Raw genomic sequence first — 57,671 nt, 5'->3', positions numbered from 1 at the left:
GGGAACGCATATAATTACCATGAAATATCAAACTCCGGGATTGAAAACAGGAGCAGTTCTTTCTATATTAATGGTGGGAATACTGGGAGCGATCTGCTTTGCCCGAAAATTCAGAAACAGGTAAATAACAGACAACGATATAAAAGGAGAAATGGGGAGTGTAAAATATGAAAATTGCCATGATAAACGGACAGAATCACAAAGGTTCTACCTATCATATAGGAAAAATGCTGGCAGATAAGCTGGCAGAAAAGATCCGCAGGAATTATGGCCATGTGAAACCAGGGCTGAAAACAAAAGCTTACTTCGAGGTTATGCGTAAGCTTGTAAAGAGCGGCTGGAATGAAGTGGATGTGGCTTACTGGAAGGAACATGGCTGGACAGAAAAGGCCAGACCGTGGAAGTAAAACTTCCATTTTCGCAGGGTTGTGACATCTATGAAGAAAACTGCGTTAAACCCCTGTAAAATCAGCAAAAATTCTTTATAAAACACCTTGACAAGCTCTGTATTTACGGTCTATAATGAGCAAGCGTGCGAATGAAACGTTATATTTTCGCATGCCGTAATTTGTAAATAGCAACCGCAAGGCCCCATGGGAAAGCCCATGGAGAAATAAATCGGGAGGTGAAATGGAATGCCAACATTCAACCAGTTAGTAAGAAAGGGCCGTCAGACAGCTGTTAAGAAATCTACAGCACCGGCTCTGCAGAAAACATACAACTCTTTAAGAAAGAAAGCAGTTGATCAGGCTGCTCCACAGAAACGTGGTGTTTGTACTGCTGTTAAAACAGCTACTCCTAAAAAGCCTAACTCAGCTCTTAGAAAGATCGCCAGAGTTCGTCTTTCCAACGGTATCGAGGTAACAAGTTATATTCCAGGAGAGGGTCACAACCTTCAGGAGCATAGCGTTGTTCTTATCCGTGGAGGAAGAGTTAAGGACTTACCTGGTACAAGATACCACATCATCAGAGGTACTCTTGATACCGCAGGTGTCGCTAACAGAAAACAGGCTCGTTCCAAATACGGAGCTAAGAGACCTAAAGCTAAAAAATAATTTAAGTAGATCAGAAATCTACGCCGCTTCCTGATTGCAGATAATCAGGAGGATTACAAAGATATTATTCATCTAATGTATTACAGCGGAAGACTATAAGGATTTGTACGGTATTCCATATACCCTGTCGGTTGCGGGTTAAATATAGGACCTTACCAGTGCGAACATGCAATAGTTTTACTGCGTGAGTACCGATGATATAATCAATATGATTAAGGAGGGAAGTAACGTGCCACGTAAAGGACATACTCAGAAAAGAGACGTTCTGGCTGACCCGATGTACAATAACAAAGTGGTTACCAAACTTATCAATAACATCATGTTAGACGGTAAGAAAGGTGTTGCTCAGAAAATTGTATACGGCGCATTTGCCAGAGTAGAGGAAAAAGCTGGTAAACCAGCAATTGAAGTATTTGAAGAGGCTATGAACAACATCATGCCAGTTCTCGAGGTAAAAGCAAGACGTATCGGTGGTGCTACTTATCAGGTTCCGATCGAGGTAAGAGCAGACAGACGTCAGGCACTTGCTCTTCGTTGGCTTACAATGTTCTCACGTAAGAGAGGCGAGAAGACAATGGAAGAAAGACTGGCTAATGAGCTTCTGGACGCAATGAACAACACAGGTGCATCCGTTAAGAGAAAAGAAGACATGCACAAGATGGCTGAGGCAAATAAAGCATTTGCTCACTATCGCTTCTAATTCGAGGAGGAAAATTCATTGGCTGGAAAAGAAGGAAGAGAATATCCATTAGAGAGAACCAGAAATATCGGTATCATGGCGCATATCGATGCTGGTAAAACAACTCTTACAGAGCGTATTCTTTATTATACAGGTGTTAACTACAAGATCGGTGATACTCATGAAGGTACAGCGACAATGGACTGGATGGAGCAGGAGCAGGAGCGTGGTATCACAATCACATCCGCAGCTACAACATGTCACTGGACTCTTGAGGAGAACTGCAAGCCAAAGCCAGGTGCTCTTGAGCATCGTATCAACATCATTGATACACCAGGACACGTAGACTTCACTGTTGAGGTTGAGCGTTCCCTTCGTGTACTTGATGGTGCTGTCGGCGTTTTCTGTGCTAAGGGTGGTGTTGAGCCACAGTCTGAGAACGTATGGCGTCAGGCTGATACCTACAATGTACCTCGTATGGCATTCATCAACAAGATGGATATCCTTGGTGCAAACTTCTACGGTGCAGTAGAGCAGATCAAGACTCGTCTTGGTAAAAACGCTATCTGCCTGCAGCTTCCAATCGGAAAAGAGGATGAGTTCAAAGGAATCATCGATCTTTTCGAGATGAAAGCTTACATCTACAATGATGAGAAGGGTGATGACATTTCCATCACAGATATTCCTGAGGATATGAAGGAAGATGCTGAGCTTTATCATACAGAGCTGATCGAGAAGATCTGCGAGCTGGATGATGACCTCATGATGGAGTACCTTGAGGGAGAAGAGCCTTCTGTAGACAGAATGAAAGCTGTCCTCAGAAAAGCTACCTGTGAGTGTACAGCAGTACCGGTTTGCTGCGGTTCCGCTTACAGAAACAAAGGTGTTCAGAAACTTCTGGATGCAATCCTTGAGTACATGCCGGCTCCTACAGATATCCCGGCTATCAAGGGTGTTGACCTTGACGGCAACGAAGTTGAGAGACATTCATCTGATGATGAGCCATTCTCCGCTCTTGCATTCAAGATCATGACTGACCCATTTGTAGGAAAACTTGCTTATTTCCGTGTTTATTCAGGAACAATGAACTCCGGTTCTTATGTACTGAATGCCACAAAAGATAAAAAAGAGCGTGTTGGACGTATCCTTCAGATGCACGCCAACAAACGTATGGAGCTGGATAAGGTTTACTCCGGTGATATCGCTGCAGCGATCGGATTCAAATTCACTACAACAGGTGATACAATCTGTGACGAGCAGCATCCGGTAATCCTTGAGTCCATGGAGTTCCCGGAGCCAGTTATCGAGCTCGCTATCGAGCCTAAGACAAAAGCTGGACAGGGCAAACTTGGTGAGGCACTTGCTAAGCTTGCTGAGGAGGACCCGACATTCCGTGCTCATACAGATCAGGAAACAGGACAGACCATTATCGCTGGTATGGGTGAGCTTCACCTGGATATCATCGTTGACCGTCTTCTTCGTGAGTTCAAGGTTGAGGCTAACGTTGGTGCACCTCAGGTTGCTTACAAAGAGACAATCACCAAATCTGTTGATGTAGACAGCAAGTATGCTAAACAGTCTGGTGGTCGTGGACAGTATGGTCACTGTAAAGTTAAATTCGAGCCTATGGATGCCAACGGAGAAGAGCTGTACAAGTTCGAGTCCACAGTTGTTGGTGGTGCTATTCCGAAGGAATACATCCCGGCAGTTGGCGAAGGTATCGAGGAAGCTATGAAAGCTGGTATCCTCGGAGGATTCCCGGTAGTTGGTGTACATGCAAATGTATACGATGGTTCTTACCATGAAGTCGATTCTTCTGAGATGGCATTCCACATTGCAGGTTCTCTTGCATTCAAGGATGCTATGCAGAAAGCAGCTCCGGTTCTTCTTGAGCCAATCATGAAGGTCGAAGTTACTACACCAGAGGATTACATGGGTGACGTTATCGGTGATATCAACTCCCGTCGTGGACGTATCGAGGGTATGGAAGATATCGGCGGCGGTAAGATGATCCGTGGATATGTTCCGCTTTCCGAGATGTTCGGATATGCTACAGACCTTCGTTCCAGAACACAGGGACGTGGTAACTACTCTATGTTCTTCGAGAAATATGAGCAGGTTCCGAAGTCTGTACAGGAGAAGATCCTTTCCAAAAAGGACTGATCTGATATAAAATAATAAAATGCTTGCAAATAACCTTGGTTTGCAATATAATCAAGGTTAGCAAGTTTAAATCTGAAAAAATGCTCTAATTTTGATAGAGCCAAGTTTTAAGGAGGACATTTTAAAATGGCAAAGGCTAAGTTTGAGAGAACAAAACCGCATTGTAACATTGGTACCATCGGACACGTTGACCATGGTAAAACAACATTAACAGCAGCTATCACTAAAGTTCTTGCAGAGAGAGTTCCAGGAAACGTAGTAGAGAACTTTGAGGATATCGATAAAGCTCCAGAGGAAAGAGAGCGTGGTATCACAATTTCTACAGCTCACGTTGAGTATCAGACAGAGCGTAGACATTACGCACACGTTGACTGCCCAGGACATGCTGACTACGTTAAGAACATGATCACAGGTGCAGCTCAGATGGATGGTGCTATCCTTGTTGTTGCTGCTACAGACGGTGTTATGGCTCAGACTAAAGAGCATATCCTTCTTTCCCGTCAGGTAGGTGTTCCTTACATCGTTGTATTCATGAACAAATGTGATATGGTAGACGATGAGGAGCTTCTTGAGCTCGTTGAGATGGAGATCCGTGATCTTCTTTCCGAGTATGACTTCCCAGGAGATGACATTCCGGTTATCCAGGGTTCTGCTCTTAAAGCTCTTGAGGATCCGGCTGGCCCATGGGGAGACAAGATCATGGAGCTTATGGATGCTGTTGATGAGTACATTCCGGACCCACAGCGTGACACAGATAAACCGTTCGTAATGCCTGTAGAGGACGTATTCTCCATCACAGGACGTGGTACAGTTGCAACTGGTAGAGTTGAGGCTGGTGTTCTTCACGTATCTGAGGAAGTTGAGATCGTTGGTATCAAAGAGGAGACTCGTAAAGTTGTTGTAACTGGTATCGAGATGTTCCGTAAACTTCTTGATGAGGCTCAGGCTGGTGATAACATCGGAGCACTTCTTCGTGGTGTTCAGAGAAACGAGATCGAGCGTGGACAGGTTCTTGCTAAACCAGGAACACTTACATGCCATACAAAATTCACAGCTCAGGTTTACGTTCTGACTAAAGACGAGGGTGGCCGTCATACACCATTCTTCAACAACTATCGTCCGCAGTTCTATTTCAGAACAACAGACGTAACAGGTGTTTGCAACCTTCCAGAGGGAACAGAGATGTGCATGCCTGGAGATAACATCGAGATGACAATCGAGCTGATTCATCCGATCGCTATGAGCCAGGGTCTTACATTCGCTATCCGTGAGGGTGGACGTACTGTTGGATCAGGACGTGTTGCTACAATCATCGAGTAATCACTGACTAATATATATTGAGTACCGCAAGGTACATGTGTCCAAATGTAAGATACCCCGGAACCGTAAGGTTTCCGGGGTTTTTCTGTTGAACAGAAGATTAAAAAAAGGCTGTAAAGAATAGCGAATAAATTAAAAACAGGCAGGTATGGGAAGAAAATGAAAACCTTCGCATATCTGCCTGTGATACTGTTATGATACTATTTCTGTTCGTTATTGGAAAATTTCTGTGTTAAAAGTTCATCTCGTTTACGGATTCGTGTCTCAAAATCCAGTTCTTCAATTTCTTTATGGGTGACAGGTTTGGAAGTGTAGTATTCCAACGTCTGCTTTTTCCACATATCAAACATATCTTTGCCTGTGAAATAAGATTCCAGGCTTTCTCTGTTCTCCTGCAGATCAGCAAGAAAATTACACATATCTGCGTTTAAAGAATGTTCCGGATCATTTCCATAAAAGCGAAGTCCGGCATACCATTTCTGTGTTTCTGTTTCTATATCACCGGGAAGTTTATTATTTATATCCAGTTCATACCGGAGTTCATTGGATTCATTCATCTGCAGTAAAACCCAAAGAATATCGCTGAGAGTAGAAATCTGTACTTTATTTTCAGATAATCCAAATAACCAGTCCAGTGAGACATGAAATTTCTGAGCAATAGTCAATAACACATCATTGGAGGGAGTAACCACACCATTTTCATAACTGGATAAAGTTGACTGACGTATACCAATAGCTGCGGAAAAGTTTTTTTGATTCATCTTCAGATCAGTTCGTAGCTCTTTTATTTTTTCTGAAATAGATGATTCCTGCATATTATCCACCTCCTTAAAAGCTATGATTAGTATATCACAAATGATAAAAATCAACAATATAGAAAAATATCATTCACACAGATAAAAACCATTGACAATGATTACTTTAAATGATATAGTATCAGTGAAAATGATAATTATAGACAAGGAGGAAATGATATGCAGAGACAAAACTATATGATTACAGCGGAAGAAGTTGCAGAGAGCATGGGGATTTCACTTGGATATGCTTACAAGCTACTTCGCAAACTGAACAAAGAGCTTGCAGATCAGGGATATGTGACCGTTGCGGGCAAGATACCGAGAGCATTCTGGGAAAAGAAATTTTATGGATATTCCCAGATTGCAATGTAAAGGGGGGGGAGAAAGTATGGCAGCATACAAAGATGAAGAAAGAGGAACCTGGTATGTTTCATTTTATTATGAGGACTGGACAGGAGCCAAAAAGCGAAAAGTAAAAAGAGGATTCCGCACTAAGAAAGAAGCATTAAATTTTGAAGCGGAGTATAAAAGAACAGCGAAAGCAGACATGGATATGACAATGGGAGAGTTTGTAGAAGTCTACTTCCGAGACAAGTCTCAGTCATTGAAGGACAGGAGTATCAAGAATAAAAGAGATACGATGAAGGCTCAACTGTTACCGTATTTTAAGGACAGACCAATGAACAGTATTACACCAGCAGAGATTATCCAGTGGCAGAATACGATTATTGAAAAAGGATATTCAGATGATTATCTGAAAACAATACAGAATCAGATGACGGCATTATTCAATCATGCGAAGAATATCTACAATCTGGCAGATAATCCCTGTGACAAAGTAAAACGTATGGGAAAGACTTCAAAAAAGAAAATGAAGTTTTGGACAATTGAAGAATATCGGCAGTTTATGACCGGAATAGAACCGGGAAGCAAATATTATGTGCTGTTTGAATTATTATTCTGGACAGGAGCGAGAGAAGGCGAAGCACTCAGCATTACACCTGCTGACATTGATTTTGAAAGGAATCTACTTCATATCAATAAAACTTACTACCGTATGCATGGAGAGGACGTGATTACATCTCCCAAAACAGAAGAATCGAACCGTACGATTTCCATACCGGAATTTCTGAAAAAAGAGATTCAGGACTATATTAGCAGACTGTATGAGTTGCCCGAAGATGAACGGATTTTTCCAATGGTTCATGAAGCGGTACAGCATAAGTTAAAACAGGTGGTTCAAAAGACCGGAGTAAAAAAGATAAGAGTACACGACATTCGTCACAGTCATGCGGCATTTCTGATCAATAAGGGAGTGCAACCATTGATGATTAAAGAAAGGTTTGGACATACGGACATTCGCATTACATTGAATACTTATGGGCACTTATATCCAGATCAGCAGAAAGTAGTGGCAGATATGTTGGATGATGAAAATATAAAAAGCTCCGGAAGTACGAACAACCGGAGCAATGTGACAAATGAGGACGAATCCACAAATGTCAACCCTAGACAAGTTGATTATAGCAGAGATTCTTCCAGAGAACAACAGATAACTGGCGAGAACAGTTGAGAAAATGGAGGAATTTATGGAACAGAGAAATGAGAATAAAACAGAATTGAAAATGATAAAGATGTCAGATGTCCAGTCTCAGACAGTGGACTGGCTCTGGTATCCGTTTATCCCTTATGGAAAATTAACGATTATTCAGGGAGATCCCGGTGATGGAAAAACTACGCTGGTATTAAATATTGCTGCAAGATTGTCTAAAGGAGAAGGTCTGGATAACGATATGAAAGTAACAGAACCCGTGAATATTATCTATCAGACAGCGGAAGATGGACTGGCAGATACAGTAAAACCCAGACTGGAGCTGGCAGAAGCGGTCTGTGAAAGAATTATGGTTATAGATGAAACAGAAAAATCACTTTCCATGATTGATGAAAGACTGGAAACTGCTATCAAACAGACTGGTGCGAGAGTGCTTATTTTAGATCCGATTCAGGCATACCTTGGAGGAACAATGGATATGAACCGTGCAAATGAAGCAAGGGATATGACGAAAAGATTGAGTTTGTTGGCAGAAAAATACAAATGTGCAATTTTATTAATCGGACACATGAATAAAGCTGGTGGAAACAAAGCTGCATATAGAGGAATGGGTTCGATTGACTTTTTTGCAGTAGCCAGAAGCGTATTACTGGTAGGAAGAATAGAGGGAGAACCGGATTTAAGAGCAGTGGTTCAGATTAAAAATAATCTGGCTGCATTTGGGCATTCCAAAGCATTTCGCCTGACAGAAACAGGATTTGAGTGGATAGGTGACTATGAAATCACAGCAGATGAGGTGCTTGGTGGAATTGCGCCAAAGGTAAATAAACTGGAACAGGCAAAGAAGATGCTGAGGGAACTGGCAGAAACATCAACTTCTGTGCAAAGCAGTGAAATCTTTGATATGGCAGAAGATTTGAATATTTCTAAAAGAACACTGGAAAATGCAAAAAAGGAACTTGAAATTAAGGCAAGACGAATCGGCAATTCATGGTATTGGGATTTAGATAAAGTTAAGCCGGAATAAATTAAGGGTGCAACATTGCAGAGTATATAGAAAATGCGGAATTAAAATGCAAGGTTGCAATCTGTAAAGACATTGCAGTGTTGCGTCCTTACATAAATTGTAAGAAGGTGAGAGCTTGAAAAACGTTATGATTCCAGAGGAGTTATTTGGAAAGATTATAAAATATCATTTACTGGATCAGGAACAGGAAGCAGATGATATAAGAAAAGGTCTGGAGAAAAAGCTGGATGCAATGGTAAATCGTGAGGTATACAGTAAATTCAAAACTGCACCAACAGAAGAAGAACGGGAAAAGTTCCGGCAGGAGTATCTGGACAGAAAAGGAATGCAAGAGAGCTTTCGATGGTAACAGTTCTTATTGATTATCTTTTTACAGGAGCGTGTCACGCACCTGTGAGAAGTAAACAAGGAGAAAGTTGGTAAGGTGCAGACGGAAAACTGTGGCTGGAATGTGAGACGGCTGTAAATTTGATAGTTGTGAAGAAGGGAGAAAGATACAATGAAACAGGGAAGATTAGGATATAACAGTAGCAATAACAGATATGGGTTGTTGGCATCAGACTTATGGATTGATACGGGATTTCACTGTGGAGAAGGTCTTGAGGTGCTGGTCGATGATAAGTGGGTAAGGACAAGAATGGAGATGAATCCAGCAAGAGAATGGTATCTGGTTGGAACGCCATACTGTGGAGATCTGGAATATGTGCAGGCAAGAATAACGGAATAATTTAATCGAGAGAGTAACGAAAGAGATAAAATAGCCCCCGGCAGGGCGCAAGGGTACTTTTGATGGACGGAACGGCTGTCGAAAGTGCTTTTGCGTTACTTTTGACAAAAGTAACAAAACCGCCGTATCCGGCGAAGATTTCTTTTTATACTATAGCTGGTAAAGATACAAATTTATGTGCCATGTCTGGCACTGGTTTTAGAAAGTGGGGTGACGAACATGACGCTGAAACGAACAATTAGTGGTATGATCGGGACAGGTTCTCTGGCTCATAACAGAAGGGAATTTATAGCAGAAAATGTTGATTCAGACAGAGTGCAATTAAATATTTGCTATCAGAATGAGAATTTAAAAGAAGTTTATAAAGAACTGTTTGATGAAGCTGTAGAACGATATAATATCGGGAAAAGAAAAGATCGACAGATTACAAATTACTATGAAAAAATCCGGCAGGGCAAACAGGAAAAATTGTTCCATGAAGTGATTTTCCAGATTGGAAATCGAGAAGATATGGCTGTCGGAACAGCAGAAGGAGGTCAGGCTGTAAAAGTACTGGATGAGTATGTAAAGGACTTCCAGAAACGGAATCCAACGCTACGGGTATTTGGTTGTTATCTACATCAGGATGAAGCTACGCCACATCTACATATTGATTTTATTCCTTATGTAACTGATTGGAAAGGAAAAGGAATGGACACCAGAGTTTCGCTGAAACAGGCATTAAAAAGTCTTGGATTTCAAGGTGGGAATAAGCATGATACTGAGTTAAACCAGTGGATGAACCATGAAAAAGAAGTTCTGGCAGGGATTGCAAAAGAGCATGGTATTGAATGGGAACAGAAAGGCAGTCATGAGGAACATCTGGATGTCTATAACTTCAAGAAAAAAGAACGGAAAAAGGAAGTACAGAAATTAGAGCAGGAGAAAGAGTATCTAACTGCAGAAAACGAAGAACTGACAGCACAAATTGCGGAATCCAGAGCAGATATCCAGATTTTAAAAGACGATAAGGAACAGGCAATTAGGGAGAAGCAAGAAGCAGAACAAAGGGCAGAGGACGCAGAAAAAGAACTAAAAAGTCTGGAAGATCGTCGGAATGTGCTACAACCAATCATGGATAATGCCAGTAAGGAAATAAAAGAATATGGAATGATTAAGACGTTTTTACCGGAGGCAGGAACATTTGAACGTGCAGTACCTTACAGGGAGAATAAAATCAAGCCATTGTTTATCAAGATGAAGAATCAGATTGCTGCATTAGCTGGAAAGGTTGTAGAGCTTAACAAAATGGTAGAAAGCTGGAAAAATAAATATCAAAAATCTGTTGAGGAATGTGATAATATCCAGAAACAGTTAGACGATGTACGTAAGGAAAATGGAAAATTATCAAATGATAATCAACGTTTACAGGAGACTTCGGACAGATATGACAGAGTGGTGCGTATTCTGGGAATGGAAACTGTAGAGGATGTGGTGCAGCAGGACATTAAAGAACAAAGGGCACTGGAAGAAAAACGGCGAATGGAGCAAATGCCAAAGGGAAGCGTTCTGAAACAGTTGGAATGGGCAACTCAAAAGAGCCAGATTGAAAACCAACAACGTAAGAAAAATAAAACAAAATACAAAGGATTGGAGATTTAGACTATGAAAAAACAGATTTATGATGAGAAAAATGGAATGAGCTATACGTTGCATGGAGATTACTATTTGCCGGATCTGGTTTTAAGAGAAGAAGAACCGACATATGGAAAATATGGAATGTTACGAAAGCAGTTCTTAAAAGAACACAGATCAGCAAGGTATCAGCATTTGTTATTGACTGGAAAGCTGAATGAACATCTGAATCAGACTGATCAGGAAGCTAGAGAACAGGTGGAAACGCTTATGGAACAGATGACAGAAAAACAGGGTGTAACTGAAGAATTAAAGGCACAGGATCAGATGGAGAGGGTCAGGCTGATGAATAATATAAAAGCTAGTGCAGAAGAAATTGTATTGAAAAACATGATATATGTGTGATTGCGAGGGGGATAAGATCGCTTTTTTACATTTTTGTATATTAGAATAGAACTTTAGAAAGCACTATGGTAAAATAAAGTGAAGGTAAATTGAAAGTTATCAAAACAAAGATAAAAACGCAACGTGCATCTTTGATGTGCCAGAGCCGGTAGGTAGCCCGGCCGTCCTATATAAATAGGGTAAGTAACCTGCCCCTCCGGGTTGTCCATTCTTTGTTCAATAAATTTTAGGAGGGATTTTTATGGACAAAGTAAATGGAAGATTGACGGTATATTTTGAAGAACCATTTTGGGTAGGCATATTTGAGCATATTGAAGATGGTAAATTATCTGTGGCAAAGGTAACATTTGGCGTAGAACCAAAAGAATATGAAGTGCAGGAATATATTCAAAAATACTATTTCGGTTTGAAATTCAGTCCGGCTGTTGAAGCTATTGTAAAGGATATAAAAAGAAATCCGAAACGGATGCAGCGTTCAGCAAAAAAGCAGATGCTGGAAACTGGCATTGGCACAAAATCGCAACAGGCGTTGAAATTACAACAGGAACAGAACAAACAGGAGCGTAAAGAAAAAAAACGAAAGAAAAAAGAGGCGGAAGAACAGCGAATGTTTGAACTAAAACAGCGAAAGAAAAGAGAAAAGCATAAGGGACATTAAAAGTCCTTTGAGCTTTTTCTCAAATTCGGGATTTGGAGGTATAAACAATGAGGAAATGTGAAAAGTGTGGAGCAAGTATGAAATTAGATTTAAGACTTAAAGTTAATGGCGGTGGCTATGGGATGGTTGTTCGTGTAGATGAAAAACAAAAGGCGACAACTATAGATGATGTTAGAGTTGCAGTCTGCCCAGAATGTGGTTATACAGAAATGTATTTAGAGGATTTAACGAAATTGAAATCTTAAAAGACAACTTTCAGATTTTTAGAATTAAGAAAAACGAAATTTAGGGAGGGTCTATAATTGAAATTAGCAGATTTAGCAACAGGTTCTGATTGGATAGTGTGGATTGTCTTTGTAATATTTGCTGTACTTTCTATAGTTTTACTTTCTGGACACGGAAGCTGGTTTATTTCTGGATATAATACAGCTTCAAAAGAAGAAAAGAAAAAATATGATGAAAAGAAGTTATGCAGGACAATGGGAGTTGGAATGTCTATTATAGCAATTCTTGCATTAATTATGGGCTTGCTTGAAAATATTTTGCCTGCATTTTTTGTATATATTGCATTGGGAATCATTGTAGTTGATGTCGTGGTTATTATCATTTTAGAAAACACACTATGCAAAAAGTAATAACTTCTGGTTTGAGGAATTGACTGAAAGGAAGGCATTATATGTTCTATATTTATATTATTTTTGACTTTGCAATGGCAGTGATTATGCTTTTATTTGGAATATGGTTTTATAGGTCAAAAGGACAAGCATCCAAATTCTTGTCTGGTTATAATATGAAAGCAGCAGAAGAACGAAAAAAATATGATGAAAATGCTATGTGTAAGGCATATGGGAAGAGAATGATGTTTATGTCAATTCCTTTTATTGCTGGAATGATTATAGATATTTGGCATATAGGAATCGGTTGTTTAATTGCATGGGTGATATGGTTTGTTATGTTTATTCTGCTACTTATGGATAGACATAAAAGAGAAGGTTAATTTATAGAGGAATAGAATGCTTTTGGGGTGAAAATACCGTTTATTTGTTTTAGACATACGATGTCCGGTTGAAAATTAGCGGATTCTCGTTTTATGTCGTGGTAATTTTGATACATATTGGTAAGCTGTAAGTGGAAGAGAGGTAGAGACATGGACACAAAAAAGATTGGAGCTTTTTTAAAGCAATGTCGTAAAGAAAAGAATCTTACGCAAGAGCAGCTTGCCGAGAAGTTTGAGGTATCTGCAAGAACAGTTTCCAGATGGGAAACAGGAATAAATATGCCAGATCTCAGTATACTTGTTCAACTTGCTGAATATTACGATGTTGAGATGAGAGAGCTCCTGGATGGAGAAAGGAGCCAGACTATGAATAAAGAGATGAAAGAAACACTGGACAAAGTTGTGGTGTATGAAGGATGGGTGAAACAAAAAGCATTAAAGGCTGGAAATCTTGCATTTGCATCAATGTTTGTGATTAGCGTGTTAGCGATTATTATTCAGATGTTATTAACTGTGGATATTCGCTTGGTTTTAGGAGAGACAGCAACTGCTTTGGTAGGAGGAATCCTGTACGCCTCTATTATGGTGTACAATGGAATATGGGATAAATGTTTGCCAAAAAGTGCTACTATATGGCGAGATTTTTTCACCAGTGTGATATTTGCAGGAATTTTTACCGTCATCTATGGTGTATGCTTATTTAGAATGGGAGCTACAGAAACACAGATAACACGATTAGCATTGGGATTTCTGATTGGTATTATTATTGTGGCATTTATTATTCTTAGGCTCTTGGCATTTATTAATCGAAAAAGAAACCAGAATTCGTTAAATGTTCAGGAGAAAAAGGAAACTTCCCTATCTAAGGTAGAATGGATAAAAATTTATAATGCACAGAATATAGTAGAGACAGAACAACTTGTAGAAATGTTAAAGCAAAATGGAATAGCAGCTTTTTCACAGGAAGCAGGTGCGAATGTTGCAATGCATGGGGCACCTGGATTTGGAATATATGGTGTGGATATATTCGTGAAAACCGATGATGCAGAGAAGGCAGTACAGCTGATTAAGGAGATTAATAACCAAGAGAATGAAGAAAATTTTTGACATTTTCACACATGCGTGCTAATATGATTATAGAAAAAGAGTGCTACCGATAGACGGTTAGTCCGATATATGTTTTGACAAAAATTGCCGCTTAGTTTACCAGACCAGGGCGGCTATTTTTGTGGTTTATTATTATCCTTGCCAAAGGTATATCCAAGACCAAAGCAGGTTAAGCCGAAGCTCACTACTGCTATAAAATCAACAATACTCATGGCTTAGCCCTCCTTTCCAGTGGATTCTCTTTCGAGTTTCTATGTAATCAGAGGGTCACAGTCCCTCTGCTGAAGGACTAACCGCCTACCGTTATGATAGCACCCATGTTTCGATTATAACAGTCAAGGTGGGAATCTGCAACCGGAAAGTTGACAGCTCATGAAAATCTGGCTGTGATACCGTTTTGATACTAAAAAATGAAGAGAACAGAAATATAGCGTAGAAATCCTATAACACAGGACAATAAAGACACGAAAATCACAGAAAATAATGAGATTTTAAGAACCTCACAAACGTGAGGGTGGACGTACTGTAGGATCAGGACGTGTTGCTACAATCATCGAGTAATACAATCTGAATATAGATTTGTTATCGCAAGATAACGTTGTGTCCAAACGTAAGATACCCGTAGAACTTCGGTTCTACGGGTTTTTCTGTTGCCTAGAAATATATAAAAGAGTGGCAAGTAATAACGAACGGTATAGAAAAACGGCTGCCGGGAGAGTATTCTGACAACCGTTTGTGATAACAGAATGATAACAAAATCCTGAAAGCGGATTGACAAATTTGAAATCAATGCTATACTACCACTATAACAAAGTTAGCAATAGGCTCTGGTTCGATTCCAGATATCGCCACCATATTAGGAATTCTTTTGAGTTCTATGATTTCGGGAATAGTATATGACATCGAAAAGTGCATTTACAAGAAAGGAATTGATATTATGAAAAAAGAAATCTTATTAGTAGGTCTGGGTATTTGCGGCGATATGGTGTAATGGTAGCATGGAATGATAAGCAATTCCCCCAGACCACCAAAAAGAAAGAGCTCTTCGTGAGCTCTTTTTCTTATGCACAAAATTAAGTCAGATCATATGTCTTGATGTCATTGCCTTCAGTGCCCTTCTTAACGATAGTATGGCAACCTATCGTAGTTCCCATAGCGCGCAGTTTCCATTCTTCCTGGGTAGCATTTAGCTTATCCAGTTCTTCTTGTCTTTTATATTTATCTTCAATAGCTAATATTTCAGCTTTTTCCTTTTCATAGACATTTTTAAATTGACACCATTTCCTGAAAAAGTCCTGCATTGTAGGATTATCGAATGTCAGCGCAACCTTCTGATCAGGTGTTTCAGCAAGTGAGAGGTTCACCGAATCATCAATAGAAAACAACAGAGAGAGTACATCTCCGACTGTTTCGATATTAAAATCCAGAAAAACACTTACGTTTAATCCCAGTGCAGTTGCTATCTTTTCTAACTGATCTGGTTTTGGATTTCGGATTCCAAGTTCATATTTTCTGATCGTACCTACGTTAATGCCGGACAGCTCGGCTAATTGTATCTGACTGTATCCTCTAAATTCCCGGAATGCCCGGATTTTTTTGCCAACCATAATGCTGCCTCCTTGATAATATTTATGCTTCTATTCTAGCACAAAAGTGAATGATACAAAAGAGTGAGATTTAACAAATTCCTGATACGCAAGCAATAGGTATGGAATGAAAAAAATAAATTCGCAAATGTTTATTGACAAATTCACAAAAGTGAATTATTATAAGAGAACAATAAAGGAGTCACAAAAGTGACTTGAAAGGAGGACGCTATGAGAACTAATTATATGATGAATGTTGATGATGTCATGGAAGAATTAGGTGTGAAACGCAGTAAAGCATATTCTATTCTTAAGCAGCTCAATGATGAACTGGCAAAGGAAGGATATGTAGCAGTTCGTGGAAAGATTCCACGTCCCTACTGGGAAACAAAATTTTATGGATGCTCTCAGAGAGCAGTATGAAGGAGGATTTAAGATGTCAGCTTACAAGGACAAAACACAGGGAACCTGGTATGTGAGCTTCCGTTATATTGACTGGACAGGAAAGAAAACGCAGAAGCTGAAAAGAGGGTTCAAGACAAAGAAAGAAGCATTAAATTATGAAAAGGAATTCATAAGAAAAACTGCAGCGGATATGAAGATGGAGATGAACAGTTTTATTCAAGTCTATTTTGAAGATAAAAAGAATGAACTGAAAGAAAATTCAATCCGTAATAAGCAACACATGATGAACAAGCACATTGTTCCGTATTTTGGAACAAGAAAAATGAATGAGATTACACCAGCAGAGATTATCCAGTGGCAGAATACCATTCAGGAAAAAGGATACAGCAAGACTTATGAGCGTATGATCCAAAATCAGTTAAATGCACTGTTTAATCATGCACAGAAAATTTACAATCTGAAGGAAAATCCATGTAAGAAAGTAAAAAAGATGGGGAAATCGGATGCAAATAAGCTGGAATTCTGGACGAAAGCAGAATATGACAGATTTATTGCCGGGATTGAGCCGGGGAGTGAAGATTATCTGATATTTGAAATTCTGTTCTGGACAGGAATCAGGGAAGGAGAACTTCTGGCATTGAGTCTTTCAGACTTTGATATGAGTGGTAATCTTTTGCATATCAATAAGACTTATAACCGGATCAGGAAAAGAGATGTGATTGATACTCCAAAAACAGAAAATTCAGTCCGTACCATTGATATTCCTAATTTTCTTAAAGAAGAGGTGCAGGAGTATGCGAAGAAGCATTATGGATTTCCGGAAAATCAGCGGTTATTTCCGATTGTGGCGAGAACACTGCAGAAACGGCTCAAGAAATATGAAGCATTGACCGGTGTAAAACCAATCAGAGTGCATGATATCCGTCACAGCCATGTAGCATATCTGATTTATCAGGGTGTAGAGCCACTGATCATCAAGGAAAGACTGGGGCACAAAGATATTCAGATGACATTAAACACTTATGGTCACCTGTATCCGTCACAGCAAAAAAAGGTAGCTGAGATGTTGGACAACAAACGTTAAATAAGGAGGAAAAGACACATGAAAACAAAGAAAGTAGTCAGAAAAATATTTGATACGCTCAATTATAGTAAGAAGCTGAAGATAAGTTCCATTTTACCGGATCGAGATTCGGATTATGCGATTCTTCTTGAATTAGAGGATGGAAGCAAATTTGAAATTATCATTATCCCAACAAGGAGATTTGTGTAAGGAGTGGAGCTATGACTACTGACAGACAAAAAGAAAAAGCCCAGACAAAATATCTGAGCAAGTTCTCTGATAATCAGATTCACTGATATACCATCTTGGCAGATTTAGTATATCACGAATTGAAAGATACAACAATTCCCGAATATCTGTTCATCAGAGACTTGCCCGGAGGGGCAGGAGGTAGAAGTGACATTATTTGAACAGGTAAAAGAATGTGTGACAGCCAGACAGGCTGCGGAGCATTACGGGATTAAAGTAAAAAGAAATGGAATGGCGTGTTGTCCGTTTCATAAAGACCGACACCCAAGTATGAAGGCAGATAAAATATATCACTGCTTTGCATGTGGAGTGGGCGGTGATGCGATAGATTTTACAGCAAGGTTATTTGGAATATCACAGTATGAAGCTACGAAAAAGCTGATAGAAGATTTTGGACTGGATATAAAAGTCGAAGACAAAAACAAATACAAAAGGACGCACCAAAGCAGGAATACTTTGATATCAAAGAAACCTAAAGTTCTGATGATCAGAGAAAAACTGGAGCAGTGGTTGAAACATGCAACTGACGTGCTGATCAGATATCTGAAATGGATTCAGTTCTGGAAAGAGTTTTACAGACCAGAACCGGAAGAAGAATGGCACGAATTATTTACGGAGGCATTGGCAAATGAAAGAAAGATAAATGACTATCTGGACGTGCTGATGTTTGGAACAGGAGAAGAGATTGTAGAGTTTTTCAAGACGAAGAGAAGGGAGGTTGAAAAAATTGAAGAAAGAATTAACGAATATCAGCGAGGAGTCCTTGATGGAATTAGAAGATATTGTGAACGAGGAGATGCTTACAACAGAAGATGTCAATGATATGTTGGAGCATACGGATAAAGGAAGAACAAAGCAGACAATCAGAAATTGTGTAACCGTATTACAAAAAGATCCAGTGCTGAAAAAAGCGATTAAACGAAATGAGCTTTCTGGAAGAATGGACATTGTGAAAGAGGTGCCTTGGGAACGGAGAAATAACAGTTCTACGGTTACAGATACTGATGAAAATAATCTGAAAATGTATCTGGAAGAAAATTATGAACTGACAAGTGAGCGTGTGATCAAAGCAGGAGTAGATATTGTTTCCAATGAAAATAAATATCATCCAATTAGAGATTATCTGGAAAGTCTGGTCTGGGACGGGATTCCAAGAATAGAAAATATGCTTCCGCATTTCCTGGGAGCAGAAAAGAGTAAATACACAATCGGAGTAATGAAAATGCATATGCTGGCAGCGATTTCAAGAATTTATGAACCGGGAATAAAGTATGATATTATGCTGTGTCTGGTTGGAAGTCAGGGAGCCGGAAAGTCCACATTTTTCAAATATCTAGCGATAAAAGAAGAATGGTTCAGCGACAATCTGGATCATTTGGATGATGAAAATATTTACAGAAAACTGCAAAATCACTGGATTATCGAAATGGGAGAAATGAAGGCAACTATCACAGCAAAGAATATTGAACAGATAAAATCGTTTCTGAGCAGACAGAAAGAAACTTATAAAGTACCTTATGAAGTTCACCCAGAAGACAGACCGAGACAGTGTGTATTTTGCGGTACTTCAAATGATCTGAATTTCCTTCCGCTGGACAGAACCGGAAACAGAAGATTTGCTCCGGTGATGACAGATATGTCGAAAGCAGAAGTTCATATTCTGGACAATGAGGCAGAGAGCAAAGCCTATATCGAACAGGCCTGGGCGGAGGCAATGGTACTGTATCGACAGGGAAATGTGTTCTTAGGATTTACAAAGGAAATTGAGGAAGAGGCAAAGCGTCTGCAGAAAAAATTTATGCCGGAAGATACCAATGCCGGAATCATACAGGCATTTCTTGATGACTACGATGACGATTATGTATGTACAAGAATTCTGTTCGATGAAGCGCTACATCGAACCGGAGAAATGAAACAGTGGGAAGGTAAAGAAATTGCCAATATTATGAACAATGCGATTGTAGGCTGGAAACCACATGGTACACATCGATTCGGAAAGGAATATGGAATACAGCGGTCATGGAAACGGATGGAAGATTCGGTGAAGAAAGATAAAGACGGCTTTATGGAAGTACCGGAACAGTTGGAAATACCGTTTGAGTAAAGATTATTGTAAACGATGTAAACGGAACTTGAAGAAAAAACTTAAAACGTTAACTTTTAAAATCTTTTGAACTCCGTTTACAAATTCCGTTTACAGACTGGAAAGGAGCAGAAAATGATGAAACAGGGAAGATTAGGATATAACAGTAGCAATGGTAGATATGGATTATTAGCATCGGATTTATGGATTGATACAGGATTTCACTGTGGAGAAGGACTGGAAGTGCTGGTAGATGATGAATGGGTACAGACCAGAATGGAGATGAATCTGGCAAGAGAATGGTATCTGGTGGGAACGCCTTATTGTGGAGATTTGGAATATGTGCAGGCGAGGATACCAGAATAAACAGATCTATGATCCACTTCGGTCGGTGCAGAACAGACGTCCATAAGGAAGTTATGCCCCCGGCAGGGCGCAAGGGGACTTTTGATGGACGGTACGGCTGTCGAAAGTGCTTTTGCGTTACTTTTGACAAAAGTAACAAAACCGCCGTATCCGGCGAAAGTTTCTTAAATATCGCCATGTCTGGCGTAAATAAAAATTATGTGCCATATCTGGCACTCAAACAGAAAAGAGGTGAGAAAATTTATGATGAAACGAACAATCAGTGGCATGATCGGAGCCGGTTCACTGGCTCATAACAGACGGGATTTTGTAGCAGAAAATGTAGATCCGGACAGAGTACAACTGAACATTTGTTATAAGAATGAGAATCTGAAGGAAGTTTATAAAGAGCTGTTTGACGATGCGGTTGAGAGATATAATGTCGGGAAAAGAAAGGACCGGGAAATTGCAAATTATTATGAAAAAATCCGACAGGGCAAACAGGAGAAGTTATTTCATGAAGTGATATTCCAGATTGGTAATTGTGAGGATATGGCAGTGGGAACGTCAGAAGGAAATCTGGCTGTAAGGGTACTGGGCGAATATGTGAAAGACTTCCAGAAACGGAATCCGACACTTCGGGTATTTAGCTGCTATCTGCATCAGGACGAAGCTACTCCGCATCTGCATATTGACTTTGTTCCTTATGTGACCAACTGGAAGGGAAAAGGAATGGATACCAGAGTTTCACTGAAGCAGGCATTGAAAAGTCTTGGATTTCAAGGTGGAAATAAGCATGATACAGAACTGAATCAGTGGATAAATCATGAAAAGGAAGTGCTGGCTGAAATCGCAAAACAGCATGGAATTGAATGGGAACAGAAAGGCACACATGAAGAACATCTGGATGTTTACAATTTCAAGAAAAAAGAACGCAAAAAGGAAGTGCGGGAACTGGAGCAGAAAAAAGAAAATCTGACAGTGGAGAATGAAGGATTGACTTCTCAGATTGCAGAAGCAAGGGTAGATATTAAGCTACTGGAAGAAGAAAAAATTCAGTTTCAGAAAGATAAAGAGATAGCGGAAAAACGTGCGGAGAAAGCAGAAACGGAATTGAAAAAACTTGAAGACAGAAGAGAATTCCTGCAACCAGTGATGGATAATGTCAGTAAGGAAATAAAAGAATATGGAATGATCAAAACATTTCTGCCGGAAGCTACAGCATTGGAACGTGCGGTAACTTACCGGGATAAGAAAATAAAACCATTATTCATTGAAATGAAAAACAAAATCGGTGCGATGGCTGCACAGGTGAAAGAACTCACAAGAGAAAGAGATAGTTGGAAAAGTAAGTTTCAGAAGAAAAAGCAAGAGCATGAAAAAACAAAAAAGGAACTGGCAGAAGTTCAGAAAGATTATCAGAAATTGTCTGGTGAGAAAGAAATACTGCAGGGAATTGCAGACAGATATAACCGACTTTTACGCATGTTGGGGAAAGATATGGTAGAAAGACTGGTACAGGACGATATACGAATCCAGGAGGAACTTGAAGCGAGAAAACAGAAAGAGCAGATGCCGAAAAAAATAGGTGACCGCATACAATGGGCAAGAGAACGAAGTGAAGAATACAATGCACAGATAAAGAAGAACAAAACAAAATACAGAGGAATGGAGTTGTAAGGATATGAAGAAACAGATTTATGATGAAAAGAATGGACTGAGCTACACATTGTATGGAGATTATTATTTTCCAGACCTGGAAATCAATGAGGAAGAACCTACATATGGGAAATATGGAATAATGCGAAAACAGTTTTTGAAGGAACACCGGAGTGCCAGGTATCAGTATCTGGTACTGACCGGGAAATTGACGGAGTATCTGAATCAAGTCGATAAAGAAACAAGAGAAAAAGTTGAGATGCTGGTGGAACAGATGGCTGAACGGTGGGGCGTGACGGAAGAACTGAAGTTGCAGGATCAGATGGAATGGGTGAGGAGGATGAATAATATTAAGAATGTGGCAGAAGAAATAAGTAAGCAAATAATATTCAAGTAAATATAATAAAATATTGAGTTATTTTTTCTCTTTTGGTATGATAAAGATGAATATCTATGCAGAAAAGAAGGGAAAGAAAATGTCATATGATTTTGAAAATAAAAAGATAAATGCAAATGTACGCACTGGTGAGTTATTTCAAATTCATGGAATGCAAGATTATTATTTAGGAGTAACATTTAGATACCATGCAAAAACTTGGAATGGATGCGTGCCTATAAAATCAAAATATCAGGGGACAGATATACCACGTACATATGAAGATGTAAAAGAGTGGGTATTACAATGTTACACGGAATTGGATCCAGGAAGAAATGATGTATGGCAAAATGAACAACGGCATTATTGGGAAAATAGACAGGCTTTTGATACGCAAGCTGTTTTTGATGCACTAAATGGGAATGATGTTATGACTAAATGGCAGTGTAGAAAATGTGGTCCGGTACCACAAGCAAATCCACAACCTGCAGCAAGAATAAAAAAACTGCGCGAAAGTGGGTACTATATTGCGACTATGAAAAAAGATTGTCCGACGTGTGGGAAAAAGGAATTTTATGATTTATTAATTAGACTTCCTCGAAAAGCAGCGGATAATGAAAAAAGATTTTCTATTTCTACAAGCCTTCAGAATAAAATAAAAAACGTTTTACCATTAAAAGATGCTTGTTTTGATTCACCACAGACTGCTTCAGAATTGGTTATAGATCATAAATTCCCTTCTTCACGTTGGGTAAATGGAGAAACCGTGAATGAAACAAATATGTCAGAAGAAGAAATAAAGAAAAAGTTTCAATTATTGACAAACCAGACAAATCTTCAAAAAGAAAGATATTGTAAAAAATGTGTATCGGAAGGAATAAGAGGAGACTTTTTTGGGATAAAATGGTTTTATGAAGGCGATGAACAGTGGAGAGGATCATCAAAAGCTGATGAGAATGGTTGTATCGGTTGCTGTTGGTATGATTTAATAGAATGGAAAAATCAATTTAACAAATATTTGAAAGAAAAAGAATAAAATATATTGAAAAACGAACGTATGTTTGATATGATGAAAGCGTGCTAGCATATGTAGGTTTTTGTATATTCAAATTTAGGAAAGGAGAGGGCGCAATGATAAAAACAGTTGGAAGTATATGTTCAGGAATAGAAGCAGCTTCCGTTGCTTGGAAGCCACTAGGGTTAGATTTTAAATGGTTTTCAGAAATTGCACCATTCCCATCAAGAGTATTAAATGAAAAATTTCCACAGATAATAAATCTGGGGGATATGAATAACATTCCGGAAGAATTGATAAACGAAAATATATGTGCACCAGACCTTATATGTGGAGGAACACCTTGCCAAGCATTTTCATTGGCAGGTGGAAAAAGAGGGTTGAATGATGAAAGAGGAAATCTGACATTAAAGTTTGTTGATATAATAGAAGCAAATGATAAAGTTAGAAAAGAGAGAAAGCAAAATCCAAGTATCGTATTTTGGGAAAATGTTGAAGGAGTTCTTACGGATAAAACAAATGCATTTGGATGTTTGATTTCATCATTAGCCGGTTTAGATAAAGCAGTTGAAATGAAGAAATGGCCTAATGCAGGAATATTAGAAGGGGAAAAAAGAAATGTTGCTTGGAGAGTTTTAGATGCTAAGTATTTTGGCTTGCCACAGCAAAGACGAAGACTATATGTTTTGGCTGGAGGAAAAGACTTTCACCCAGAGGAGATTTTATTTGAACTGCATAAGGGTGAGTTTGTAGAGTATCCAACAGGAGATTTAACATTTGAAAAAGAAGGACATTCTTTTGAAGTGTTTCGAGAATATTCAGATTGCCTATATTCAGCTTATGGAACAAAGTGGAATGGTAATGCAGCAGCATATAATGGATCATTGTTTGTTGTTCAGGACGAAAAAATAAGAAGACTTTCGCCACTTGAATGTGAGAGGTTAATGGGCTTCCCGGATGAGTATACTAATATTAAAGGCGCAAAACGAACGAATAGATATCAAGCTATAGGTAATTCGTGGGCCGTTCCAGTGGTGCAATGGATCGGAAAAAGATTAGTTTCATATGAATTAACAGAGAGCATCTATAAAGAAAAGAAAAAATATATTGATGAATCGATGATTAATGAGTATCAAAATGCTATTTTATATGATTTCAGTAAAGGAATTATTGATGTTGGAGCGATGAAGCTTAATTGTACTGAACAGCCAGAAAAATGTGAATTTAGATCATTAAAAGACATTATTTCTGGGGATGCACCTAAAGAAATTTTTATTTCACCAGTTGGGTGTTATGGAATTATCCGTAGAAAACAGGAAAGAAATTTGAGCATTAATAGTAGGTTGGAAAAAGCATTACTTAAAGGTGCTAGTGGAATGACAAAAGAAGAGATAGAAAAACGATCTCGGATACAAAAAAGAGGAAAGCATAGTCAAGATAATAAAAAATTAGCCTATGCTTAAAATTAAAATAAGGCATATATTGAATTGACAAAAGATGTTGTAAATTTGATGTATGTCTTATTTATTTATAAAGAGATTTTGAAGAATAAGTAGGAGGAAAAACATGAGTATAGAAGCCGGTGGAGCATTTTCCGGAAAACTTGAAAGCATAGATGGATTAAAATTAAATAATAGAGCGGAAATACATATTAATAAATATTATCAAGGGATAATTACGCTTTATAGAGTTTCAAGAAAAATTGTGAATATGGCGCAAGAAAAGATTGAGTATTTGGTAATTAAACTAGAAAATGAAGAGAAGATAACTGCAATTGGGTTAAATTTTAAATCGGCTTCTGGAGGAGTTAACAATTGTTTTAAACTTGAATTGCAGGCGGATATATTGTTAAAAGGAAAAATGGCTTATGCTAATACTTCTAAATTTCAAGAGATATATTTTGAAATAACGGAAGGAAATGAATTGATAGGTTTATGTCCGTACGATGTAAATAAAAATTATGAAGATATTATATTTTGCCGTAAAATTGATATACCAATCAATGTGGAAAATAGAAGTGTCCAATTGGAAAATGGAGAATTGATATTTGGCGTTTATCCGAAATATCAATATAGTAAAGAAGCGTTGTCCATTGGATTTGCACATCGTATTACATGGAAATTTAATTCAGCCATAGACATAGAAAATATAAGGGAAAATTTGTATATAATAACAGACTTTTTTTCGGTATTGGCAGGAGAAAGTGTTACAATTAATGCTTTGAATTGTGTGGATTGTGATAAGTTGGTAGAAGTTATGGGAATCTGTAATTTTCCAAAAGAAAAATTAAATATATTGAAAAATGATACAATAGATTATACATCTTTTAAAAGAAGCTCCTTATATAAAATAACTGATTTTCAAAATTTAGAACAAGCATTAAGATATTGGTTTTCTAATTACGAAAAGATATATAATGCACAACAAGCATACGGAAGAATTTTGTTGGATGAGGAGGTGAAAATTGTTACAACAAATAAATATTTAGCTGCAATGCAATTGATTGAAGGATACACTCAAGCATACGCAGATGAAGAAAAAGAAATCAAAGAATTTGAGGAAAAAAAGAATGAATTGATTAGTAAACTTGAAAGTAAAGAAGAAAAAGAGTTAGTTGAAAAAGGCTTGGGATATTCAGGTATATCTTTTAGAAAAGCAGTGAAGGATTATTTGCACAAAGGTTATAATCTTTTTGAAGAAATATCTAAAAAGAAATTTGTAGAGAAAAAAGAAAAACTTATAGATGATATAGTGCATGATCGAAATTATTACACGCATTCTTCGAATAGAATATCTGCAATAATGAAATTTGATGATCTGTTAAATGTTTCTAATTTTTGCAAGGAATTATATAGAATTATAACTCTGCGAGATATGGGTCTTGCCATAGAGACTATTAAGCTTAGGTCGAGAAATAATCGAACCTTTTTTGCATTGATGAAAAAAATAATGGACATTGAGATTGAAACTGATGATCTCAAACTTACAGAGTTTGATAAGGCGATGCATTCTTTTTCGGATAGTAAATAGCGTGATAACATCATGATAACAAAATCGCCCAAAACTATACGGACACATCGGAAAATCCGGATTTTCCCACACAAATCACACGAAAAATCACCATTTGCACACCGCAATACATTGGTCTGATATCGTGAAGGTGGACGTACTGTAGGATCAGGACGTGTTGCTACAGTTATCGAGTAATCGTTAATTAGTATAACATCCTAATTTAATATATATTAAGTACCGCAAGGTACATTGTGTCCAAACGTAAGATACCCCGGAACCGCAAGGTTTCCGGGGTTTTTCTGTACTCTAAGAAAAGAATTGTTCGTAAATTTATCAGCAAGATGAAATACGGATAAATTTAAAATTGAAAAATAAGGCTTGCGGTGCCAAAACGGTGCCAAAAAGAAACTCCTGCGAATGTTTGCTATTCACAGGAGTAATTTTTTTACCAGCCTTTGATCTGTTTGATCTGTTCAGCACGTTCTGGATCACGATGATATTGTAGTTTCAGACGGATTGTTTCTACAATATCCAGCTTTTAAAAGATGACAAGGAGCAGGCAGTTAAAGATAAAGAGGAAGCTGAGAAGCGTGCGGAAAAAGCCGAGAAAGATCTGCATAGCCTGGAAGAACGCAGAGAACGGTTACAGCCGGTAATGGATAATGTCAGCAAAGAAATAAAGGAATATGGAACAGTGAAAACTCTACTTCCAGAAGCTGGTGCATTGGAACGTGCAACAACTTACCGGGATAAGAAAATAAAACCACTGTTTACTCAGGTGAAAAATAAAATTGCTGCGATGGCTGCACAGGTTAAAGAACTTGCCGAAGAAGTAGAAAAATGGAAACACAAATATCAGAAAACAAAGCAAGCATATAACCAAATACAAAGAGAGCTAGATACAGTGCGTGAAGAAAAAGAGCAGTTATTTGATGAAAAACAACAATTGCAGGATGTTTCTGATAGATATGACCGGGTAGTGCGTGTTCTTGGAGAAAATGCTGTAGATGATGCGGTACAACAGGATATACAGGAGCAGAAGGCATTAGAAGAAAAGCGACAAATGGAGCAAATGCCAACAGGAAGTATTCACGAAAGACTTGCCTGGGGAGCCAGAAAGAGCGAGATGGAGAATCAGCAGCGTAAGAAAAATAAAATAAAAAACAGAGGAATGGAGAGATAAGATGATGAAAAAGCACATTTATGATGAAAGCAATGGATTAAGTTACATACTGCATGGAGACTATTACCTGCCAGATCTGGCAGTGAATGAGGGAGAACCGACATATGGTAAATACGGAATGTTGCGGAAACAGTTCCTGAAAGAGTATAGACCGGCACGATACCAGTATTTATTGATGACTGGGGAGCTGACGGCACATCTGAACCGAGTCGATCAGGAGACCAGAGAGCATGTGGAAACCCTGGTAAAGCAGATTGAGGAAAAACAAGGTGTGACGGAACAACTGAAAATGCAGGATCTGATGAAATGGGTTGGATTGATAAATAATATAAAGGCATGTGCGGAGGAAATTGTGTTGAAAGAGAGCGTGTATATGTGAGCAGAAAGGGCAGTCGGAAGGCTGCTCTTTGGCAATCTAAGAATAGAGTTTTGGGATAGAATATGATAAAATGTAAGAGATAAATCGGAAGTTGTAGTAAAGGAGGTTTACAATGGGGTTTTGGATTTTTATGTTGATTATGGATTTGCTTCTTCCATTTACGATGATTGGTTTTGGAAGATATTTTACGAAAAAGGCTCCAAAGGAAATAAATTCAGTATTTGGATATCGGACTTCGATGTCTATGAAGAACAAAGACACATGGGAATTTGCTCATAAATATTGTGGTAAAGTCTGGTATGTCTGTGGAATGGTTATGTTGCCGATAACAGTAATATTCATGCTTTTAGTGATTGGAAAAAATGAAGATTGTGTTGGGAGTATAGGAGGAATTATCTGTGGTGTTCAACTTATTCCTTTAATTGGGTCTATTCTCCCAACAGAAATAGCATTAAAAAAGAATTTTGATAAGAATGGAACAAGACGATAAATTCTAGTTTGTATAATTGAAAAAATGAAAAACGCATAGACAACTGTGTCTATTAGTGAAAATACGACATTTCTCGCTTTGTGTCGTGTTATTTGCAGATAACAGATTCTATATTTGATGATGAAAGGAGGAGTTGAGGTGGACCAAGTAAAAATCGGGAATTTTTTAAAAAAACTTCGCAAAGAAAAAGGCATTACACAGGAGCAGTTGGCAGAAATATTAAATGTCTCTGGAAGGACCGTATCCAGATGGGAAACCGGAAACAATATGCCGGATATCAGTATTCTTGTGGATATTGCAGATTATTATGATATCAGCATTCCTGAGATTATCAGTGGAGAAAGGAAAAGCGAGATGATGAACGAAGAAGAAAGAAAAATTGCTAAAACAATGTCAGATTATGCAACTACAGAGAAAGAGAAGATTTTTAAGGAAATGAAGCTCCAAAGTGTCATGGGAGTTTGTGCATTGGTTCTATACTGGATTCTGCATGAAACAGGTGCATATATGTATAATGATGTGTTAGGAAAGCTTGCCGGCTATTGTGAGACCTTGGTATCTGTGTCAGTCATAATGATGGCAGCATTTACGACAGGATCTTTAAGCAAGGTGCGGAGCAAGAGTAGGAAAGTTTTTGTGTTCGAAAATTTCCCAAAACCTATGCAATTAGTTGTAACTGCAGTTGTTGCTTTTGGTGGAGCTGCTGTGATCAAGCTGGTACTGGTGTATTTTTTCGGCTTATAAGTATTTTCAAATTCGTATTACATACTATGGAAAAAGAACTTTTTGACATTCTTACAGATGCGTGATAATATGCTTATAGAAAAAAGAGTGCTACCGATAGACGGTTAGTCCGTTTTACTATTTAGAATATCTATCAAAGATAACCGCTTAGTTTGCAGACAGGGCGGTTATTTTTGTGGTTTATGATTATCTTTGCCTAATGTATATCTGATACTAAAGCAGGTTAAGCCGAAGCTCACTACTGCTATGAAGTCAACAATACTCATTGGCTTAGTTCTTCTTTCCATTGGATTCCTTTACAGGTTTCTATGTAATCAGAAGGTCACAGGTCTCCGTTTCACTTCGGTCGTTGCAAAACGAGTGCCACTGGCACTCTGCAACCCTCTGGAGAAGGACTAACCGTTTACCGTTATGGTAGCACCCATGTTCTGATTATAACCGTCTGAAACTGTCGGCGCAATATGAAGTTGACAGATGAGAGTAGGGCAACTGTAGAAAAGAATCTTTTCGACCAGGGATTCCGGTGCCAAAACGGTGCCAAGAAATCAGGCAAATAAAAATAGATGGTGCAAATCAGCCGTTTTTCACTGTATTTTGGATAGAAAACCATAAAAAATATGAGATAAAACGGGATTAAAGTATCGCGAGGGTGGACGTACTGTAGGATCAGGACGTGTTGCTACAGTTATCGAGTAATCCTTAATTAGTATAACATCCTAATTTAATATATATTGAGTACCGCAAGGTACATTGTGTCCAAACGTAAGATACCCCGGAACCGTAAGGTTTCCGGGGTATTTTTACGAAAAATATTCATAAAATTTCTGTTTTATGGATTCAAGAAATACCAGAATTCATGCCCCTGGCATACGATATATCTTTCCAGCCATTCATTAAAAGGGATATTAAAACGATCAGTATCTGGAGCTGGATAGCATAGGTAATCGTCTCTGCCTTCTGATACAGCCTGAAGATCCATGGTTATATCGCCGATGTCCTGTAAGCAAAGAACAGGAAGATGATATGTAAACTCCGGATCAGATAAAATAGGCGTACTATTCCAAGATTCCTTTTCTTTGAGCGCTCTTTTTAAAGAATAAATGGTACAGCTGACTAAAGAACTGCCTTCCTCTCCGCAAAAAAGTTCCATGCCATTTGAGCAGGATAAAAAAGCTTTGTATGAGGCAGGAAGTTTCATATTGGGAAAATATTTTTCAAACAGCTGAAATTCTTCAGGTGTTACAGGAGGGTTAAATTTATGAGTTACTTTTATAGGTTCATCGCCTAAATGCCACTGATAGACCCATCCATTATTTTCCATTTCATATTTTAGATTGTTGAAAATTCTGTAGATTGCACGGATGTCTTCCATTACATATATGCTCCTTGATCGATGTGATATTGTAAAGATTCATATGTCTGCTTTATTTGATAACGGAGAGTAATTATAGCATGCTTAAAAGTTTTTTCAATGCTTTTTTGTGCAGAATTTACCAAAATCCTCTCGACTTTATACCACGTTAATGCTATACTTATACAGTTGTTTAACGTTTTAAAGCAAAAAATAAAAGTGAAAATACAGGAAAGAAGATAGAAAATGAAGATCGTTGTATGTATGAAGCAGGTACCGGCAACTTCCAAGGTTGATATCGATCCGGAAACCGGTGCCATGAAACGAATGTCCGGTGAGACAAGGACTAATCCATATGATCTGTTTGCATTGGAAACAGCCCTTGCGATCCGGGAAAAAACAGGCGGAACTGTAACCGTTCTTACTATGGGACCGCCTCAGGCGGAAGAGATGATCCGGGATGCTTATACCATGGGTGCTGATGAGGGCGTGATTCTTTCAGACCGAAAATTTGCGGGAGCGGATGTTCTGGCAACCTCTTATGCGTTAGCACAGGGAATCCAGGTGATCGGCGGTGCAGATCTGATCATCTGCGGAAGACAGACCACAGATGGTGACACAGCCCAGGTTGGTCCGGCCATTGCAGAGCATCTGACCATCCCACATGCTGCATGGGTAGCTGAGATCATGGACGTTAATGAAAAAAGCATTCAGGTCCGTCAGGATCTTGTCAGTGTTTCTCAGGTTTCCGAGATTCCGTATCCATGTCTGCTGACTATTGATAAGGATACCTGCGTGCCACGTCTGCCATCCTATTTGTTAAAGAAGGCAACTGCAGACCGTCCGGTACGGATCTTAAGCTTTGAAGATATGCCGGATCAGGATCTGAGCCGTTACGGACTGATCGGTTCCCCCACCTCTGTGGAAAAAATGTTTGCGCCGGAGGAAAGTGAAAAACAGGTTTATCTGGAAGGAACTGCAAAGGAAAAGGCAGACAAGCTTGTTGCTCTCCTGACCGGAAAGAAGATCATATAGGGGGAAGCGGAACATGGAATTTTTAAAATTTGATATAAACAAATGCGTACTCTGCGGAGTATGCGTGGAGAAATGTCCTTTTGGGGCCCTCACCATAGAGGGAAATGGAATTGTTGTAGGCGATGCCTGTCGTATGTGTGGGCTTTGTGTTCGTAACTGCCCGGAGAAAGCTATCCGGTTTGAGCAGAAGGCGAAATCCTTTGACAAGGATAAATGGAAAAACTTTCTTATCTATGTGGAGCAGGAGAGAGGAGAGATTCATCCGGTTACCTTTGAGCTGATCGGAGAAGCGAGAAAGATGGCTGTCAAAGTCGGTTATCAGGTTAACTGTGTGATCGTCGGAGGAAAAGGAACAAAGGAAAATGCGGAAAAGCTTCTGCCGTATGGCGTAGACAATGTGTACGTATATGAGCATGAAGGCTTCGAAGGCTTCCGCGCAGACTGTTATACAGACGCAGTTGCAGACTGTATCGCAGCAAACAAACCAAGCTCTGTGCTGATCGGAGCTACTGCGCTGGGGCGTTCCCTTGCACCGAGGCTTTCCACCAGATTCCATACGGGACTGACTGCAGACTGCACAACTCTGGATATCCGTTCCAACACCGATATGATCCAGATCAGACCGGCTTTCGGCGGAAATATCATGGCTCAGATCGGCATCACCAAATCACGGCCACAGTTTGCCACGGTCCGTTATAAGGTTATGGACAAGGCAGAAAAAATAAAAAACCCGCATGGTCAGGTGGTCGTATGTCCGGTAAATGAAAAAATGGCAGATTCCAGGATCAAGATTCTGTCATCCAGGGTCATTGATAAGGTAAAGAGCCTTGAGGAAGAGGATGTTCTGGTAGTAGCAGGCCGTGGTGTCCGGAATGAAAAGGATGTGGAAATGTGCCGGGAACTGGCAGATGCCCTTGGCGGACAGCTTGCCTTCACCCGCCCTATGGTAGAAAACGGATTCGGAGATGTTGCACATCAGATCGGACTTTCCGGAAGAACTGTCCGTCCGAAGCTGATCATCACTTGCGGCGTATCCGGTGCTATCCAGTTTACCTCCTGCATGACAGGATCTGACTGTATCGTAGCGATCAACAATGATTCGGAGGCACAGATCTTTAATGTTGCAGATTACTGCATCGTGGATGATCTGTATCAGGTTGTACCGGAGCTGACAGAGCTGATAAAGAATCGGAAGGAGGATTAAGTCATGGCATATCCCTATAAAAAAATGACTTCAGAAGATTTTGACTACATCCGTTCTGTGACTGCTTCAGATCGTGTATGGGTCGGCGATGAGATCGCAAAAGAATATTATCGTGATGAGATGCCGGAGTACGGAGTTTTTCCTCCGGAGCTTTATGTGGAGGTTTTAAATAAAGAAGAGATCTCAGCCATCATGGCTTACGCATATAAAGAAAATATCCCGGTGGTATGCCGTGGCGCAGGAACCGGACTTGCAGGCGGAGCAACCTGTAAATATGGTGGAATTATGCTTTCTGTGATGCGCATGAACAAGATCTTTCCGATCGACAGAAAGAACCAGACCATCACAGCGGAGCCGGGAGCACTTCTCATCGATATCCAGGCAGCCGCTGCAGCAGGAGGACTTTTTTATCCGCCGGATCCGGGCGAAAAAACAGCTTCCATCGGCGGCAATGTTATCACAAATGCCGGTGGTATGAAGGCGGTACGATATGGACTGACCAGGGATTTCGTCCGCTGTATCGAGGCAGTTATGCCGGATGGTTCCATCATGAATTTTTCATCCAACGTTGTGAAGAACACAACGGGATATGATGTAAAAGATCTGGTGATCGGCTCAGAGGGAACCTTATGTATCCTGACTCAGGTAACGCTGAAGCTTCTTCCCGCACCGACCTGCACCTGTACTCTTGTAATGCCGTTCAGGAGTCTTGAGGAATGTGCAGACATGGTCCCGAAGGTTCTGGAGCTGCCGTTTGTGCCAACAGCCATCGAGTTTCTGGAAAGAGAACTGATCGATATCGTAGAACGTAATCTGAACAAAATGTTCCCAGTAAAACAAGGAGAAGCAGTGCTGATCGTTATGTATGATGCTTCCAGTAAGCAGGAACTTGACAGCGCAGTAGAGGCAGCAGCGGAAGCAGCCCTGGCAAACGGAGCCCTGGACTGCTGTATCGCAGGCACACCGGAGCGTGCCGGAGCCGTATGGAGTGTCCGGGGCGGGATCCTGGAAGGAATGAAAGCAGATTCTATCGCACAGGAGGAGTGTGACGTAGTTGTTCCGCGTGCAAGGATCGCAGAGTATGTAAAAGCAGCCAAAAAGATCGCAAGTGCACATGGCATCCGTGTAGAGCCCTGCGGACATTGCGGAGACGGAAATATCCATACAGAGATGCTCCGTGGACCGGAAATGAGTGACCAGGAGTGGAAGGAAGCCACTCACGCAAGTCTGGTAGAGCTTTATGCACTGTCCAAGGAACTGGGCGGACAGCTTTCCGGTGAGCATGGCATCGGAAACGGACGTCTGGAATTTCTGGAAGAATTTGCGGGACCGAGAATGATCGCTCTTTATAAAGCCATCAAGCTGGCTTTCGATGATAAACTGATCCTGAATCCGGGAAAAGTCATCGAATATAATAAATAAAAAATGGGGGAAAGAGAGATGAGTCAGAATAAATCATTACAAAGTAAAATGCCTCTGGCTATGGGACTTGCGTTCGTCGCATTTACCACACAGTTCGGAGGCGGATTCGCATCAGGAGCGCAGATCTATCAGTACTTTATCAACTACGGTATCTGGTGTCTGATCCTGCCGGCAGTGACACAGGGATTGTATGCACTGTTTTTCTGGTATGGAATGCGCTACGCATACAAACACAAAACCTACGATTACAGAAGCTTTTCCGACAGTCTTTACGGAAAAACAAAACCGGTTATGTCCAATCTCTATGAGATCTGTTACCTGATCATGATCGGAACTGCATCTGCAGCAGCCTTTGCAACCGGCGGTTCCACACTGCAGACACTGTTCGGGATCCCATACTGGCTCTGTACACTGATCATTGCAGCATTTATCTTTGTGATCGCACTTTTCGGAACCAATGTTGTAAGAAAATGTGCTTCTACATTAAGTGTGCTGATCATCATCGGTCTTGTACTGGTACTTGTTCCGAATATCATTGCACAGTGGGGAGATATCACAGCTTCCATCCATACTATGTCCTCCGGAGAAATGACTGTACTTTCCTCCGAGAGCGGAGCCTTTGGACCGGCCCTCTATTCAGCAGTCCTTTATTTCTTCTTCCAGCTGGCATCTGTTTCTGTTATGTACCAGCACATGGAGGATGTAACGGACGAAAAACAGATCAACAAAGCAGCGATCTGGATGTTTGTATGCAATTTCTGTGCAATGGAGCTTTCCATCCTCGGACTTCTTGCCATTGCATATGTAAGTAAACTGGCATCTGCATCGGTACCGATGCTGGTACTTGTCCAGAACGGTGTAGGCGCCGGTATCCTGACACCGATCATTTCTCTGCTGATCATCCTTGGAGCTATCTCCACAGCAGTAAATATGATCTCTGGTATTGTGACCCGCTGTGTAAATGCAGTGGAGCGCCGTATGGACAGCCCGGAGAAAAAAGCGCAGGGACACCTTGGAAGAAATGCAGTTTTTACAGCAATCTTTACATTCCTGGCATTTGCCATCGCACAGTTCGGTCTGATGACAGTTGTTAAGAAGGGATATGCATACCTTGGATATGCGGCGTTTATTACATTGTTTGTACCGTTTGTTGTACATGCCGTTGCGACAAAGGGAAAAGAGATCTGAAGAATAAAAAGCTGAACAGAAAATCCCCCGTTGATCCGTATGGCAGGATCATCAGGGGATTTTGTCAAAGTTCACAAAAATATTATAAATATTTTATTAAATATTCCAGATAGACAACATATATTTTTTCTGATACTATTACATACAGTTGTTAAATAGTTACGAATCAGAAGGATTGTTACTGAAATATTTATTTATCGTCAGGCAAGACCTTATAGTAGTATAGGAATGGGGTTTCTATATACTGTAATGGTCTTTTTTTTGTTTGTCTGGCAGCGGGGGAACAGGAATATGGTTATCCATAAGATTTTGAATAATAATCTGATACTGTCCAGGGATGGACAGGGACATGAAGTTATTGTAAAGGGCTGCGGAATTGCCTTTCAGAAAAAGAAAGGACAGCAAGTGGAGGAGTCCAGGATCGAGAAGATCTTTACTGCGGAAAATGCCCAGATCAGCAAGGAGATACAGGGTTATCTGACTGCTATTCCGGAAAAATATTTGGATTTTGTGGAAGCTTTTGTAAATGAAGTGAAGGAAAAAGAGGGGATGAAATTAAATGACAGTATTTATTTTTCCCTTAGCGACCATATCATGGGTGCGATCTCTAGACTTGAAAACGGGATCCGCCTTCAGAATATGCTGCTTCTGGATATCAAGCAGCTTTATCATAAGGAATATGAGATCGGCTTGGAATTACTGAAAAAGGTAAATGAGATGTTCGAGGTAGATCTTTCTGCAGATGAAGCAGGATTTTTTGCATTGCATTTTGTGAATGCGGAAGATGGCGGCAAGACGGACAGCTATCAGATTTCCATTATCGTACATCAGATCCTGGACATCGTGGAGAAGTATTATGACAATATGGAATTTCAGGAGGATAATCTGTATTATCAGCGGTTTCTCACGCATCTGAAATATTTTGCCCAGAGATTCCTTCATAAAGAGCTTCACTATGATGAGAATCAGGAGCTTTTCAAGATCATCAAGGAGCAGTACAGAGAAGCTTACGGCTGTGTAAAAATGATCTATCTTATGATGGAAGAGGAATATAAATACGCTATGACTGAGGACGAAATGCTGTATCTGACGATTCATATCCAGAAGATCACAGAAGACCATAAACGTCTGAAAAATCTGTGAAAAGAGATTGTTTTATAAAGTTAGGTGTTAATGGATTGTTACTGAAATACGTGCCATGTGCGTATCTTTTCAGGCAAGACCTTTAATATAAATTTCAATATTTATTATTAAAGGAGGTCCCCAAATGAAAAAGGACTATGCAAAAACTGCAGACACACTGATTGCAGCACTGGGCGGAAAAGAGAATATCACCCGTCTGTTCCACTGCATGACAAGGCTTCGTTTCTATGTGAAAGACAGATCGAAGATCAACGAGAAAGAGATCTTAAAGCTTTCTGAGATCTCCGGCGTTAACTGGCATGAAGATCAGTTCCAGGTTATCGCAGGAAATGAAGTGAACGCTGTTTACAAGGCATTGGAGGACAAAGGTGTTCCTACCGATGATGCACCGGCAGCGAACTCTGACAGCTCAAAGAGTGTTGTTTCAAAAGTTATCGATGCCATCACCGGATGTATGACCCCGATGATCCCTGCCCTGACTGCAGCCGGTATGATCAAAGTTGTACTTACTCTGCTGACAACTTTTCATCTGGTATCAGAAACAAGCAGTACCTACCAGGTGATCAGTTTTATCGGAGATGTTACTTTCTACTTCATGCCGTTCCTGATCGCAGCAAATGCTGCCAAGGTTTTCCGCGTGAACCAGTCACTGGCGCTGTTTATTGCCGGTGTTTACTTAAGCCCTACCTTTGTAACTATGGTAGCTGGTGATGCGGCCATCACACTGTTTGGTCTGCCGATCACAAAAGCAACTTATTCTTATTCCGTTATTCCGGTTATCCTGATGGTATGGATCACACATTATATTGAGATTCTGGTTGATAAGATCACACCGAAAATGGTAAAACTGATCCTGAACCCGACACTGGTAATTCTGATCAGTGCACCGATCGCCCTGATCGTAGTTGGACCGCTCGGAACAATTATTGGTAACGGACTTGCGGTAGCCATCAACTTCCTGTCCGTAAAACTTGGTTTCATTATTGTAGGTATCCTTGCAGCAACCTTCCCGTTCATCGTTATGACCGGTATGCACCATGCGCTGACACCGATCGGACTGAATGCCATTGCAACCGGTGGTACCGATACACTGATCTTTGTATCTCAGGTATGCTCTAACCTTGCACAGTCCGGAGCTTCTCTTGCAGTAGCTGTAAGATCCAAGGACAGCAACATGAAACAGCTGGCAAGTGCAGCCGGTGTCTCCGCTCTTATGGGTATCACAGAGCCTGCTCTGTATGGTGTTACACTGAAACTGAAAAGACCGGTTGTAGCAGCTTCCATAGCAGCCGGAATCGGTGGTATCGTAGGAGGACTTCTTCAGGTTTCTCTTTACATTGCACAGAATTGTATCATGGCGATCCCGGCGTTTATCGGTGAGAAGGGATTAAGCAATCTGCTTTATGGAATCATTATGATCGTGGTATCTTTTGTAGCTGCTTTTGTTCTTACGCTTATCTTCGGATTTGAGGATGTAAAGGCTGAGACAGAGGATGAAGTACAGAACACAGATACAGAAAAACAGCCGGCACAGCAGAACGCTCCGCTTGTAGAGAAGATCGAGCTTTGTGCACCGGTAGCAGGAACTGTAAAAGCACTTTCCGATGTTCCGGATAAAACTTTTGCTGATAAGGTTTTAGGTGACGGAGCAGCAATCGTTCCATCAGAAGGAAAGGTTTATGCACCGGCAGATGGCACGGTGGCAAATATCATGGACAGCAAACATGGAATCATGTTTGTGACAGAAAGTGGAGCAGAAATTCTGATCCACATCGGACTTGATACTGTAAATTTAAATGGTAAATATTTTAAATCCCATGTTTCTGATGGAGATAAGGTAAAAAAAGGAAAGCTTCTTGTGGAATTCGATATGGATGCCATTAAGAAAGAAGGATATGATCTGATCACACCGGTTGTTGTGACCAATATTTCTGATTATATCAAAGCAGTATGCATGGAAAAAGAAGATGCAGCTGTAAATGCAGGAGATAAATTCCTGACTATTGTATAAGAATAACAACGAAACATCAGGCGGAGATAACAGATCCGCCTGATGTTTGTAAAAAGGAGAAAACTAAAATATGAAAAATTATAACCGTATGCCGGAAAACTTTCTCTGGGGCGGAGCAACCGCTGCAAACCAGTATGAAGGCGGTTGGGATGAGGATGGCAGAGGCCCGTCCATTGCAGATATCCTGACAGGAGGAAGTGTGGATAAGGAACGTCGTCTTACACCGCCGGCACCGTTACCGGAAGAATTTTATCCCAATCACCAGGCGACTGATTTTTATCATCACTGGAAAGAGGATATTGCTCTTTTTGCAGAGATGGGATTTAAGGTATATCGTTTTTCTATTTCTTGGTCCAGAGTGTTCCCAAATGGGGATGAGGAAACTCCAAATGAGGAAGGCCTTAAGTTCTACGACAATGTGATCGACGAACTGAGAAAATATAACATTGAGCCGCTGATAACGATCTCTCATTATGAGAATCCCCTTCATCTTTCTCTGGAGTATGGCGGATGGAAAAATCGTAAGATGATCGATTTCTATCTTCGATTTGCAAAGGTTTTATTTGAGAGATATAAAGGTAAGGTAAAATACTGGCTGACTTTTAATGAGATCAATATGCTGACGCAGGACTTTGGTGCGGTATTCTGTGCAGGAATGCTGGACCCGAAGGATGTATGTGAGCAGAGCCGTTATCAGGCAATGCATCACCAGCTGGTAGCAAGTGCACTTGCAGTTTCCATGGCTCATGAGATCGATCCGGAGTTTATGCTTGGCTGTATGCTTGCTTATCACAATGGTTATCCATATACCTGCCATCCGGATGATATCTTATATGCACAGCAGTTTGGGCAGATCCACAATTCCATTGCCGGTGATGTTCATGTAAGAGGATATTATCCGGGATTTGCAGCGAGATACTTTGAGGAGCACGGAATCCAGCTGGAGGTTCTTCAGGAGGATAAAGAGATCCTCAATAAGGGTACGGTGGACTTTTTCACTATCAGCTATTATTCCAGTAGCTGTGTCAGCGTGACAAAGGACGGAGAGAAAACGGCCGGAAATGGAAGTGACAATCTGAAAAATCCATATCTGAAAGCTTCCGACTGGGGCTGGCAGATCGATGCAACTGGTCTTCGCTATGTTCTGAACCAGATCTATGACCGCTATCAGATTCCGATCATGATCGTGGAAAATGGTCTTGGGGCGGTGGATCAGCTGACAGAGGATGGAAAGATTCACGATGATTACCGTATTGAATATATGCGCCGCCATATAGAGCAGATGAAGGAAGCAATCCATGACGGAGTAGATCTGATCGGCTACACCTGCTGGGGCTGTACAGATCTTGTCAGTGCCTCCACTGGAGAATTCAAGAAGCGTTATGGGCTTATCTATGTAAATAAAAATGATGACGGGACCGGAGACTTTTCCAGAATCCGCAAAGATTCTTTTTACTGGTACAAAAAAGTGATTGAATCCTGCGGGGAAGAGCTTTAACTGAATCAACTGCGAAGCAGTTATCTGGTGTAGAATTATGTAGCGAATGCGGTTGCTTTTATCCGGTTGACGACAAAATCCTGGAGTATGACAATGTACTCCGGGATTTTTTTGGGAAGGTTGACTTTTACACGGTAAAGTGTAATACTTATTGTAAGTGACGAATGTGAGGAGTGTTTTTTATGCCGGATGAAAAAGTACTGCAGGTGGCAATACTTATATGGGGATGTGCATTTTGCGCCATAGCAGCATTATGTATATTTCTGAGCAGTAATTATAACAGGGAAAAGCGGCGGTATCTTGTCCTGATGGAGAGTTTTGCTTCCCTGTTATTGCTGATGGATGCCCTGGGGCATATTTTCAGCGGATATCCCGGAGTTCCGGGCAGTGTGATGGTCCGTATTTCGAGTTTTCTCGTATTTCTTTTAAGTGACGTAGTCCTGGTGTGTTTTCATATTTATGTGTGTGTTTATCTGTTTTCGAAAAAAGAGCGGAGAACATTAAAAAGAGTAAAAGCCGGATATGTTATTGCTGCCGTGGAGGCTGCTTTTGTGGTGCTCTCACAGTTTACTCACTGGTATTATTACATAGATGGGGATAATTATTACCATCGGGCACCGTTATATATTATGTCAATCCTTCTTCCGGCAGCAGGTATGTTCATTGACCTTACACTTCTGCTCCAATACAGAAAGAAAGTCAGCCGGAAGCTCCTGTTCTCTATGCTGTCATGCATTGTACTTCTGGCAGTGGCGGCAGCTGTGCAGGCATTCTGGTATGGAATGTCGCTGATTGAGTTTTCTGTTGGTATTTCCATGATCATTATGTTTATCGTGACGATGACGGAGCTGAATCAGGAAATGTATCAGCTGATAAGCAGAGAGGGCAAGATAAAGGAAAGACTTGAGATCGCAACGATACTGAATAAATGTATTGCGGAGCTGATATCAGGAGAAGATGAAGATGCGGCGATTTCCAATCTGCTGCGTATTATCAGCGGGTATTTTGACGGAGATCGCAGTTATATTGTTCAGATCGATGAAAAGAGGAATGTCTGTACAAATACCTATGAGTATGCCATGAACGGAGTGACTGCTGAGAAGGATAATCTTCAGGAGGTTCCCATGGAAATGCTGGATATCTGGATGGACAGCTTTCGGAAAAATGGCCTGTATTATATTCCGGATATTGAAGAGGAGCAGGGGCAGCCGTATTATGAGACTCTGAAGATGCAGGATATTACCAGGCTGCTGGCCGTTCCTTTAAACAGTGACGGAAAGATCATAGGATTTCTCGGGGTAGATAATCCGAGACTGCATTATGAGGATCATACGCTGCTGTCATCCATACAGTACTTTTTAACGGACAGCCTGAAAGCCAAGGAGCGTAAGGCGTGTCTGCAGTACATGAGCTACCGTGATATGCTGACGACCTTGTATAACAGGAACAGGTATATTCAGGTTTTGGAAGGCATGCAGGCAAAAACAGTGATAAAAACAGGAGTAGCATATATTGATATCAATGGTCTGAAACGGGTGAATGATCTTTACGGACATGAGGCCGGAGACAGGCTGATCATAAATACAGCGCGTTCTATGCTTGCGATTCTGCCGGAAAATGCTTACCGGGTAGGTGGCGATGAATTTGTACTTATCTGTTTTGACATGGATGAGAAGATTTTTCGGAGTAAGATCCGGGATATCTGTGACAGCATTGCTGCCAAAAGGATCAGTGTTTCTGTTGGCGTTGTCTGGGAGGAAAGCTCTTCGGAGCTTGAGACAATGCTGAGAAGAGCAGATGATCTTATGTATGCGGAAAAAAAGAAATATTATGAAAAGCATGGAACGATGTGAAGGTATGCAGCAGAGTGTAAGAGGAGGTCAGAAGAAAATTCTGATAATGCTGTGCCCGGTATTTTTATACCGGGCATTTCGTTTGTGCTAAAAGAAACGCCGGAATAAAAATATCGGACGAAATTTTGAAAGATTTTCTGTAACGTTTTTGAGATCAGTGCGTCTTATAAGTGAGAAGGGAGGAAAAGAAAGAACCGATGAATATTGAGGAACTTTACCGGACATATTTTGACATTGTATATCGGTATATCCGTTCTGTCTCACAGGATGGATCACTGGCTGAGGAAGTGACCCAGGAGACATTTTTTAAGGCACTGAAAAAAGCAGATCAGTTCCGTGGTGACTGTGATGTGCGGGTGTGGCTTTGCCAGATTGCAAAGAATACGTTGTACGATCATCTGAAAAAGCAGAAAAAGCAGCTTCTCGGGGATGAGAAGCTGGAAAAAGCAGAAAGCGCTGGCGGAGAGCTTCTGGAGGAAAAGCTGGCGCAGCGGAGCCAGGCTATGGAGATCCATAAGGTTCTGCATAGACTTTCGGAACCGTACAAAGAAGTTTTTTCCCTGCGGACCTTCGGAGAGCTGACCTTCCGTGAGATTGGAATGCTTTTTGGAAAAAGTGAAAACTGGGCGCGGGTGACTTATTACCGTGCAAGAGTAAAGATCAGAGAGGAGCTGGAGCAATGAGGATCACATGTGATGTAATACAGGATCTGATGCCATCCTATGTGGACGGCATTTTAAGTGAAGACAGTCAGGCGCTGGTAAAAGAGCATATAGAAGCTTGTAAGGAATGCAGAAAAATGTTGGAGATCATGAAAGAGGAGCAGGGAAAAGAGCAGGCTCAAATGAGACCATCTGCAGCCTCCGGAGCGCAACGCAGAGCTGGTGAAGCGGAAAATACCGGAAGTGCAGCCGCACTGAAAAAAATCCGGAGAAAATTAATAATACGCAGAGTGCTGACAGTAGCAGTGGCAGTTATCCTGACACTCATCGCTGCGGCAGCAGGCTATAACCACTGGTATTTCAACGAAAAATACATGACCCTGGAAAACAGCGGAATGTACGTAAAAGACAACTGCCTGTATTCTTCCAATAATCTTATTAACCGTATGAAAGTACAGTACACAGAAGATGGAAGAACAGAGTTCGTCTACGCCATTGACGCGCCATATGCAGGAACTCTGGAACTGAAAGGCGATGACATGCTGCTTCAGGATTTTTCCAAAAAGACAGAGGAAGTATCACCGGAAGATGACAGCATCCCGGAAACGGTAACAGAGGTTTATTATATGAGTGAGGAGGCCAGAAAGAAGAGCCTGGAATTAACAGAGCTGGAAGCAAAGGGAGATCTGGATGCGGCGGAGAAAATTGTGGATGAGATGAAACAGGAATCGAAGCTGATATGGTCGGAACAAGAGGATAGAAATACCGCATCGTCTATGTTAAAATAAAACCTGGACAGTACAGTGAAAAAGTTCTATAAAAATTCTGTGCTGTAGGCAAAAAAACAGACAGCAGTGAATTTACGTATTTACTGCCGAAGAACAGGGGGACATAAGATGTTATTTGTATGCTATCCAAAATGCAGTACCTGCAAAAAGGCTCAGAAATGGCTGGATGAGAGTGGCGCAGAATATACGTTGCGTGATATTAAGACGGACAATCCAACTGCAGAGGAACTGAAAGCCTGGTGGGAAAAAAGCGGTCTTCCGCTGAAGCGTTTTTTCAATACCAGTGGAAATATTTATAAAGAGATGAAACTGAAAGATAAACTTCCGGAGATGAGTGAGGAAGAGCAGCTTGCGCTTCTTGCAACAGACGGGATGCTTGTGAAACGACCAATCCTTGTTGGGAAAGACAAGGTGCTGGTGGGCGCTAAAGAAAAAGAATGGGAAGAGTATCTGAAATCATGAAAAAGAAACTGAATTATGCGGATATCGTTAAGGAAACCGTGATCCTCACCGTGGCAGTGGCGATCATTGCAGCGGCGGTATATTTTTTCCTAGTGCCAAGCCATACGTCGGTCAGCAGTATTTCCGGTCTTGGAATCGTGCTTTCCAACTTTGTGCCGCTGCAGCTGTCGGCGATTACCATGATCCTGAATGTGGTATTGCTGATCATTGGATTTTTTACCTGTGGAAGAGAGTTTGGAGTTAAGACGGTTTATACCAGTGTAATGCTGCCGTTGTTTCTGGGATTGTTTGAGATCATTTTTCCAAATTTCGGTTCCATGACAGACAGCCAGGAACTGGATGTTCTGTGTTATATTCTGGTAGTGAGTGTGGGACTTAGCATTCTTTTTAACAGGAATGCATCCTCAGGCGGACTGGATATCGTGGCGAAGATCATGAATAAGTATCTCCACATGGAACTTGGAAAAGCCATGTCTCTTTCCGGTATGTGCGTGGCACTTTCCGCGGCGCTTGTGTATGATAAAAAGACGGTGGTCTTAAGTATTCTGGGAACGTATTTTAACGGAATCGTTCTGGATCATTTTATTTTTGACAATAATATCAAGCGGCGTGTCTGCATCATCACGAAAAAGGAAGAGGAGCTGAGGCAGTTTATCATTCATGACCTGCACAGCGGAGCCACGATCTATGAGGCCATCGGAGCTTATAACATGGAAAAACGCCGTGAGATCATCACCATCGTAGATAAAGGTGAATATCAGAAGCTGATGAAGTTTATAAACCAGGAGGACCCGAAAGCGTTTATCACGGTTTATAATGTATCGAATATGCGGTATCAGCCGAAGAAATAAGAATATTTTGCTGGAATAAAAAAACTCCCGGGACAAATGCTGAGGTTTTATAAGGCAGTATGATAAAACTTAATAAAACTAAGGCATTGCAATGGCAGATGAGGCTTTGACTGTAAAAGGTCAGAGCCTTTTTCTGTATCAGAAATTCGCACATTCGTCATTTTATTTTGTATTCAGTATAATGAAGTTACCAAATACAAGGAGGCTTCGATATGAAAACAAATTTTGAAAATATAGGCGGTAGTTATTCGCAACAAGGCGATTATCTTTTGCCAACTCTTACGCTACCTGATGAAAACCAAAGGCAAATCAGTGTGTGGGCAATGAGGCACAGACGCTATTTGAAATCAAGTCATCGAGTGCTTTATTACAATCTTCTTACATCGGGTAAGCTTTACAATTACCTTGCCGATGTTGAGTTTCAGGCAGAGAATTTGTTTGAACAGACAATAAAATCACTTGCTGAGCAGGAACAAGTTACGGAAAAACTCAAAGCCGAAAATATGATGTTGTGGGTGCAAAAGATGAATAATATTCGCAACAGAGCAACAGAAATCGTTAATGAACAAGTGATTTATAAATGAGAAAAAGGCACAACTTACGGAAAAAATTTCCGTAGGCTGTGCCTTAATTTTTTTGTGAAATTGAATGTACAAACTTAGCGAGCAGACCGGTTGGCTATCCAAACGGTAATTTTCTCGTTAGGGACACCCTAAACCCCGCTTTTTGTATTCGACTTTAATATTGAAAAAACAAAGTGGCTCAATGTTGCAAAGGAAAACATTATTGAGATATAGTCAAAGAGATAAAGCAGTAGGTGTTCGTTATCGCCAAGGAGGAAAAACTGATTTTTCAAAAACAGGTAAGATGTTATATCCCGTTTGAAAAATGCGTAAATTCCGTATGCAAAAATGAGTATGAATATTATTTTGAAAGCAGTCTTCACTTTTGGTGAGAGTTGCTTTTTCTTTTTTATCATTAGCAAAATCATATTGAAATGAAGTCCGAGGTGGAGCGACATAAATATAAATCCCCAATATGCAGAAAGCATATGGATTCTGTTCGCTGCATAGGTTGATTTTATATTCAAAAATACAAACAGATGCCTTGAAACAATTACCCCGCTGACGATTGAGCCGACAAATGATATAAGCACAAGCAAAACAAGAATATTTTGAAAAATTCTTATAGGTGTTTGCCTGCCTTTTGCTAAATGCTTTGCCCAATTTATATTGAGTGCGTGATGAACAACAAAAAGCACAAACATAGCAACGCCGACTACCTCGTGTGCAGTTGAGCCTAAAAGCTCGTAGGACATCAAAAGAAGCAGAGCAAATGCCATTAAAATATCAATTATCGGTTTTAGCTTTAATTTTATTTTTGAATTCATACGGTTTTGTTTAAATCTTCAGCCTCTTTGCTGTTCGTTGCCATTCCCATATATTCCATACCGTAAAGAGAGGCAAAGCGTTTCATTGTGTATTCGCCTGCATCAAGCATCCACTTTTCGGGTGCCGCACCTTGGAATATAAAATAAAGCTTTCTGCCTAAGAGCTCGCTCTCATCAACCTTGCCGTAAAAACGGTCTAAAACATTACGAACAGAGCCGCAAATATTGTGCCAATAAAGCGGAGAACCAATAACGATTGTGTCAGCCTCTTTCATTTTTTCAATCACTCTGTCAAGTCCGTCATAAGGTAAAGTTTGACCGTATGAGCTGATTGTGAAGTCAGTTAAATTAAGTGTTTCGTATTCCTTGCCGTTCAAAAGAATTGAGGCAAGATTAGCAGTATTTCCGTTTTCGTTCGGACTGCCGTTAATAAAAAGAATTTTCATAATGTTACCTCTCTTAATAATTTAATGTTCGCTGAAAAGCCAAGACATAATGGTATCACCGTAACAGTAACCGCCAAAAGCACAACTGTAAATTTGCGGATTTTATTTAAGGTCAAGACCGTTCACCCAAGATTCGACCTTGCTTGATGAGGCACCTGAAGAAAATCTTTCGCCGTCCTGCCAATTGCCTGTGCCTGCCATATCTGCTAAAAGGTCACCACTCTGACCTAAACCTGATGATGTTGATGTGCAAAACGGAATAACGGTTTTGCCACTGAAATCATTGCCCTTAACAAAATTGTTTACAGGCCAAGCAGCAATGCCCCACCAAATCGGATAGCCGATAAATACTGTATCATAATCCGCCCAATTATCAGGCGTAGTCTTTGTAAGTGGTACATCACGCTTGCTTTCGTCGTTGTGCTCAACACTTACACGGCTGTTGTCATTAGTCCAGTTAAGGTCATCGCTTGTGTAAGGGTCAACAGGTGTAATCTCAAACAAATCTGCTCCGGAAGTGTCGGCTATAGTTTCTGCAACAGCTTTTGTGCTGCCTGTTGCAGAATAATAAACAACTAATATTTTTGAACTTGTATTAGAATTTTGGGTATTTTCATCGGTAGATTTTGAAGTATCTGCCGTTTGTGAAGTGCTTGAGGTTGTATTTGAATTGTCGCTCGAATTATTAGAGCAAGCTACGAACGAAAACACAAGCACAAGTGCCAAAAGAATTGAGGTTAATTTTTTCATAATCTTAATCTCCTTTAGTTTAATTATTTTTGTTCGTCAACAGGCGGTATCATCTCGACATACTTTTTAAGCATTTCCGGTGTTGAGGTATAATATCTTACACCCTTATCAAGTAATGATATTTTTGCCATTTCTTCATCAGTAAGTGAAAAATCAAAAATATCAAAATTAGCCTTGATATGGTCGCTGTTCTTTGAACCCGGGATAATAATGTTGCCCTCCTGAATATGCCAACGAAGAATGATTTGAGCTGTCGACTTATCATATTTTTCCGCAAGGCTCTTAAAGAGTGGCTCATTGAGAAGCGCATTATCACCGTGACCCAGCGGATACCAAGCCTGAATTTTAATATCCTCGTGAGAAAGGAATTTTTTAAGTTCCTTTTCCTGATAATATGGGTGCACCTCGGTTTGAAGAACGGACGGCTTAACCTCGCAGATATTTAGGATTTCGCAAATCTGCTCTTCGTTAAAGTTTGAAAGACCGATTGCACGAACCTTGCCTTCCTTGTATGCCTTTTCCATTTGCTTATATCCTGCAATGTAGTTTCCGGCAGGCTGATGAATTAAAAGCAAATCGATATAATCTGTTTGAAGTCTTTCAAGAGTTTTGTCTACTGCATCGTCCTGCTCGTAAAATGACGGCCAAAGCTTTGTCTCAAGAAAAATATTTTTTCGGTCAATGCCTGCGTTTTTCATTGCTCTGCCTACTGCCTTTTCATTGCAATATGCGTTTGCCGTATCAATAAGCTGACATCCGTTTTTGAGAGCGTAGGTTGCAGATGCCTCTGCCTCGTCAGGGGACAGCAAAAATGTTCCGATACCCTGCATTGGCATTTCTACGCCATTGTTTAATTTTATAAATTCCATACTGATTACTCCTTTTCTGTTTGAAAATTTAATATCAAAATTAGATTTAGATTAAATAGTTATTTGCATTCTTCAAAAATTTGAAGAATTTCTTCGTGTGTCATCTTTTTGTATGCACCCGGTACAATACCGCATGAGTCTGCAATTTCTTTAAGGTTGATATTTTCATCAATTCCAAGTTCCTTAAAGGTTGTCGGCATACCGATTTCCTTAATAAAATTTGCCAGGGCCTCAACGCCTGCCTTTGCAAGCTCATCGTCTGTTTTGCCGTCCTTTGAAATGCCCCAAACATTAACTGCAAACTGAGCAAATTTCTTTTCGCCTGCCTTGCAAATATGTCTGTAATAAACAGGATGAAGAACGGCAAGACCTGCACCGTGATTGCAGTTAGTGTATGCGCCGAGCTGGTGCTCCATTTGGTGGCACTCAAAATCCGTCTTTTTGCCAAGTTTGATGATACGGTTTTCTGCCATTGTTGCGTCCCACATTAGGTTACTTCTTGCTGTGTAGTCCTCGGGATTTTTGATAGCGGCACGCAAATTGGTGATAACATTTTTCATAAGAGCCTCGGATATATCATCCGATACATTGCTTTCATTCGGCTCGCTGAAATAGATTTCCATAATGTGTGAAAGAGTATCAAAGGCACCCGATACCATTTGAAATTCAGGAACGCTGTAGGTGTAGGTCGAATCAAGCATAACGAATTTTGCGTTAAGCTGAGGATAATCTTTGCCTGTTTTGATTTTAAGTTCTTCGTTTGTGATTACAGCACCGCCGTTACATTCACTGCCCGTGCCTGAAACAGTGACGATAATACCAAGCGGCAACGGTTCAAAATCAATCACACCCGGTCTTGCCCAAAAGTCAGCCCAAATGTCGCCGTCATATTTTGCACCGAGTGAAATTGCCTTACAGCAGTCCATAACGCTTCCGCCGCCGACTGCAAGAATAAGATCAGCATTGCTTTCTTTAGCAAGTTTAACCCCCTCAAGTACCTTGCTGTAGGTCGGGTTTGACGGAATACCGCTAAACTCAACAACTGCCTTATTTTCTTTTTTGAGTACGGTTATAACCTCGTCATAAATGCCGTTTTTCTTAATCGAGCCACCGCCGTAGCAGAGCATAACCGTTTCGCCGTAAGCTGAAAGAATATTTGAAAGATATTCTTTTACACAGCCTTCACCGAAATATACCTTTGACGAATTTTCAAAAATAAAATTATTCATAGCTTTCTCTCCTATCCTGAAAATTTGATTTTATTATTTCATCGAGTGATACATTTTCATTCCTGTATCGCTCGTTTTTGTTTTTCTCGTGCTTAATGATAATTGCCTTTTGAGGGCAAGCGTGAACGCAAGCAAGGCAGTATTCGCATTTTTTGCTTTGCCTTTGTGCGTAATCCGTCAGCACAATTATATTGCCTGTCGGGCAAACCTTTTCGCATACCTTACAGCCGATACATTTATCGGTTATTTTAATCATCTTGCCGTTATTAAATGACGGAATGATTTTATTCAGCGTTGCCACTTGCTTGTGGAGTTTCCTGTCTGCGTCTGTTGCAGTTGGAACACCTTTTTTCATTAGTCTGATATTCTTGATTATATGTGCAATTTGAACATCTGTATCTTTGTCAATTTTCTTTTCTTCTGCCATATCAAAAACAGGCAGGTAATTATCAACGCAGTGAACGGTATCTATATAATCAAAGTTGATGCCGAGAGTCTTAAACTCGTTATATGTAAACTCGGGGCAGTCGCTTGCACTATTGCCATAGGTTAAAATGAGATACATATATTTTGTATCAAACTTCGATTCTTTCAAAAACTCTTTTACCGTATTCGGTATTTCGCCGCAATAAACAGGGCAAACAATACCGATTTGGCTGTCTGAATAGATTGACGAATTTTTGATAACCTGCGGTATGCTGACAGGATATTTGTCAATACACTTTGCAACATAAAGGCTGTTGCCCGTTGCGGTGAAATAAAATACCATAATTACTTCCTCTTTTTTATCACTTTCGACCCACCGAAAACAGCGGACATATTTATATTATCAAGCTTATTATCAATCGCTGATACCTCATCGCTCGTTAATATAATATCTGCCACTCCTTCGTTGTTTTTCTTTTCAACTATATTATAAGAAAAACGAGACCTCGTATGAAGTCTCGTTTTGTTATTCAGTATATACCTTTGGGTTATAACTGTTTATTTAGTTTTAACTATATTCGTAGCTGCATCTAAAACTCGTCTGACATTTTCGCTTGGAGTCATCGAATGTAAAAGACCGTACGGAATGCTGTATTCCCACTCAACAGGAATAACTTTCAGCAGAGGATGAACATTTGCCCAACCCGGTATTGCAAGCAAAACATCGTTCGTGTTTTCGCATCTGTTAAATATGCTCATATTGTAAAAATCGAAATCAACAATATGTATCTGCGTATGATTTTGCCAAATATCGTCACGCAATTGGTCAACATAATTGCTCCAGCCGCGGTGCATAAGCATTAAATTTTCGCCGTATAAATCGCTGATTTGAAGCTTATCCTTTTGTGCAAGCTTGTGGTGAATGGATACGGCACAGCAAAACGGCTCACGGGATAATTGCAAGCCCTCGCATTTTCTGAGTTTAAGCATTGTGTCGTCAAATATTCCGCCGATAATATCAATGTTCTTTCCCAAATTCGCAAGTATTTCTTTTGCGTTTTCGGGTGTGTTCTCAAATGGAACAATTTCAAATTTTATATCCGGGCATTGCTCTTGAATTTTCGGCCACATTTGCATAAGTAATTGAGCAGGGGTTGTAGGCGACGAGCCGATACGAATAATATTTTCGCCCTCGCTCATTGCGTTTTTCGCCCTGACAACACTGTCCTTGCAATAGCCGATAATGTACTTAGCGTCTTGATAAAGCGACTTGCCTGCGTTAGTCAGTATCAACCCACGGTGCGTACGCTCAAACAAAACCAAGTCAAGCGAGCTTTCAAGCAAATTGATTTGCTTAATAACGGCAGTCGGCGTGATATACAATTCATCTGCCGCTTTGTTAAAACTTCCTGCGTCCGCAACCTTTATAAATGTTTCTATCTGTGGATTATACATCATCCCACCACCTACATAACAAAATTAAATCACAATCTGTTGTATATCAAATCAAAATGATAAATATTTTTCTTAATTATACTTTAAAACTCTCAAAAAATCAAATTGACTAATAAATAGCCGTCTGAACACACAGGCGGCTATTTTAATTTTTTAACTTTTCCATCTTATGGTGGTACAAAACGCTTCCCCCTGTTCAAACAAGTGAGGGGGTAAATAAAAATGTTTTGCAAATCAAGAAAATGGGTGTGCATTTTGACACCTCTTGTCCAAATGAATAGAGAGGTAAATATTAAAAAATATAAATTTTTCAAAAACACCCCCCAAAAAAGCGTTCTCAGTTCTAACAAGTGAAGTGGTAATAAAAAATATTGGTCAGAGGGTTAATTTTTGACCGTTTTCGTTGCCTACCAAGTGAGAGGGAAAATTTATTTGCAAATAGGGGGTGCAAAATGCCTCTCCCTGTTCAAACAAGTGAAGGGAGTTTTTACAATGCCGAGATTATCAAAGAAAGCGAAACAAGAATGGGATTTTTTCACAAATCCCGAAACGGGCAGACGAACATACAACAGCCTTTGCCTTAAATGCAAAAACAAATGCAAGCAAAGTCACAAAGCAATCGTTGTTTTCTGCCCGAAGTACAAATCCAAAAGAGGTGAAAAAAGCGTTAAAAATCGCCGTGAATATGATGACAGCGGTTAATTTGATATAGCGATACTTGTTTTCAATAAAATGTCGATACAAAAGAAAAAATTACCGATTTCGGCACCAAATCAATACAGAAACAGAGGTGATACAGTGAACAAATATTTCAAAATATCGGATGCTAAAAACTTTGCTTTCTACAAAGTACCGAAAGCGTTATTTGAAGAGAAGTACAAATCTGTTTCAACCGATGCGAAAATGTTGTACGGACTTTTGCTTGACCGAATGCATTTGTCCGTCAAAAACGGTTGGATAGATAATCAAGGCAGAGTATATCAGTATTTTACGATAAAGTCTGCCCAAGAAAAACTGCATTTCGGTCACGAAAAAATATGTAAATTGTTCTCGGAACTTGAAACTTCGGACTTAATACTTCGCAAAAAGCAAGGTCAAGGCAAACCGAGCATTATCTATCTGAAACAATTCTGATTTTCGGTTTTCTTGATTTCCGAATAACGGAAGGTAATAAGACTTAGAAGATTAAGACTGTTACCGGCCGAGAAAAGAATATATATGGAGGTTAAAATGATAAAAAATATAAGCATAGATTTGCTTGTTCCTTTTGAAAATCATCCGTTTAAGAAAAGGAACGGAATTGAGCAACAAGAATTAACAGAAAGCATAAAAGAAAACGGATTGCTTGAACCGATAATAGTTCGTTCTTTTCCGGCGGGTAAATATGAAATTATCAGTGGACACAGACGAGTTGAAGCCTGCAAAGCGTTAGGGATAACAAGCATACCCGTGATAATAAAAGAACTTACAAAAGACGAGGCAATTGTGCAAATGGTGGATTCAAACATACACCGTGAGCATATTTTACCGAGTGAAAAAGCTTTTGCCTACAAAATGAAATCAGAGGCTTTGAAGCATCAAGGGAAAACTTCGTGCCAACTTGGCACAAAGTTAAGAACAGATGAAAAGATTGCAGAAACCGTCGATGACAGTGCAAGACAAATACAGCGATATATCCGCCTGACATACTTAATACCCGAATTACTTAAACTTGTTGACGAAGAAAGGATAGCCTTTACTCCTGCGGTTGAAATCTCATATCTGTCGGAATATGAACAGCAAATATTGCTTGAACAAATCGAATTTACCGACGCTACACCTTCATTATCGCAGGCACAGCGATTAAGAGAATTCAGTAAAGACGGTAACTTTTTCGTTGATACGGTTTTCGCCGTTCTCAATGAAGAAAAGCCAAATCAAAAAGAACAAGTTAGATTTATGGAAGAGGATATACGCAAGTATTTTCCGAAAAGCTACACCAAATCCGATATGCAAAAGACAATCATTTCCTTGCTTGAAAAATGGCAGAGGCAAAGAGAAAGAAACAGGAGGGATGAAAGATGACAGATAAAAACAATTCAATATATGCACCGTATTTTGAAAAGAATGATGAACCGTTCTTTATGAAAATAGGCAATACAACTTACGAAGTCAGCACACATTTTAATCCCAATGGCAGAGAAAATGTGCTTCAACAATTTGAAGATTTGCTTACAGAATTAAAGATAGCATAAGTTTGCACAATCGACCCTGCGGCATTGCAAGTGTACAATACCTATACATTGCAATGCCATGTTGTCACAGAAAGGAGCAAATAGTTTATGGCAACAAACAAAAATATACAAGGGCAAGAAGAAAAAATCACCGCTCTGTATTGCCGTTTATCTCAAGACGACAATTTAGAGGGTGAGAGTAATTCAATATCAAATCAAAAAGAAATTCTGATGACCTATGCAAAGAAAAACGGATATTTACATCCGCAATTCTTTGTCGATGACGGTATCAGCGGAACAACATTTAACCGTCCCGGCTTTCAGGAAATGGAAAGCCTTATTGAAGCAGGTAAGGTGTCAACCGTAATTGTAAAAGACTTATCTCGCTTTGGCAGAGAGCATTTGCTTTGCGGTCACTATACGGAAATTGTTTATCCGACCTTAGGCGTCAACTTCATAGCCATACAGGAAAATGTTGATACCACGAAAGGTATAGGGACGGAAATGATGCCGTTTCATAATATTTTTAACGAGTGGTATGCCGCACAAACCTCAAAGAAAATCCGTGCCGTTAATGAAATGAAAGCGTCAAAGGGTATGAGGATTTCTTCAACAGTGCCTTACGGTTACAAGAAAATTGAAGGCGATAAGGAGCAATGGTACATAGACGAGCCTGCGGCTGAAATTGTAAGAAAGATATTTAATCTTTGCATTTCGGGCAAAGGGCCGTCTCAAATTGCAAGACAACTTGAAACAGAAAAAGTGCTTACACCGACAGCATATTTCAATTCCGTAGGTAAGAAAACAAGTAATCTGATGCCTGCTAATATTTATGCTTGGCGTTCAAATTCTATTGTCCACATTCTTGAAAACAGACAATATACTGGCTGTACAGTAAACGGCAAGAGCACAACAGTCAGTTACAAAGTGCATAAGAAAATTGAGAAATCACAAGAGGATTATCAAATTATTCCAAATACACAGGAGGCAATCATCAGTGAAAACACTTGGCTGAGAGTGCAAGAACTGAGGAGGAACAAAAGGCGAAATACCGCAACAGGTAGAAAAAGTTTGTTCTCAGGTTTAGTATATTGTGCCGATTGTGGTTCTAAACTTCACTTTTGTGCTTCTAAAAGCTTAAAGAAAAATCAGGAATTTTGGAGGTGTTCTTCCTACAAAGACGGTCGTGGTACTTGCACAATCCATTTTATACGAGATGTTGTACTCGAGGCAATCGTTAAAGAGGCTATATCCGAACTTGCAGATTTTGTCCGTTGTTACAACAGTGTATTCCTTTATCTTATCTCCGAAAAGAAAGGTGCAGAATCTATAAATCGAGAAAAATCTTTGCGAGCCAAAACCGAAAGTGCAAAGCAAAGAATATCCGATTTGGACAAGTTATTCTCAAGAATTTATGAGGATAATATTCTCGGTAAGTTATCCGATGATCGTTATTCCCGTATGGCAAATGAATACGAAGCTGAGCAAAAGCGACTTATATCAGAGGTTGAGGAAAATGAAAAAGCTCTCATTGAACTTCAAAAGCAAACTGTTGATATGAAAATGCTCTATCAAGGGCTTATGGAATTTACAGAAATGAAACAGCTTACGCCGACCGTTGTCAACAAGCTTATCGAGCGTATTGAAATCCATAATAATGAGAAAAAGCACTCGCATAACAATGTTAAAGTGGATATTTATTTTACCGCAGTCGGATTATTTGACATTCCAACTGAGCAGCAACTTTTGAAAACAATGGAAAGAGTAGAACAGAAAAATGCGGAAAAATCCGCTTAAATAAAGAAAAGGTGTAACCCCCCTTTATCGGGATTACACCATAATTCCTTAAATACTGCCTTATTAGCCCATGGCTAAAGGCCCGGGAATTTTTTTGCCATATTTTACAGGAAAATATATTTCAGGATAAACAGCACTGCCAGTACATACATCAGAGCGCTGATCTTCTTTTCTTTTGCCTTACCTGTGATCAGGTTGATGGCTACGTATGTGATAATTCCCATGGAGATACCTTCGGAAATGCTGTAGAAGAACGGCATTGCGATGATACATACATAACATGGGATCGCCTCGGACATATCGCTGAAATCAATGCTGATAACATTGCTGAGCATGTACAATCCAACGATCACCAGAGCCGGAGCTGTGGCAAAGGACGGGATTGCCAGGAAGATCGGAGACAGGAACAGGGACAGGCCAAATAAGATGGCAGTTGTCACTGCGGTAAGTCCGGTTCTTCCGCCTTCGGATACACCGGAAGCACTTTCTACGAAGGTAGTGGTTGTGGATGTACCAAGAACTGCACCGGCAGTTGTTGCAACTGCATCTGCAAGAAGTGCGCCCTTGATGTTAGGAAGCTTGCCATTTTCATCCAGCATGCCTGCTTTAGAAGAGACACCAACGAGAGTTCCAAGAGTATCAAAAAGATCTACAAATAAAAATGCAAACAGGATAACAAGGAAATCCAGTGAGAAAACTCCGTCAAACTGCAGCTTCGCAAAGATCGGAGCAAGACTCGGGATAGAGAGTCCGTTGCTGAAATCCGGGAGCAGGCTGTAGAAGCCGATTTCCGGGTTCGGAATATAAAGTCCGGCGAACTGACAGATGATTCCAAGTCCCCATGTGATCAGGATACCCCAGAGGATGTTTCCCTTTACATTTTTAACAACCAGGATTCCTGTTACGATGATACCGATCAGAGCCAGGATAACGGTGATCCCCACATTGTTGAAGGAAGCCTCTACACCCTTGGCTGCGTTGTAGCCATCTACAGAGAAAAGCTGCAGCAGAGTGGAGCCGCCGATCACGATATTGGCATTCTGTAATCCTACAAATGCAATAAAAAGACCGATACCAACACTGACTGCGGATTTCAGGTTCAGAGGGATCGCATTGAAGATCGCTTCACGTACATTGGTAAGTGAAAGAACGATAAATACGATACCTTCTGCAAAAACTGCAGTCAGTGCATACTGCCAGCTGTATCCCATACCGATAACAACTGTATAGGCAAAGTATGCGTTCAGACCCATTCCGGGTGCCAGTGCGAACGGGTAGTTGGCGAAGATTGCCATCAGCAACGTTCCCAGGAAGGCTGCCAGTGCGGTAGCTGTGAATACAGCTCCGGAATCCATGCCGGTTGCGGACAGGATGTTCGGGTTAACTGCCAAGATATAGGCCATTGTCATGAAGGTGGTGATACCTGCCAGAACCTCTGTTTTAGCGTCCGTTTTATTTGCGGACAGCTTGAAGATTTTTTCTAACATATTTCTTTCCCTTTCTTAAATATGTTTTTGGACAACATGTCTATTTTATCATATAAAAATTTCGTATGCAATCGTTAGTGCTTAACAGATATTGTTATGTAAGGTAATTTTTTGCAAAATACTTTTACAAGCAGGTAATTTGTGTGTAAAATACAGAAAAGAGAGTATTCGATTTACAGACGGGTTTATTCTGCAATGAAAGGGGGATGGATAATGTCTGAGAAAAAACTGCGGAATATTACAGATGTGCTTTGCTTTCTGATGATCCTTGGGTACGTGATGTATCTTGTGGCCACCTGGGGAAATCTGCCGGAGAGGGTGCCGATCCATTTTAATGCTCATGGGATCCCGGACCGGTATGGGAAGAAGGGCAGCCTTCTTCTGGAGCCGATTTTGGGGCTGCTGATCTTGGCACTTCTGATGTTCTGTCAGAGATTTCCACAGTGGTGGAATTATCCGGTTGAGGTGACAGAGGAAAACAGAGAGCATATCTTTGAAATCGCGTCAAAAATGATGTCTGTGATCAAGCTGTTATCCATTGGAGTATGTCTTGATGCCGGGATCAGCGGGAATCTGGGAACGGCACCTATGTGGCCGGTGTGGATACTGATCACAGGGATTTTCGTGACATTGATCCTGGGGATCCGGGGGATATATAAGGCTGGTAAAGAAAATGGCATGGATGAGGAGGATAAATCGTGAAGCGGTCGCGTTTGTGATCATGCAGAAGAGTGGAAGGGAAATGTTCGATTTATTGTACTGAATATGGATGGAACCAGCGAAAGCGGATCGCGAATATCCGCTTGGCGAAATTATAATAAAAACAGGAAAGGAATCTCAGGAGGATATGGTAGATACAAGAACAGATGAGCTTTACAGAGCGCTTCAGGATAAGGGATATCCCGATGAGCTGTGCCGGGAAATCGCCTATAAACATATGAATACCGATTACACAGCTACACGGATGCTGGGGTATTTATACAGGGTGACAAGTCCCAGAGTGGAGGATGTGATCGATGAGATGCTGGCGATCTTAAGTGATAGGGAAGCCATCGTCCGGAAGAAAGAGCTGGAGCACGCCCAGGCTACGATCAACAGCGTGTATCGGGAGGGTTTGTAACGGAAATCCCGGAGCTTTGCCAGTGCTGGCGGATCAGAAGCTTCATCCTTTAAGGAAAATCAGGAGATCATGGCTCTGGAGCATCATCTCCTTCCGCAGAAATTCATCATTGATAACTACATCAATATGAACGCACACTTTAATTTTATCCGTTTCTTTTAAACAGTATTGTTATTACGGTAGTGATTACTCTGATCGTAATTTATGCAAGTAATTGAAGATGGAAAAAATAGTAATTGTATTAACTGATAAACCATAGTATAATACAAATATGAACACAACATATAAATCAAACAACAATGTCGTCTATTCCTGTAAATACCATGTAGTA

63 protein-coding genes (1 of these 63 running past the window's edge) are annotated in these 57,671 nt (G+C 40.2%); 52 read left to right on the top strand and 11 right to left on the bottom strand.

All coding sequences use genetic code 11. The features are described 5' to 3' along the window. From GPK81_RS05810 to tuf, 6 genes are all read left to right on the top strand, one after another. Positions 1 to 124: the end of a YfhO family protein gene (locus GPK81_RS05810; RefSeq protein WP_215706688.1), read on the top strand. 2,387 nt of this gene lie to the left of the window's left edge; 124 of the gene's 2,511 nt are visible here — the last part of the coding sequence; its start codon lies off the left edge, out of view; it ends in the stop codon at positions 122 to 124. A gap of 43 nt (positions 125 to 167) precedes the next feature. Then, positions 168 to 407 (top strand): hypothetical protein, encoded by a 240-nt coding sequence (locus GPK81_RS05805; RefSeq protein WP_021976039.1) that lies wholly within the window; start codon positions 168 to 170, stop codon positions 405 to 407. A 228-nt stretch (positions 408 to 635) separates the two neighbouring features. Continuing rightward, the gene (rpsL, locus tag GPK81_RS05800) at positions 636 to 1,055 is read left to right on the top strand and encodes a 30S ribosomal protein S12 (protein ID WP_118062180.1); all 420 of its coding nucleotides are present in this window, start codon (positions 636 to 638) and stop codon (positions 1,053 to 1,055) included. Between the two features lie 229 nt (positions 1,056 to 1,284). After that, entirely contained in the window at positions 1,285 to 1,755 is a 471-nt protein-coding gene (gene rpsG, locus GPK81_RS05795; protein WP_207660371.1) for a 30S ribosomal protein S7, read from the top strand. An 18-nt stretch (positions 1,756 to 1,773) separates the two neighbouring features. Continuing rightward, positions 1,774 to 3,897, top strand: a complete 2,124-nt coding sequence (gene fusA / locus GPK81_RS05790; protein ID WP_256441825.1) for an elongation factor G — start codon at positions 1,774 to 1,776, stop codon at positions 3,895 to 3,897. Between the two features lie 126 nt (positions 3,898 to 4,023). Continuing rightward, positions 4,024 to 5,217, top strand: a complete 1,194-nt coding sequence (gene tuf / locus GPK81_RS05785) for an elongation factor Tu (RefSeq protein WP_015526359.1) — start codon at positions 4,024 to 4,026, stop codon at positions 5,215 to 5,217. A gap of 200 nt (positions 5,218 to 5,417) precedes the next feature. On the opposite strand, the gene GPK81_RS05780 is transcribed toward tuf, so the two are convergent. Further along, positions 5,418 to 6,032, bottom strand: a complete 615-nt coding sequence (locus GPK81_RS05780; RefSeq protein ID WP_070100139.1) for a helix-turn-helix domain-containing protein — start codon at positions 6,030 to 6,032, stop codon at positions 5,418 to 5,420. 159 nt (positions 6,033 to 6,191) lie between these two features. Here GPK81_RS05780 and GPK81_RS05775 point away from each other — a divergent pair, with 159 nt between their 5' ends. From GPK81_RS05775 to GPK81_RS05720, 12 genes are all read left to right on the top strand, one after another. Next, entirely contained in the window at positions 6,192 to 6,386 is a 195-nt protein-coding gene (locus tag GPK81_RS05775) for a hypothetical protein (protein ID WP_055053915.1), read from the top strand. Positions 6,387 to 6,402: 16 nt separating this feature from the next. Next, entirely contained in the window at positions 6,403 to 7,587 is a 1,185-nt protein-coding gene (locus tag GPK81_RS05770) for a site-specific integrase (RefSeq protein WP_215683685.1), read from the top strand. Positions 7,588 to 7,591: 4 nt separating this feature from the next. After that, positions 7,592 to 8,593 carry an AAA family ATPase gene (locus tag GPK81_RS05765; protein WP_072522256.1) on the top strand — a complete coding sequence of 334 codons (1,002 nt, stop codon included), beginning with the start codon at positions 7,592 to 7,594 and terminating at the stop codon, positions 8,591 to 8,593. A gap of 127 nt (positions 8,594 to 8,720) precedes the next feature. Then, positions 8,721 to 8,942, top strand: a complete 222-nt coding sequence (locus tag GPK81_RS05760; RefSeq protein WP_055059751.1) for a hypothetical protein — start codon at positions 8,721 to 8,723, stop codon at positions 8,940 to 8,942. A 150-nt stretch (positions 8,943 to 9,092) separates the two neighbouring features. After that, positions 9,093 to 9,320 (top strand): DUF5348 domain-containing protein, encoded by a 228-nt coding sequence (locus GPK81_RS05755; protein ID WP_114002719.1) that lies wholly within the window; start codon positions 9,093 to 9,095, stop codon positions 9,318 to 9,320. Positions 9,321 to 9,539: 219 nt separating this feature from the next. Next, entirely contained in the window at positions 9,540 to 10,961 is a 1,422-nt protein-coding gene (locus GPK81_RS05750) for a plasmid recombination protein (protein ID WP_147567297.1), read from the top strand. A 3-nt stretch (positions 10,962 to 10,964) separates the two neighbouring features. Then, a complete protein-coding gene (locus GPK81_RS05745; RefSeq protein WP_215683684.1) occupies positions 10,965 to 11,339 on the top strand; it encodes a TnpV protein in 375 nt (124 codons plus the stop codon). 241 nt (positions 11,340 to 11,580) lie between these two features. Continuing rightward, on the top strand, positions 11,581 to 11,997 hold the full coding sequence (locus GPK81_RS05740; protein WP_055059745.1) for a YjdF family protein: 417 nt from the start codon (positions 11,581 to 11,583) through the stop codon (positions 11,995 to 11,997). A 47-nt stretch (positions 11,998 to 12,044) separates the two neighbouring features. Beyond that, positions 12,045 to 12,242 (top strand): zinc ribbon domain-containing protein, encoded by a 198-nt coding sequence (locus tag GPK81_RS05735; protein WP_008373560.1) that lies wholly within the window; start codon positions 12,045 to 12,047, stop codon positions 12,240 to 12,242. Between the two features lie 57 nt (positions 12,243 to 12,299). Then, positions 12,300 to 12,632, top strand: coding sequence for a DUF3784 domain-containing protein (locus tag GPK81_RS05730; protein ID WP_008373562.1), 333 nt, complete (start codon positions 12,300 to 12,302; stop codon positions 12,630 to 12,632). Positions 12,633 to 12,673: 41 nt separating this feature from the next. Then, a complete protein-coding gene (locus tag GPK81_RS05725; RefSeq protein ID WP_114002721.1) occupies positions 12,674 to 12,994 on the top strand; it encodes a DUF3784 domain-containing protein in 321 nt (106 codons plus the stop codon). 150 nt (positions 12,995 to 13,144) lie between these two features. Then, positions 13,145 to 14,101, top strand: a complete 957-nt coding sequence (locus GPK81_RS05720) for a helix-turn-helix domain-containing protein (protein WP_114002722.1) — start codon at positions 13,145 to 13,147, stop codon at positions 14,099 to 14,101. A 1,073-nt stretch (positions 14,102 to 15,174) separates the two neighbouring features. Here GPK81_RS05720 and GPK81_RS05715 read toward each other — a convergent pair. Next, positions 15,175 to 15,708 (bottom strand): helix-turn-helix domain-containing protein, encoded by a 534-nt coding sequence (locus tag GPK81_RS05715; protein WP_055260936.1) that lies wholly within the window; start codon positions 15,706 to 15,708, stop codon positions 15,175 to 15,177. A 210-nt stretch (positions 15,709 to 15,918) separates the two neighbouring features. Here GPK81_RS05715 and GPK81_RS05710 point away from each other — a divergent pair, with 210 nt between their 5' ends. From GPK81_RS05710 to GPK81_RS05640, 15 genes are all read left to right on the top strand, one after another. Beyond that, complete coding sequence (locus GPK81_RS05710; protein ID WP_016441025.1) at positions 15,919 to 16,110, top strand: hypothetical protein; 192 nt, start codon at positions 15,919 to 15,921, stop codon at positions 16,108 to 16,110. A 13-nt stretch (positions 16,111 to 16,123) separates the two neighbouring features. Continuing rightward, positions 16,124 to 17,176: a site-specific integrase gene (locus GPK81_RS05705; protein WP_055056241.1), complete on the top strand. Its 1,053-nt coding sequence runs from the start codon at positions 16,124 to 16,126 to the stop codon at positions 17,174 to 17,176. Positions 17,177 to 17,194: 18 nt separating this feature from the next. Then, complete coding sequence (locus tag GPK81_RS05700; protein WP_165854697.1) at positions 17,195 to 17,365, top strand: hypothetical protein; 171 nt, start codon at positions 17,195 to 17,197, stop codon at positions 17,363 to 17,365. Between the two features lie 186 nt (positions 17,366 to 17,551). Further along, the gene (locus tag GPK81_RS05695; RefSeq protein WP_215706687.1) at positions 17,552 to 18,226 is read left to right on the top strand and encodes a CHC2 zinc finger domain-containing protein; all 675 of its coding nucleotides are present in this window, start codon (positions 17,552 to 17,554) and stop codon (positions 18,224 to 18,226) included. Then, entirely contained in the window at positions 18,171 to 19,508 is a 1,338-nt protein-coding gene (locus GPK81_RS05690; protein ID WP_215706709.1) for a virulence-associated E family protein, read from the top strand. The genes GPK81_RS05695 and GPK81_RS05690 overlap by 56 nt, the downstream gene beginning before the upstream one ends. Positions 19,509 to 19,625: 117 nt before the next feature. Next, complete coding sequence (locus GPK81_RS05685) at positions 19,626 to 19,853, top strand: DUF5348 domain-containing protein (RefSeq protein ID WP_117753950.1); 228 nt, start codon at positions 19,626 to 19,628, stop codon at positions 19,851 to 19,853. Between the two features lie 243 nt (positions 19,854 to 20,096). Next, positions 20,097 to 21,512: a plasmid recombination protein gene (locus GPK81_RS05680; RefSeq protein ID WP_275945127.1), complete on the top strand. Its 1,416-nt coding sequence runs from the start codon at positions 20,097 to 20,099 to the stop codon at positions 21,510 to 21,512. Between the two features lie 4 nt (positions 21,513 to 21,516). Further along, on the top strand, positions 21,517 to 21,888 hold the full coding sequence (locus GPK81_RS05675; protein ID WP_215706685.1) for a TnpV protein: 372 nt from the start codon (positions 21,517 to 21,519) through the stop codon (positions 21,886 to 21,888). Positions 21,889 to 21,967: 79 nt separating this feature from the next. Then, on the top strand, positions 21,968 to 22,903 hold the full coding sequence (locus tag GPK81_RS05670) for a hypothetical protein (RefSeq protein ID WP_182440000.1): 936 nt from the start codon (positions 21,968 to 21,970) through the stop codon (positions 22,901 to 22,903). 95 nt (positions 22,904 to 22,998) lie between these two features. Further along, a complete protein-coding gene (locus tag GPK81_RS05665) occupies positions 22,999 to 24,345 on the top strand; it encodes a DNA cytosine methyltransferase (RefSeq protein WP_118236022.1) in 1,347 nt (448 codons plus the stop codon). A gap of 103 nt (positions 24,346 to 24,448) precedes the next feature. Then, positions 24,449 to 25,912: a HEPN domain-containing protein gene (locus GPK81_RS05660; RefSeq protein WP_215706684.1), complete on the top strand. Its 1,464-nt coding sequence runs from the start codon at positions 24,449 to 24,451 to the stop codon at positions 25,910 to 25,912. A 637-nt stretch (positions 25,913 to 26,549) separates the two neighbouring features. Continuing rightward, complete coding sequence (locus GPK81_RS05655) at positions 26,550 to 27,077, top strand: hypothetical protein (RefSeq protein WP_119248406.1); 528 nt, start codon at positions 26,550 to 26,552, stop codon at positions 27,075 to 27,077. 4 nt (positions 27,078 to 27,081) lie between these two features. Beyond that, positions 27,082 to 27,456, top strand: coding sequence for a TnpV protein (locus GPK81_RS05650; RefSeq protein WP_119248407.1), 375 nt, complete (start codon positions 27,082 to 27,084; stop codon positions 27,454 to 27,456). A gap of 112 nt (positions 27,457 to 27,568) precedes the next feature. Continuing rightward, positions 27,569 to 27,946, top strand: a complete 378-nt coding sequence (locus tag GPK81_RS05645) for an SdpI family protein (RefSeq protein WP_173738317.1) — start codon at positions 27,569 to 27,571, stop codon at positions 27,944 to 27,946. Between the two features lie 138 nt (positions 27,947 to 28,084). Further along, a complete protein-coding gene (locus GPK81_RS05640; protein ID WP_227945551.1) occupies positions 28,085 to 28,690 on the top strand; it encodes a helix-turn-helix domain-containing protein in 606 nt (201 codons plus the stop codon). A gap of 829 nt (positions 28,691 to 29,519) precedes the next feature. Here the strand turns inward: GPK81_RS05640 and GPK81_RS05635 are convergent. Next, positions 29,520 to 30,062: an SMI1/KNR4 family protein gene (locus GPK81_RS05635; RefSeq protein WP_015526348.1), complete on the bottom strand. Its 543-nt coding sequence runs from the start codon at positions 30,060 to 30,062 to the stop codon at positions 29,520 to 29,522. A 225-nt stretch (positions 30,063 to 30,287) separates the two neighbouring features. Here GPK81_RS05635 and GPK81_RS05630 point away from each other — a divergent pair, with 225 nt between their 5' ends. The 13 genes from GPK81_RS05630 (at position 30,288) to GPK81_RS05570 (ending at position 44,742) form a co-directional block, all read left to right on the top strand. Then, positions 30,288 to 31,076 (top strand): electron transfer flavoprotein subunit beta/FixA family protein, encoded by a 789-nt coding sequence (locus tag GPK81_RS05630; protein WP_021976223.1) that lies wholly within the window; start codon positions 30,288 to 30,290, stop codon positions 31,074 to 31,076. 13 nt (positions 31,077 to 31,089) lie between these two features. Beyond that, a complete protein-coding gene (locus GPK81_RS05625; protein WP_119248316.1) occupies positions 31,090 to 32,280 on the top strand; it encodes an electron transfer flavoprotein subunit alpha in 1,191 nt (396 codons plus the stop codon). Positions 32,281 to 32,283: 3 nt separating this feature from the next. Beyond that, the gene (locus GPK81_RS05620; RefSeq protein ID WP_119248315.1) at positions 32,284 to 33,702 is read left to right on the top strand and encodes an FAD-binding oxidoreductase; all 1,419 of its coding nucleotides are present in this window, start codon (positions 32,284 to 32,286) and stop codon (positions 33,700 to 33,702) included. 18 nt (positions 33,703 to 33,720) lie between these two features. After that, the gene (locus GPK81_RS05615) at positions 33,721 to 34,890 is read left to right on the top strand and encodes a YkvI family membrane protein (RefSeq protein ID WP_215706683.1); all 1,170 of its coding nucleotides are present in this window, start codon (positions 33,721 to 33,723) and stop codon (positions 34,888 to 34,890) included. Positions 34,891 to 35,181: 291 nt separating this feature from the next. Next, positions 35,182 to 36,033 (top strand): BglG family transcription antiterminator LicT, encoded by an 852-nt coding sequence (licT, locus tag GPK81_RS05610; RefSeq protein ID WP_059086637.1) that lies wholly within the window; start codon positions 35,182 to 35,184, stop codon positions 36,031 to 36,033. 124 nt (positions 36,034 to 36,157) lie between these two features. Next, positions 36,158 to 38,044: a beta-glucoside-specific PTS transporter subunit IIABC gene (locus GPK81_RS05605; protein ID WP_118070853.1), complete on the top strand. Its 1,887-nt coding sequence runs from the start codon at positions 36,158 to 36,160 to the stop codon at positions 38,042 to 38,044. 70 nt (positions 38,045 to 38,114) lie between these two features. Continuing rightward, complete coding sequence (locus GPK81_RS05600; protein WP_118070854.1) at positions 38,115 to 39,542, top strand: glycoside hydrolase family 1 protein; 1,428 nt, start codon at positions 38,115 to 38,117, stop codon at positions 39,540 to 39,542. Between the two features lie 182 nt (positions 39,543 to 39,724). Beyond that, the gene (locus GPK81_RS05595; protein ID WP_118070855.1) at positions 39,725 to 41,395 is read left to right on the top strand and encodes a sensor domain-containing diguanylate cyclase; all 1,671 of its coding nucleotides are present in this window, start codon (positions 39,725 to 39,727) and stop codon (positions 41,393 to 41,395) included. Positions 41,396 to 41,592: 197 nt separating this feature from the next. Then, on the top strand, positions 41,593 to 42,078 hold the full coding sequence (locus tag GPK81_RS05590) for an RNA polymerase sigma factor (protein WP_215706682.1): 486 nt from the start codon (positions 41,593 to 41,595) through the stop codon (positions 42,076 to 42,078). Then, positions 42,075 to 42,845 carry a zf-HC2 domain-containing protein gene (locus GPK81_RS05585; protein ID WP_215706681.1) on the top strand — a complete coding sequence of 257 codons (771 nt, stop codon included), beginning with the start codon at positions 42,075 to 42,077 and terminating at the stop codon, positions 42,843 to 42,845. The genes GPK81_RS05590 and GPK81_RS05585 overlap by 4 nt, the downstream gene beginning before the upstream one ends. Positions 42,846 to 42,953: 108 nt before the next feature. Continuing rightward, positions 42,954 to 43,307, top strand: coding sequence for an arsenate reductase family protein (locus GPK81_RS05580; RefSeq protein WP_015526336.1), 354 nt, complete (start codon positions 42,954 to 42,956; stop codon positions 43,305 to 43,307). Next, entirely contained in the window at positions 43,304 to 44,158 is an 855-nt protein-coding gene (locus GPK81_RS05575; RefSeq protein WP_015526335.1) for a YitT family protein, read from the top strand. Before GPK81_RS05580 ends, GPK81_RS05575 begins: the two co-directional genes overlap by 4 nt. A gap of 212 nt (positions 44,159 to 44,370) precedes the next feature. Then, a complete protein-coding gene (locus GPK81_RS05570) occupies positions 44,371 to 44,742 on the top strand; it encodes a TnpV protein (RefSeq protein WP_215636095.1) in 372 nt (123 codons plus the stop codon). Between the two features lie 128 nt (positions 44,743 to 44,870). Here GPK81_RS05570 and GPK81_RS05565 read toward each other — a convergent pair whose 3' ends face one another. The 7 genes from GPK81_RS05565 to GPK81_RS05535 all read right to left on the bottom strand — a co-directional run bounded on the left by GPK81_RS05565 (position 44,871) and on the right by GPK81_RS05535 (position 50,726). Further along, a complete protein-coding gene (locus GPK81_RS05565) occupies positions 44,871 to 45,548 on the bottom strand; it encodes a DUF4405 domain-containing protein (RefSeq protein ID WP_215636096.1) in 678 nt (225 codons plus the stop codon). Continuing rightward, positions 45,545 to 45,994: a flavodoxin family protein gene (locus GPK81_RS05560; RefSeq protein WP_215636097.1), complete on the bottom strand. Its 450-nt coding sequence runs from the start codon at positions 45,992 to 45,994 to the stop codon at positions 45,545 to 45,547. Before GPK81_RS05560 ends, GPK81_RS05565 begins: the two co-directional genes overlap by 4 nt. A 102-nt stretch (positions 45,995 to 46,096) precedes the next feature. Further along, positions 46,097 to 46,744: a flavodoxin gene (locus GPK81_RS05555; protein ID WP_215636098.1), complete on the bottom strand. Its 648-nt coding sequence runs from the start codon at positions 46,742 to 46,744 to the stop codon at positions 46,097 to 46,099. Between the two features lie 23 nt (positions 46,745 to 46,767). Then, the gene (locus GPK81_RS05550; RefSeq protein WP_215636099.1) at positions 46,768 to 47,613 is read right to left on the bottom strand and encodes an aldo/keto reductase; all 846 of its coding nucleotides are present in this window, start codon (positions 47,611 to 47,613) and stop codon (positions 46,768 to 46,770) included. A gap of 59 nt (positions 47,614 to 47,672) precedes the next feature. Next, positions 47,673 to 48,842, bottom strand: coding sequence for an iron-containing alcohol dehydrogenase (locus GPK81_RS05545; RefSeq protein ID WP_215636100.1), 1,170 nt, complete (start codon positions 48,840 to 48,842; stop codon positions 47,673 to 47,675). Beyond that, a complete protein-coding gene (locus GPK81_RS05540) occupies positions 48,835 to 49,611 on the bottom strand; it encodes an EFR1 family ferrodoxin (RefSeq protein WP_215636101.1) in 777 nt (258 codons plus the stop codon). Before GPK81_RS05540 ends, GPK81_RS05545 begins: the two co-directional genes overlap by 8 nt. 215 nt (positions 49,612 to 49,826) lie before the next feature. Continuing rightward, positions 49,827 to 50,726 carry a LysR family transcriptional regulator gene (locus tag GPK81_RS05535; protein WP_330620502.1) on the bottom strand — a complete coding sequence of 300 codons (900 nt, stop codon included), beginning with the start codon at positions 50,724 to 50,726 and terminating at the stop codon, positions 49,827 to 49,829. A 795-nt stretch (positions 50,727 to 51,521) separates the two neighbouring features. Between GPK81_RS05535 and GPK81_RS05530 the strand changes: the two genes are divergently transcribed. From GPK81_RS05530 to GPK81_RS05515, 4 genes are all read left to right on the top strand, one after another. Next, positions 51,522 to 51,857, top strand: coding sequence for a replication initiator protein A (locus GPK81_RS05530; RefSeq protein WP_278867863.1), 336 nt, complete (start codon positions 51,522 to 51,524; stop codon positions 51,855 to 51,857). A gap of 96 nt (positions 51,858 to 51,953) precedes the next feature. Further along, a complete protein-coding gene (locus GPK81_RS05525; protein WP_215636104.1) occupies positions 51,954 to 52,787 on the top strand; it encodes a ParB/RepB/Spo0J family partition protein in 834 nt (277 codons plus the stop codon). Continuing rightward, entirely contained in the window at positions 52,784 to 52,957 is a 174-nt protein-coding gene (locus GPK81_RS05520; protein ID WP_215636105.1) for a transposon-encoded TnpW family protein, read from the top strand. The genes GPK81_RS05525 and GPK81_RS05520 overlap by 4 nt, the downstream gene beginning before the upstream one ends. Positions 52,958 to 53,044: 87 nt before the next feature. Next, positions 53,045 to 54,733: a recombinase family protein gene (locus GPK81_RS05515; RefSeq protein ID WP_215636106.1), complete on the top strand. Its 1,689-nt coding sequence runs from the start codon at positions 53,045 to 53,047 to the stop codon at positions 54,731 to 54,733. Between the two features lie 104 nt (positions 54,734 to 54,837). Here the strand turns inward: GPK81_RS05515 and GPK81_RS05510 are convergent, their stop codons facing one another. Continuing rightward, on the bottom strand, positions 54,838 to 56,220 hold the full coding sequence (locus GPK81_RS05510; RefSeq protein WP_215706680.1) for an NCS2 family permease: 1,383 nt from the start codon (positions 56,218 to 56,220) through the stop codon (positions 54,838 to 54,840). A gap of 213 nt (positions 56,221 to 56,433) precedes the next feature. On the opposite strand from GPK81_RS05510, the gene GPK81_RS05505 reads away from it, so the two are divergent. Together GPK81_RS05505 and GPK81_RS05500 are read left to right on the top strand one after the other, a co-directional pair. After that, positions 56,434 to 56,922, top strand: coding sequence for a DUF1648 domain-containing protein (locus GPK81_RS05505; protein ID WP_173741713.1), 489 nt, complete (start codon positions 56,434 to 56,436; stop codon positions 56,920 to 56,922). Between the two features lie 145 nt (positions 56,923 to 57,067). Then, the gene (locus GPK81_RS05500) at positions 57,068 to 57,340 is read left to right on the top strand and encodes a hypothetical protein (RefSeq protein ID WP_044960934.1); all 273 of its coding nucleotides are present in this window, start codon (positions 57,068 to 57,070) and stop codon (positions 57,338 to 57,340) included. Positions 57,341 to 57,671 lie beyond the last annotated feature (331 nt).

The sequence above is a fragment of the Blautia sp. MCC283 genome, assembly GCF_018785565.1.
Lineage (GTDB): Bacteria > Bacillota > Clostridia > Lachnospirales > Lachnospiraceae > Blautia_A.
Note: the sequence above shows the minus strand (reverse complement) of the source record. Positions and strands in the feature narration are given on the sequence as shown.

Excerpts from the sequence above, each read along its gene's own strand:
- GPK81_RS05625 (WP_119248316.1), top strand. The coding sequence starts at position 31,090 with ATGGAATTTTTAAAATTTGATATAAACAAATGCGTACTCTGCGGAGTA.
- GPK81_RS05745 (WP_215683684.1), top strand. The coding sequence starts at position 10,965 with ATGAAAAAACAGATTTATGATGAGAAAAATGGAATGAGCTATACGTTG.
- GPK81_RS05650 (WP_119248407.1), top strand. The coding sequence starts at position 27,082 with ATGAAAAAGCACATTTATGATGAAAGCAATGGATTAAGTTACATACTG.
- GPK81_RS05605 (WP_118070853.1), top strand. The coding sequence starts at position 36,158 with ATGAAAAAGGACTATGCAAAAACTGCAGACACACTGATTGCAGCACTG.
- GPK81_RS05775 (WP_055053915.1), top strand. The coding sequence starts at position 6,192 with ATGCAGAGACAAAACTATATGATTACAGCGGAAGAAGTTGCAGAGAGC.
- GPK81_RS05680 (WP_275945127.1), top strand. The coding sequence starts at position 20,097 with ATGATGAAACGAACAATCAGTGGCATGATCGGAGCCGGTTCACTGGCT.
- GPK81_RS05565 (WP_215636096.1), bottom strand. The coding sequence starts at position 45,548 with ATGAATTCAAAAATAAAATTAAAGCTAAAACCGATAATTGATATTTTA.
- GPK81_RS05645 (WP_173738317.1), top strand. The coding sequence starts at position 27,569 with ATGGGGTTTTGGATTTTTATGTTGATTATGGATTTGCTTCTTCCATTT.
- GPK81_RS05675 (WP_215706685.1), top strand. The coding sequence starts at position 21,517 with ATGAAGAAACAGATTTATGATGAAAAGAATGGACTGAGCTACACATTG.
- GPK81_RS05510 (WP_215706680.1), bottom strand. The coding sequence starts at position 56,220 with ATGTTAGAAAAAATCTTCAAGCTGTCCGCAAATAAAACGGACGCTAAA.
- GPK81_RS05595 (WP_118070855.1), top strand. The coding sequence starts at position 39,725 with ATGCCGGATGAAAAAGTACTGCAGGTGGCAATACTTATATGGGGATGT.
- GPK81_RS05615 (WP_215706683.1), top strand. The coding sequence starts at position 33,721 with ATGAGTCAGAATAAATCATTACAAAGTAAAATGCCTCTGGCTATGGGA.
- GPK81_RS05580 (WP_015526336.1), top strand. The coding sequence starts at position 42,954 with ATGTTATTTGTATGCTATCCAAAATGCAGTACCTGCAAAAAGGCTCAG.
- GPK81_RS05700 (WP_165854697.1), top strand. The coding sequence starts at position 17,195 with ATGAAAACAAAGAAAGTAGTCAGAAAAATATTTGATACGCTCAATTAT.
- GPK81_RS05570 (WP_215636095.1), top strand. The coding sequence starts at position 44,371 with ATGAAAACAAATTTTGAAAATATAGGCGGTAGTTATTCGCAACAAGGC.
- GPK81_RS05740 (WP_055059745.1), top strand. The coding sequence starts at position 11,581 with ATGGACAAAGTAAATGGAAGATTGACGGTATATTTTGAAGAACCATTT.
- GPK81_RS05670 (WP_182440000.1), top strand. The coding sequence starts at position 21,968 with ATGTCATATGATTTTGAAAATAAAAAGATAAATGCAAATGTACGCACT.
- GPK81_RS05720 (WP_114002722.1), top strand. The coding sequence starts at position 13,145 with ATGGACACAAAAAAGATTGGAGCTTTTTTAAAGCAATGTCGTAAAGAA.
- GPK81_RS05805 (WP_021976039.1), top strand. The coding sequence starts at position 168 with ATGAAAATTGCCATGATAAACGGACAGAATCACAAAGGTTCTACCTAT.
- GPK81_RS05620 (WP_119248315.1), top strand. The coding sequence starts at position 32,284 with ATGGCATATCCCTATAAAAAAATGACTTCAGAAGATTTTGACTACATC.
- GPK81_RS05685 (WP_117753950.1), top strand. The coding sequence starts at position 19,626 with ATGAAACAGGGAAGATTAGGATATAACAGTAGCAATGGTAGATATGGA.
- rpsL (WP_118062180.1), top strand. The coding sequence starts at position 636 with ATGCCAACATTCAACCAGTTAGTAAGAAAGGGCCGTCAGACAGCTGTT.
- licT (WP_059086637.1), top strand. The coding sequence starts at position 35,182 with ATGGTTATCCATAAGATTTTGAATAATAATCTGATACTGTCCAGGGAT.
- GPK81_RS05500 (WP_044960934.1), top strand. The coding sequence starts at position 57,068 with ATGGTAGATACAAGAACAGATGAGCTTTACAGAGCGCTTCAGGATAAG.
- GPK81_RS05590 (WP_215706682.1), top strand. The coding sequence starts at position 41,593 with ATGAATATTGAGGAACTTTACCGGACATATTTTGACATTGTATATCGG.
- GPK81_RS05660 (WP_215706684.1), top strand. The coding sequence starts at position 24,449 with ATGAGTATAGAAGCCGGTGGAGCATTTTCCGGAAAACTTGAAAGCATA.
- GPK81_RS05525 (WP_215636104.1), top strand. The coding sequence starts at position 51,954 with ATGATAAAAAATATAAGCATAGATTTGCTTGTTCCTTTTGAAAATCAT.
- GPK81_RS05755 (WP_114002719.1), top strand. The coding sequence starts at position 9,093 with ATGAAACAGGGAAGATTAGGATATAACAGTAGCAATAACAGATATGGG.
- GPK81_RS05760 (WP_055059751.1), top strand. The coding sequence starts at position 8,721 with ATGATTCCAGAGGAGTTATTTGGAAAGATTATAAAATATCATTTACTG.
- GPK81_RS05665 (WP_118236022.1), top strand. The coding sequence starts at position 22,999 with ATGATAAAAACAGTTGGAAGTATATGTTCAGGAATAGAAGCAGCTTCC.
- GPK81_RS05705 (WP_055056241.1), top strand. The coding sequence starts at position 16,124 with ATGTCAGCTTACAAGGACAAAACACAGGGAACCTGGTATGTGAGCTTC.
- GPK81_RS05780 (WP_070100139.1), bottom strand. The coding sequence starts at position 6,032 with ATGCAGGAATCATCTATTTCAGAAAAAATAAAAGAGCTACGAACTGAT.
- GPK81_RS05520 (WP_215636105.1), top strand. The coding sequence starts at position 52,784 with ATGACAGATAAAAACAATTCAATATATGCACCGTATTTTGAAAAGAAT.
- GPK81_RS05735 (WP_008373560.1), top strand. The coding sequence starts at position 12,045 with ATGAGGAAATGTGAAAAGTGTGGAGCAAGTATGAAATTAGATTTAAGA.
- GPK81_RS05560 (WP_215636097.1), bottom strand. The coding sequence starts at position 45,994 with ATGAAAATTCTTTTTATTAACGGCAGTCCGAACGAAAACGGAAATACT.
- GPK81_RS05710 (WP_016441025.1), top strand. The coding sequence starts at position 15,919 with ATGAGAACTAATTATATGATGAATGTTGATGATGTCATGGAAGAATTA.
- GPK81_RS05600 (WP_118070854.1), top strand. The coding sequence starts at position 38,115 with ATGAAAAATTATAACCGTATGCCGGAAAACTTTCTCTGGGGCGGAGCA.
- GPK81_RS05545 (WP_215636100.1), bottom strand. The coding sequence starts at position 48,842 with ATGAATAATTTTATTTTTGAAAATTCGTCAAAGGTATATTTCGGTGAA.
- GPK81_RS05690 (WP_215706709.1), top strand. The coding sequence starts at position 18,171 with ATGGAATTAGAAGATATTGTGAACGAGGAGATGCTTACAACAGAAGAT.
- GPK81_RS05750 (WP_147567297.1), top strand. The coding sequence starts at position 9,540 with ATGACGCTGAAACGAACAATTAGTGGTATGATCGGGACAGGTTCTCTG.
- GPK81_RS05655 (WP_119248406.1), top strand. The coding sequence starts at position 26,550 with ATGGATAATGTCAGCAAAGAAATAAAGGAATATGGAACAGTGAAAACT.
- tuf (WP_015526359.1), top strand. The coding sequence starts at position 4,024 with ATGGCAAAGGCTAAGTTTGAGAGAACAAAACCGCATTGTAACATTGGT.
- GPK81_RS05715 (WP_055260936.1), bottom strand. The coding sequence starts at position 15,708 with ATGGTTGGCAAAAAAATCCGGGCATTCCGGGAATTTAGAGGATACAGT.
- GPK81_RS05585 (WP_215706681.1), top strand. The coding sequence starts at position 42,075 with ATGAGGATCACATGTGATGTAATACAGGATCTGATGCCATCCTATGTG.
- GPK81_RS05635 (WP_015526348.1), bottom strand. The coding sequence starts at position 30,062 with ATGGAAGACATCCGTGCAATCTACAGAATTTTCAACAATCTAAAATAT.
- GPK81_RS05575 (WP_015526335.1), top strand. The coding sequence starts at position 43,304 with ATGAAAAAGAAACTGAATTATGCGGATATCGTTAAGGAAACCGTGATC.
- GPK81_RS05765 (WP_072522256.1), top strand. The coding sequence starts at position 7,592 with ATGGAGGAATTTATGGAACAGAGAAATGAGAATAAAACAGAATTGAAA.
- GPK81_RS05515 (WP_215636106.1), top strand. The coding sequence starts at position 53,045 with ATGGCAACAAACAAAAATATACAAGGGCAAGAAGAAAAAATCACCGCT.
- GPK81_RS05540 (WP_215636101.1), bottom strand. The coding sequence starts at position 49,611 with ATGGTATTTTATTTCACCGCAACGGGCAACAGCCTTTATGTTGCAAAG.
- GPK81_RS05770 (WP_215683685.1), top strand. The coding sequence starts at position 6,403 with ATGGCAGCATACAAAGATGAAGAAAGAGGAACCTGGTATGTTTCATTT.
- GPK81_RS05630 (WP_021976223.1), top strand. The coding sequence starts at position 30,288 with ATGAAGATCGTTGTATGTATGAAGCAGGTACCGGCAACTTCCAAGGTT.
- GPK81_RS05725 (WP_114002721.1), top strand. The coding sequence starts at position 12,674 with ATGTTCTATATTTATATTATTTTTGACTTTGCAATGGCAGTGATTATG.
- GPK81_RS05535 (WP_330620502.1), bottom strand. The coding sequence starts at position 50,726 with ATGATGTATAATCCACAGATAGAAACATTTATAAAGGTTGCGGACGCA.
- GPK81_RS05555 (WP_215636098.1), bottom strand. The coding sequence starts at position 46,744 with ATGAAAAAATTAACCTCAATTCTTTTGGCACTTGTGCTTGTGTTTTCG.
- GPK81_RS05550 (WP_215636099.1), bottom strand. The coding sequence starts at position 47,613 with ATGGAATTTATAAAATTAAACAATGGCGTAGAAATGCCAATGCAGGGT.
- GPK81_RS05505 (WP_173741713.1), top strand. The coding sequence starts at position 56,434 with ATGTCTGAGAAAAAACTGCGGAATATTACAGATGTGCTTTGCTTTCTG.